The 57,671-nt window shown below is 48.5% G+C and carries 47 protein-coding genes, 9 tRNA genes and 3 rRNA genes (2 of these 59 running past the window's edge); 50 read left to right on the top strand and 9 right to left on the bottom strand.

Annotated features, from left to right (window positions below):
* Positions 1 to 713: the 3' portion of an RluA family pseudouridine synthase gene (locus tag T456_RS0110395; protein WP_024866104.1), read on the top strand. 73 nt of this gene lie to the left of the window's left edge; only the last 713 of its 786 coding nucleotides appear in the window; its start codon lies off the left edge, out of view; its stop codon occupies positions 711 to 713.
* A 24-nt stretch (positions 714 to 737) separates the two neighbouring features.
* Positions 738 to 2,168 carry an O-antigen ligase family protein gene (locus T456_RS0110400; RefSeq protein ID WP_024866105.1) on the top strand — a complete coding sequence of 477 codons (1,431 nt, stop codon included), beginning with the start codon at positions 738 to 740 and terminating at the stop codon, positions 2,166 to 2,168.
* Here T456_RS0110400 and T456_RS0110405 read toward each other — a convergent pair.
* On the bottom strand, positions 2,120 to 2,611 hold the full coding sequence (locus tag T456_RS0110405; protein ID WP_024866106.1) for a hypothetical protein: 492 nt from the start codon (positions 2,609 to 2,611) through the stop codon (positions 2,120 to 2,122). The genes T456_RS0110400 and T456_RS0110405 overlap by 49 nt on opposite strands.
* 151 nt (positions 2,612 to 2,762) lie before the next feature.
* Between T456_RS0110405 and T456_RS0110410 the strand changes: the two genes are divergently transcribed.
* Entirely contained in the window at positions 2,763 to 3,500 is a 738-nt protein-coding gene (locus tag T456_RS0110410; RefSeq protein ID WP_024866107.1) for a polyphosphate polymerase domain-containing protein, read from the top strand.
* A 39-nt stretch (positions 3,501 to 3,539) separates the two neighbouring features.
* Positions 3,540 to 4,229, top strand: coding sequence for a DUF4956 domain-containing protein (locus T456_RS0110415; RefSeq protein ID WP_024866108.1), 690 nt, complete (start codon positions 3,540 to 3,542; stop codon positions 4,227 to 4,229).
* Here the strand turns inward: T456_RS0110415 and T456_RS0110420 are convergent.
* Complete coding sequence (locus tag T456_RS0110420) at positions 4,210 to 5,508, bottom strand: sensor histidine kinase (RefSeq protein ID WP_024866109.1); 1,299 nt, start codon at positions 5,506 to 5,508, stop codon at positions 4,210 to 4,212. The two genes, T456_RS0110415 and T456_RS0110420, sit on opposite strands and share 20 nt — an antisense overlap.
* Positions 5,509 to 5,545: 37 nt before the next feature.
* Entirely contained in the window at positions 5,546 to 6,217 is a 672-nt protein-coding gene (locus tag T456_RS0110425; protein WP_024866110.1) for a response regulator transcription factor, read from the bottom strand.
* A gap of 133 nt (positions 6,218 to 6,350) precedes the next feature.
* On the opposite strand from T456_RS0110425, the gene T456_RS0110430 reads away from it, so the two are divergent.
* Positions 6,351 to 7,388: a DUF3810 domain-containing protein gene (locus T456_RS0110430; protein WP_024866111.1), complete on the top strand. Its 1,038-nt coding sequence runs from the start codon at positions 6,351 to 6,353 to the stop codon at positions 7,386 to 7,388.
* Positions 7,389 to 7,445: 57 nt separating this feature from the next.
* On the top strand, positions 7,446 to 8,252 hold the full coding sequence (locus T456_RS0110435; RefSeq protein ID WP_024866112.1) for a hypothetical protein: 807 nt from the start codon (positions 7,446 to 7,448) through the stop codon (positions 8,250 to 8,252).
* A gap of 24 nt (positions 8,253 to 8,276) precedes the next feature.
* Here T456_RS0110435 and T456_RS0110440 read toward each other — a convergent pair whose 3' ends face one another.
* From T456_RS0110440 to T456_RS0110450, 3 genes are all read right to left on the bottom strand, one after another.
* Positions 8,277 to 8,741 carry a Fur family transcriptional regulator gene (locus T456_RS0110440; protein WP_024866113.1) on the bottom strand — a complete coding sequence of 155 codons (465 nt, stop codon included), beginning with the start codon at positions 8,739 to 8,741 and terminating at the stop codon, positions 8,277 to 8,279.
* Positions 8,742 to 8,763: 22 nt separating this feature from the next.
* Positions 8,764 to 9,660, bottom strand: a complete 897-nt coding sequence (locus T456_RS0110445) for a putative manganese transporter (RefSeq protein ID WP_035801793.1) — start codon at positions 9,658 to 9,660, stop codon at positions 8,764 to 8,766.
* Positions 9,661 to 9,839: 179 nt separating this feature from the next.
* A tRNA-Gly gene (locus T456_RS0110450) sits at positions 9,840 to 9,910 on the bottom strand.
* Between the two features lie 147 nt (positions 9,911 to 10,057).
* Here T456_RS0110450 and sufC point away from each other — a divergent pair.
* The 8 genes from sufC (at position 10,058) to T456_RS0110490 (ending at position 18,859) form a co-directional block, all read left to right on the top strand.
* A complete protein-coding gene (gene sufC, locus T456_RS0110455) occupies positions 10,058 to 10,813 on the top strand; it encodes a Fe-S cluster assembly ATPase SufC (RefSeq protein WP_024866115.1) in 756 nt (251 codons plus the stop codon).
* 7 nt (positions 10,814 to 10,820) lie between these two features.
* Entirely contained in the window at positions 10,821 to 12,233 is a 1,413-nt protein-coding gene (gene sufB, locus T456_RS0110460; protein ID WP_024866116.1) for a Fe-S cluster assembly protein SufB, read from the top strand.
* Positions 12,234 to 12,248: 15 nt separating this feature from the next.
* Complete coding sequence (locus tag T456_RS19760) at positions 12,249 to 13,418, top strand: SufB/SufD family protein (RefSeq protein ID WP_024866117.1); 1,170 nt, start codon at positions 12,249 to 12,251, stop codon at positions 13,416 to 13,418.
* Positions 13,419 to 13,440: 22 nt separating this feature from the next.
* Entirely contained in the window at positions 13,441 to 14,661 is a 1,221-nt protein-coding gene (locus T456_RS0110470; RefSeq protein ID WP_024866118.1) for an aminotransferase class V-fold PLP-dependent enzyme, read from the top strand.
* A complete protein-coding gene (gene sufU, locus T456_RS0110475) occupies positions 14,651 to 15,094 on the top strand; it encodes a Fe-S cluster assembly sulfur transfer protein SufU (RefSeq protein WP_024866119.1) in 444 nt (147 codons plus the stop codon). Before T456_RS0110470 ends, sufU begins: the two co-directional genes overlap by 11 nt.
* A gap of 10 nt (positions 15,095 to 15,104) precedes the next feature.
* Positions 15,105 to 15,659 carry a M48 family metallopeptidase gene (locus T456_RS0110480; RefSeq protein WP_024866120.1) on the top strand — a complete coding sequence of 185 codons (555 nt, stop codon included), beginning with the start codon at positions 15,105 to 15,107 and terminating at the stop codon, positions 15,657 to 15,659.
* 172 nt (positions 15,660 to 15,831) lie between these two features.
* Positions 15,832 to 17,844, top strand: a complete 2,013-nt coding sequence (locus T456_RS0110485) for a methyl-accepting chemotaxis protein (RefSeq protein ID WP_024866121.1) — start codon at positions 15,832 to 15,834, stop codon at positions 17,842 to 17,844.
* A gap of 13 nt (positions 17,845 to 17,857) precedes the next feature.
* The gene (locus tag T456_RS0110490) at positions 17,858 to 18,859 is read left to right on the top strand and encodes a substrate-binding domain-containing protein (protein ID WP_035801796.1); all 1,002 of its coding nucleotides are present in this window, start codon (positions 17,858 to 17,860) and stop codon (positions 18,857 to 18,859) included.
* Between the two features lie 102 nt (positions 18,860 to 18,961).
* On the opposite strand, the gene T456_RS0110495 is transcribed toward T456_RS0110490, so the two are convergent.
* Positions 18,962 to 19,034: transfer RNA gene (locus T456_RS0110495), tRNA-Lys, on the bottom strand.
* Positions 19,035 to 19,224: 190 nt separating this feature from the next.
* On the opposite strand from T456_RS0110495, the gene T456_RS0110500 reads away from it, so the two are divergent.
* The 24 genes from T456_RS0110500 (at position 19,225) to T456_RS0110620 (ending at position 46,901) form a co-directional block, all read left to right on the top strand.
* On the top strand, positions 19,225 to 19,995 hold the full coding sequence (locus T456_RS0110500) for a TatD family hydrolase (protein ID WP_024866123.1): 771 nt from the start codon (positions 19,225 to 19,227) through the stop codon (positions 19,993 to 19,995).
* A gap of 31 nt (positions 19,996 to 20,026) precedes the next feature.
* Positions 20,027 to 20,905 (top strand): 16S rRNA (adenine(1518)-N(6)/adenine(1519)-N(6))-dimethyltransferase RsmA, encoded by an 879-nt coding sequence (rsmA, locus tag T456_RS0110505; protein ID WP_024866124.1) that lies wholly within the window; start codon positions 20,027 to 20,029, stop codon positions 20,903 to 20,905.
* A 41-nt stretch (positions 20,906 to 20,946) separates the two neighbouring features.
* A complete protein-coding gene (locus T456_RS0110510) occupies positions 20,947 to 24,135 on the top strand; it encodes a tetratricopeptide repeat protein (RefSeq protein ID WP_024866125.1) in 3,189 nt (1,062 codons plus the stop codon).
* Positions 24,136 to 24,153: 18 nt separating this feature from the next.
* Positions 24,154 to 26,085: a 1,4-alpha-glucan branching protein GlgB gene (gene glgB, locus T456_RS0110515; RefSeq protein WP_024866126.1), complete on the top strand. Its 1,932-nt coding sequence runs from the start codon at positions 24,154 to 24,156 to the stop codon at positions 26,083 to 26,085.
* Positions 26,086 to 26,264: 179 nt separating this feature from the next.
* Positions 26,265 to 29,348, top strand: coding sequence for a DUF6240 domain-containing protein (locus T456_RS0110520; protein ID WP_024866127.1), 3,084 nt, complete (start codon positions 26,265 to 26,267; stop codon positions 29,346 to 29,348).
* Between the two features lie 28 nt (positions 29,349 to 29,376).
* Positions 29,377 to 30,546 carry a flagellin N-terminal helical domain-containing protein gene (locus T456_RS0110525; RefSeq protein WP_024866128.1) on the top strand — a complete coding sequence of 390 codons (1,170 nt, stop codon included), beginning with the start codon at positions 29,377 to 29,379 and terminating at the stop codon, positions 30,544 to 30,546.
* A 26-nt stretch (positions 30,547 to 30,572) separates the two neighbouring features.
* Positions 30,573 to 31,049 carry a flagellar export chaperone FliS gene (locus T456_RS0110530; RefSeq protein WP_024866129.1) on the top strand — a complete coding sequence of 159 codons (477 nt, stop codon included), beginning with the start codon at positions 30,573 to 30,575 and terminating at the stop codon, positions 31,047 to 31,049.
* A gap of 288 nt (positions 31,050 to 31,337) precedes the next feature.
* Complete coding sequence (locus T456_RS0110540) at positions 31,338 to 32,378, top strand: hypothetical protein (RefSeq protein ID WP_024866130.1); 1,041 nt, start codon at positions 31,338 to 31,340, stop codon at positions 32,376 to 32,378.
* Between the two features lies 1 nt (position 32,379).
* Positions 32,380 to 33,615: a CpaF family protein gene (locus tag T456_RS0110545; protein ID WP_024866131.1), complete on the top strand. Its 1,236-nt coding sequence runs from the start codon at positions 32,380 to 32,382 to the stop codon at positions 33,613 to 33,615.
* Positions 33,616 to 33,643: 28 nt separating this feature from the next.
* Positions 33,644 to 34,318 carry a type II secretion system F family protein gene (locus tag T456_RS0110550; protein WP_155838066.1) on the top strand — a complete coding sequence of 225 codons (675 nt, stop codon included), beginning with the start codon at positions 33,644 to 33,646 and terminating at the stop codon, positions 34,316 to 34,318.
* Positions 34,311 to 35,777 carry a type II secretion system F family protein gene (locus T456_RS19765; protein WP_024866133.1) on the top strand — a complete coding sequence of 489 codons (1,467 nt, stop codon included), beginning with the start codon at positions 34,311 to 34,313 and terminating at the stop codon, positions 35,775 to 35,777. Before T456_RS0110550 ends, T456_RS19765 begins: the two co-directional genes overlap by 8 nt.
* 15 nt (positions 35,778 to 35,792) lie before the next feature.
* On the top strand, positions 35,793 to 36,002 hold the full coding sequence (locus T456_RS19770; protein WP_035801800.1) for a Flp1 family type IVb pilin: 210 nt from the start codon (positions 35,793 to 35,795) through the stop codon (positions 36,000 to 36,002).
* Positions 35,980 to 37,425 carry a DUF5702 domain-containing protein gene (locus T456_RS0110565; protein WP_155838067.1) on the top strand — a complete coding sequence of 482 codons (1,446 nt, stop codon included), beginning with the start codon at positions 35,980 to 35,982 and terminating at the stop codon, positions 37,423 to 37,425. The genes T456_RS19770 and T456_RS0110565 overlap by 23 nt, the downstream gene beginning before the upstream one ends.
* The gene (locus T456_RS21315) at positions 37,415 to 38,239 is read left to right on the top strand and encodes a TadE/TadG family type IV pilus assembly protein (protein WP_024866135.1); all 825 of its coding nucleotides are present in this window, start codon (positions 37,415 to 37,417) and stop codon (positions 38,237 to 38,239) included. The genes T456_RS0110565 and T456_RS21315 overlap by 11 nt, the downstream gene beginning before the upstream one ends.
* Before the next feature lie 11 nt (positions 38,240 to 38,250).
* On the top strand, positions 38,251 to 38,676 hold the full coding sequence (locus T456_RS19780) for a prepilin peptidase (RefSeq protein WP_024866136.1): 426 nt from the start codon (positions 38,251 to 38,253) through the stop codon (positions 38,674 to 38,676).
* A complete protein-coding gene (locus T456_RS0110580) occupies positions 38,669 to 39,130 on the top strand; it encodes a hypothetical protein (protein ID WP_024866137.1) in 462 nt (153 codons plus the stop codon). The genes T456_RS19780 and T456_RS0110580 overlap by 8 nt, the downstream gene beginning before the upstream one ends.
* Positions 39,120 to 40,559, top strand: a complete 1,440-nt coding sequence (locus T456_RS21320; RefSeq protein WP_024866138.1) for a DUF6382 domain-containing protein — start codon at positions 39,120 to 39,122, stop codon at positions 40,557 to 40,559. The genes T456_RS0110580 and T456_RS21320 overlap by 11 nt, the downstream gene beginning before the upstream one ends.
* Before the next feature lie 208 nt (positions 40,560 to 40,767).
* On the top strand, positions 40,768 to 42,963 hold the full coding sequence (locus T456_RS0110590; RefSeq protein ID WP_024866139.1) for a hypothetical protein: 2,196 nt from the start codon (positions 40,768 to 40,770) through the stop codon (positions 42,961 to 42,963).
* Between the two features lie 155 nt (positions 42,964 to 43,118).
* Positions 43,119 to 44,126 (top strand): SCP2 sterol-binding domain-containing protein, encoded by a 1,008-nt coding sequence (locus T456_RS0110595; protein ID WP_024866140.1) that lies wholly within the window; start codon positions 43,119 to 43,121, stop codon positions 44,124 to 44,126.
* 17 nt (positions 44,127 to 44,143) lie between these two features.
* Entirely contained in the window at positions 44,144 to 44,791 is a 648-nt protein-coding gene (locus T456_RS0110600) for a rhomboid family intramembrane serine protease (protein WP_024866141.1), read from the top strand.
* Entirely contained in the window at positions 44,791 to 45,198 is a 408-nt protein-coding gene (locus tag T456_RS0110605) for an HIT family protein (RefSeq protein WP_024866142.1), read from the top strand. The genes T456_RS0110600 and T456_RS0110605 overlap by 1 nt, the downstream gene beginning before the upstream one ends.
* A 53-nt stretch (positions 45,199 to 45,251) precedes the next feature.
* Positions 45,252 to 46,094, top strand: coding sequence for a fumarate hydratase (locus tag T456_RS0110610; protein ID WP_024866143.1), 843 nt, complete (start codon positions 45,252 to 45,254; stop codon positions 46,092 to 46,094).
* A gap of 57 nt (positions 46,095 to 46,151) precedes the next feature.
* Positions 46,152 to 46,706, top strand: coding sequence for a Fe-S-containing hydro-lyase (locus tag T456_RS0110615; RefSeq protein ID WP_024866144.1), 555 nt, complete (start codon positions 46,152 to 46,154; stop codon positions 46,704 to 46,706).
* Positions 46,707 to 46,813: 107 nt separating this feature from the next.
* Positions 46,814 to 46,901, top strand: a tRNA-Ser gene (locus T456_RS0110620).
* Between the two features lie 121 nt (positions 46,902 to 47,022).
* Here T456_RS0110620 and T456_RS0110625 read toward each other — a convergent pair.
* Positions 47,023 to 47,667 carry a helix-turn-helix domain-containing protein gene (locus T456_RS0110625; RefSeq protein ID WP_024866145.1) on the bottom strand — a complete coding sequence of 215 codons (645 nt, stop codon included), beginning with the start codon at positions 47,665 to 47,667 and terminating at the stop codon, positions 47,023 to 47,025.
* Positions 47,648 to 48,313: a DUF3990 domain-containing protein gene (locus tag T456_RS0110630; RefSeq protein ID WP_024866146.1), complete on the bottom strand. Its 666-nt coding sequence runs from the start codon at positions 48,311 to 48,313 to the stop codon at positions 47,648 to 47,650. Before T456_RS0110630 ends, T456_RS0110625 begins: the two co-directional genes overlap by 20 nt.
* Positions 48,314 to 48,831: 518 nt before the next feature.
* On the opposite strand from T456_RS0110630, the gene T456_RS0110635 reads away from it, so the two are divergent.
* The 12 genes from T456_RS0110635 to pyk form a co-directional block, all read left to right on the top strand.
* Positions 48,832 to 50,376 (top strand): 16S ribosomal RNA (locus tag T456_RS0110635).
* Between the two features lie 65 nt (positions 50,377 to 50,441).
* Positions 50,442 to 50,559: ribosomal RNA gene (gene rrf / locus T456_RS0110640) — 5S ribosomal RNA — on the top strand.
* 298 nt (positions 50,560 to 50,857) lie between these two features.
* A 23S ribosomal RNA gene (locus tag T456_RS0110645) occupies positions 50,858 to 53,725 on the top strand.
* The 16S, 23S and 5S rRNA genes sit together here with 6 tRNA genes alongside, the layout of an rRNA operon.
* A gap of 70 nt (positions 53,726 to 53,795) precedes the next feature.
* Positions 53,796 to 53,869: transfer RNA gene (locus tag T456_RS0110650), tRNA-Asp, on the top strand.
* A gap of 27 nt (positions 53,870 to 53,896) precedes the next feature.
* Positions 53,897 to 53,969, top strand: a tRNA-Val gene (locus T456_RS0110655).
* 29 nt (positions 53,970 to 53,998) lie between these two features.
* A tRNA-Thr gene (locus T456_RS0110660) sits at positions 53,999 to 54,071 on the top strand.
* A gap of 6 nt (positions 54,072 to 54,077) precedes the next feature.
* Positions 54,078 to 54,159: transfer RNA gene (locus T456_RS0110665), tRNA-Tyr, on the top strand.
* 37 nt (positions 54,160 to 54,196) lie between these two features.
* Positions 54,197 to 54,270 (top strand) — tRNA-Met (locus T456_RS0110670).
* Positions 54,271 to 54,275: 5 nt separating this feature from the next.
* Positions 54,276 to 54,348 (top strand) — tRNA-Phe (locus T456_RS0110675).
* Positions 54,349 to 54,465: 117 nt separating this feature from the next.
* On the top strand, positions 54,466 to 55,062 hold the full coding sequence (locus T456_RS0110680) for an HD domain-containing protein (protein WP_155838068.1): 597 nt from the start codon (positions 54,466 to 54,468) through the stop codon (positions 55,060 to 55,062).
* Positions 55,055 to 56,527: an aminotransferase class I/II-fold pyridoxal phosphate-dependent enzyme gene (locus T456_RS0110685; protein ID WP_024866148.1), complete on the top strand. Its 1,473-nt coding sequence runs from the start codon at positions 55,055 to 55,057 to the stop codon at positions 56,525 to 56,527. Before T456_RS0110680 ends, T456_RS0110685 begins: the two co-directional genes overlap by 8 nt.
* Positions 56,509 to 57,671, top strand: the 5' portion of a protein-coding gene (gene pyk / locus T456_RS0110690; protein WP_024866149.1) for a pyruvate kinase. Its footprint extends 250 nt past the window's final position; the window shows 1,163 of its 1,413 coding nt (coding positions 1-1,163); it begins with the start codon at positions 56,509 to 56,511; the stop codon falls past the right edge of the window. The genes T456_RS0110685 and pyk overlap by 19 nt, the downstream gene beginning before the upstream one ends.

Raw genomic sequence — 57,671 nt, forward strand, 5'->3', positions numbered from 1 at the left:
CAGAAGGCGCAGGTGCGGGACGGATGGATCTGATCAGCGCAGCAAGGAACTACCTTGCCCGCAAAAATAGAGGAAATGATTCAGGGCGGCAAAGAAATTTGCCGCCCTATGTTGCTACCGTAAACAGGCTGGATAAGCCTGTTGAGGGCATTATTGTTCTTGCCAAAAATAAAAAGGCAGCGGGATCTTTGGCCGCACAGATCAAGAATCATAAGACGGACAAATACTACTATGCCCTCTGCTGCGGGACTTTTGAGCAGGATCATGGGGAGCTTACGGATATCCTCATAAGACGGCAGGACACCGGTCTTGCTGCGGTGATCTCCAAAGAAGAGGCAGTAAGCTTCAAGGAGGATGCCATAACCCTTAAGGACGGAAGCCTTCTTAGGACAATCGGCGGAGAGCCAAAAAAGGCCGCTTTGGAGTATGAAGTGATCTCAAGGCAGGAGGATTCGACGCTCCTTAAGATTCACCTTCTCACCGGCAGATTCCATCAGATAAGATGTCAGCTCTCCAAAGCAGGACATCCTATCCTCGGGGATAAGGAATATGAGAACCCTGAAAGTGCCGCATGTTCTTTGGAACGCGCCATAGACAGGGATTGCCTTGTATCCTACAGTTTTTCCTTTGATCATCCCGGAACCGGGAAAAGAGTGACCTACGAGATCATTCCGGACAATTCTGCCATAAGGCAGCTTTTGCCGCCACAGTAATAAACTTACATCAGGAGCTGGACAGTGCTGTATCTTACCTGGGCTTACATCATCTTAATATATGCATTTCTTCCGCTTTATATGCAAAACGGTTATTCCATGCTGGGCGAGAGCAAATCTCTTATCTACCTTTGGGCCAGCGGCATTGTGGCAGTTCTTCTGCTGATTGCCATGGCAGCAAAAGGGGATCTGAAAAAAGAGATCACTAAGGGCTTCGGGGATATAAGAAGCTTTGCTGTAGGCGGATTTCTTTTTTCCAATCTGCTGACATGGATATTCTCCATTAACAAGAGTACCGGATTCTTCGGGCTTTCCGGATGGCGAACGGGTTTCTTGTCCATCCTTCTCATGGTATTTTTCCTTCTGTATTTTTCCGGGCACGTTAAAGTAAAGGGGTTTACTCTTGCAGCAATGCTGGTGACTCCATTGGTGGAGTTTGTCCTTGGGATATTGAACAGATTCTCGGTATATCCCTTTAAGATATACGGGCAGAACAATTCGTTCCTTGCCACCATAGGCAATATCAACTGGTACGCCGGCTACCTTTCGATCTTCGTTCCCATAGGCATAGGCTTTACTGCCGGGGAAAAGAGATTTTCCCGCAGGTTCTTTGTTGGGGCAGCCTATACCTTCCTTGGACTGATGGCTCTTTTGACCCAGGGAAGCGACAGCGCGGCCTTGATACTGGCAGGAGCATACGGAGCGCTGATGCTATTTAGTTTAAAAGACAGGGAGAGCTTTAAGAATTTCCTTCTGCAGATGGCAATCCTTGGCGCCGCAATGGAGCTGACAGGGCTTCTTACAAGATTTTTTGATGAGTGGTATGCATTCAACGACAGTCTGATGACGAGGGTCTGCAACGCACATGTGGGTCTTATCATTGTCGCCGCTGCCCTTCTCTTCTACAGAATATCGAGGCTCTTTGAAGAGATAAGCGTGCCCTGGAAGGAGAAGGTCTACGAAATGGCGGGCGCGGCTTTACTAGCTGCAGCAGTTATTTTTTCAGCTGTATTTTTCATGGGAAGCTTCGACTATTCCTTTGGAAACGACAGGGGCCTTATCTGGAGCATGTCCCTTGATATCTTTGGATCCATGTCACCCTGGCAAAAGCTGGTGGGCGTAGGCCAGGACTGCTTCTATGAATATGCCTACGGCAATCCTGTTATGGCAGAGTCTCTTCTAAATGTATTCGGAGGAGGACAGCTCACCAACGCTCACTGTGAGCTGTTAACAATACTGGTGGAGAGAGGGCTTCTTGGGGTTGTGACATATCTTTTCCTTTTCGGGATAGCCTTAAGGCACTTTTGGCAAAATAAAAGAGAGCGCAGCATATTGCTGTTTGCGCTCCCTGTTATCGCATATTTCTGTAATGGTCTGGTGTCATTCTCCCAGGTCATGTCCACACCTTATTTCTTTATGATGTTGGGAATGGGAATATCATTGTCCAACTCATGAAAGAAGGTTCTGGTTCTTACTATACCGGCGAGTGCGTCCTTATATTCATAACGGAAGCGCTCGCTTATATTTTCTTCCCCGTACATCTGAGCTCGTCCCGCATAGGCATTGAGCACTGAAACGTAGTGCTTGTCCTGGTTGAAGACGTTGAAGATCTCATCTTTTCTCCTGCGGGGGTGCTTGTTGGCGAATTTTCTGATGTCGATCTGAAGATCCACTGCCGCAGGTTTCTCTCTGGCTATTACATGATGAAGCAGTTCATCATAAGTCTTTTCATCAATCTTTTTGAACTTGTCCGTAAATTCCAGACAGCAGGCATTGTCCGGCAGGTGCAGCCGCACCCGGTCTTTGCCGTAGACTTCTTCTATCTCTGCAACAACAGCGGGATCCAGAGGCTTCCCATTGTAGTCCAGGATAATGACTTTATCCCCTTTTTTATACATGCTTACCCTCCAAAAAATGTTTTACCTTCTATATCTATCATATCACAATTTCGATTATTTATTCTTTAGAGATGATTTAAGTTATTTTTAGGTTGCCCTTTTAGAATGACCTCATAAGATAACAAAATGCGTTTCAGGAAAGGATAAAGAAATGGCAGGATTTAAGGACGTTTTTCAGAGAATAGAAGTGAAATATCTGTTGGATGATACTCAGTATACCGAGCTCAGGAAACGGCTGGAAGGCATGGCAGCAGTTGACAGCTACGGGAAAACATCCATCTTAAATATATACTTTGACACACCCCAATATACACTGATCGAAAGATCCCTGGAAAAGCCCGTCTACAAGGAAAAGCTCCGGCTTCGAACTTATGGCACGGCAAATGACGACACCAACGCCTTTATCGAGATTAAGAAAAAGTACAAGGGTGTTGTCTACAAAAGAAGGATATCGATGCCCTACAGCGAGGCCATGGACTACCTGATAAACGGCAAAAAGCCCCAAAAGCGATCCCAGATCTCAGACGAGATCGATTACTTCATCCGGTACTACAAGGGGCTTAGACCTGCAATGGCCATCTCCTACGACCGTATCGCAATGGCCGGTATTGATGATCCTGATCTTCGCATCACCTTTGACACCAACATCAGATGGCGCACCAGTAGGCTTAGCCTCAAGGAAGGAAACGTGGGAAAAGACATACTTCTTCCCGGTCAGCATCTTATGGAGATAAAGATCGCCGGTGCCATGTCGGTGGAACTGGCAAGAATACTGGATGAGCTGAATATCAGAAAGACCTCTTTTTCCAAGTACGGAAAAGGTTATATGGATTACATGTACGGAACACAGGAAAGCGGGAACATCGTCTCCTTTCCCCGGGCTGTTTAAGATCATTGCACATATTTGATAATTTGAAGGAGAAAGAAAATGAATACTACAGATCTTATTTTTGGAAGCATTATGACAAACGGAACCATCACGGGAACTTCATTCCTGATCGCCACACTCTGCTCTCTGGCCATCGGAATCTTTATCGCATTTATGTACACCATAAAGAACAACTATTCAAAGAGTTACCTTATCACACTGGCTCTTTTACCTGCCATTGTACAGGTGGTGATCATGCTGGTTAACGGCAATATCGGAGCCGGCGTTGCTGTGGCAGGAGCCTTCTCTTTGGTAAGATTCCGCTCTGCTCCCGGTTCGGGAAAAGAGATAACAAGTATCTTCCTGGCTATGGCTGTGGGACTTGCAACGGGAATGGGATACATCGGCATCGCAGCATTGTTCTCCGTTATTATCACCCTTGCCAACATGGTCCTTAACAACTCAAGATTCGGTGAGGGCGCCGGAGAAGAAAAGACCCTCAAGATCACAGTGCCTGAGGGACTGGATTTCGAGGGAATCTTCGATGACATATTTACAAGATATACAACAAAGGCTGAGCTTCAGGATGTAAGGACCTCCGGAATGGGAAGCCTCTACAAGCTCACCTACAGGATCTCAATGAGATCAAAGGCCTCAACCAAGGGCATGATCGATGAGATGAGACAGCGAAACGGTAATCTTGAGATCTGCTGCTCAAGGCCTGTACCTGTTAAGAGCGAGGAGCTTTAAAGTGCTTGGGCAGGGTAACCACAAAGCGGATGGTCTTATCGCCGTCGCGAAGAGCTTTGATATCCCCGCCATGTGAGGTGGCGATGGCTCTGGCCACCGAAAGGCCGATGCCGTAGCCGCCGGTCTGCCGGGCTCTCGAGGAGTCGGCGCGGTAGAACCTGTCAAAGAGCCTGTCCAGGTTTCCCTCAGGTATGGAATCGCAGGTATTTGAAACTTCAAGATGTATATTCTTTTCCTCGGATAGAAGGACGTGAATGCTTCCTTTGTCCGGGGAATATTTTATTGCGTTATCAAGAAGGAGGGACAAAAGCTGAACCATTGAAGTTCTGTCGCCGTTAATGACTATGCCCTCCGCGATGTCGGTTTCATAGGTTTTGCTTTTGGAAAGAGCCATTGCCTCGAAGGAGGAAGCTGTCTCTTTTGCCGTGGCACTAAGGTCAAATTCCGAGAAGACCACATTGATACGCTCTTCGTCCATACGGGAGAGGGTCAGCATGTTCTTTACAAGGTCGTTCATGCGAAGCACCTGATTCTTGATGCTGCTGCTCCACTCGCTCTTTCCGGACTCAAGCTCCAGAACATCCACATTTGCTGAGATCACAGCCAGAGGAGTCTTAAGCTCATGTCCTGCGTCGGTGATGAATCTCTTTTGCTTGTCCAGGGATTCAACAACGGGAGCCACGGCCTGCCCTGAGAAGATATAGACCAGAACGAACATGGCGATGAGGGCAAAGGCCCCGACCAGCAGGGACTGGAATAAAAGCTTGTAAACGTCTATGAGTTTAGAACTCATATCGACGAAGATCACCAGAGTGCTTCCGTCATCGCGGCTGCTTATCAGATATCTGAAGGAATGCAAAAAGCCTTTAACCCGTTTGCCACCGTAGACAGAGGCTGCATATTGCGCCGCATCTTCTTCCGTTATCGAGGCAATATGGGATACATCGGTCATTGCAGCGGTTCCGTCCTCATCATATTTGACCCAGAAATACCTGGACTGGAAGGGCATTTCCATGGAACGCCTGTCGTTTAAGCGATTAAGATCGAAGGAATCATCCGGTCTGAAAGGGCCTCTCGGCGCCTGATCACCGGTCTTCTGGCCGCCTATCATTCCGGGAAAAAAGCCATCATTGTCCGCAAGCATGGTAAGGAGCTGATCTGTATCACGTACCGACTGATAAACATTCACGGCATTTATGACACCGATCATGATAACCAGGATCAGCAAAAGTGACAGCATTGCTGTTATGACAAATTTTCTTCGTAGTTTTTTGACCATTTACTCTCCTTGCCTTGTCAGCGGCAGAAATCAAACGTCATTTCTCGTTTATGGAATATCCGACGCCTCTTGAGGCCTTGATCTCGCAGGTGGCCTCCAGGGAAGTCAGCTTTTTTCTAAGGTTTGAGATATACACCCAGACAACGTTGACGTCCGCTTCTCCGTCAGCCCAGATCCTGTCCATGAAGGAATCCACGGAGATTATCCTTCCGGGATTTGTCATGAGCATCTCCATCATCTGGAATTCCCTGCCTGCAAGGTGCACCTTCTCATGTCCGGGAGTAGAGAGCTCATACCCGGCTCTGTCCAGGGTGAGGTTTCCGCAGGTAAGGCTCGAGGGAGCAAAATCCTCTTTCCTTCTTAGCATGGCTCTTACTCTTGCCAGCAGCTCTCCCATATCGAAGGGCTTTGGGATGTAGTCGTCCGCACCGAGGTCCAGGCCCGTTATCCTGTCCTCAACTTCTGATTTAGCTGTCAGAAAAAGAACCGGCGTAGAGAGGCCTTTCTCACGGATCTTCTTAAGTACCTCAGTTCCATCCATTCCCGGCATCATTATATCCAGGATAATTCCGTCGTAGTCCCCCGCCAGAGCATAATCCAGGGCATCAGTGCCGTTGTACACCGCATCCACGGTATAATTGCTGTGCTTTAATATCGCAACCAGAGCATTCGACAGCTCTTTTTCATCATCTGCTACAAGAAGTTTCATATTATAACCGCCTTAATTTATGCGAGAATCAGTAGTTAATTTTATTTTATCACAACTTGCAGCAGCCTTGAAAACTCTAATTCCCTGTGGCATACTCGAAATCATGAAGAAGAAATTAGGTGTAAGAGGCATAATGACTATAATTCTGCTGGCGCTGTGTGCGGCCTTCAATGCGGCGGCCTGGAACAGTGCGGCATTTTCCGACTACTTCAGGGCCAGGATCTTTCCGGTACTGACAACGCCCTACGCCATGCTCACCAGCAAAGTGCCGTTCTCAGTGGGTGAGCTTATGTTGATAGCTCTTTTGCCCATTCTGCTGGGAGCCCTGATCTCTGCACTGTGTAAGCACTTCTGGAAAGGATTTCCGCTTTTCGTTGCCTTTGTTGCAATGCTCATGAGCGTCAACTGCTTCGTGCTCTATCACTGCTCTCCCATCGAAGTTTCCAATGAGCCGCAGAGGGACTACAGCCTTGAGGAACTTACTGAGCTTCGTGACTACATCGTGACTCAGTGCAATGACCTGGCACAGCAGATTCCCCATGATGAAGAAGGGAACGTCATCTATGACGGGGATATGAACCTTTCGGCAAAAGAGGCAGTGGCTGCGCTATCAGCAGACTACTCCCAGCTTGGAGGATTTACGGTAACGCCCAAGGCGCTTCTTTTCTCGGGATTTATGAGCCAGCAGTACATGCAGGGGTATTACTTTCCTTTTTCCATGGAAGCCAATTATAATGACTATATGTCCATCATGAACAAGCCCTTTACCATGTGCCACGAGATTGCTCACACCAAGGGCTTTATCTACGAGGACGAGGCCAACTTCCTGGCGTTCCTTGCCTGCATCGGCTCCGATGACATCGCCTTCAGGTACAGCGGGTATCTTGGAGTTTTGAACTACGTCAACAACGATTTCTACAAGGCTGTGGACAAGGACACCTATGACAGCCACGTGAAGATCTCCGATCAGGTCAGGTATGACAACAAGTTCCTGACGGATGAGGCCTGGCAGAAGGTGGAGGACAACGCGCTGTTTAAGACCGAGACCGTGAAGAAAGCCGCCGATACCTTTATTGACACGAACCTTAAGGTGAACGGCATCTCTTCCGGCAAGGTCAGCTACACCCATGTGGTGGGACTTCTTTTGCAGTATTATGATTCGCAGGGCTGAGGCTTTTGACTCGCTTTTATGCGGACCTACAAACATAGAACAGACTGGAGAATTATTATGAAAAAGAGCTTAGTGCTTTCAATATTGGTTATGATGACCGCCGTGCTTGTGGCCTGCGGCCCCTCCGATGAGAAGATGGCCGAAGTCACACAGGCCATGGGGCTTATGACCGGGGCCGGGGAAGCCGCCAGGGAGACCTTTCTTGATATAACCGACTCCTCCATGAAGGCTCAGCTGGATGAGCTTTTGGAAAAAGAGAATGAGATCAAAGCCATAGAGCTTGAAAAGCTGAACGACAAAAAGATTGACGAGGAGGTCATGCCAAGGATCGAGGAAGTGACCCGGGGTTATCAGGATCTTGATGCAAAGCTTAGTGAGATCCTTACCGCCGAGACCGCTACAAAGACCGAGAAGGACAAGCACAGGTTCAGCCAGGTTTACTTCATCAATAAGACCGGCATGAATCTTACGGAAATAAAGCTCCACGATATTACCCAGGACACCTACAGCGACAATTTCCTTGGAGACGGAGTTACTCTGGAAGCAGGTTACACCCTGATGGGACCGGCACTTGATGTCTATGCGGATTCAAGCCGCTGGGAGTTTGTGATAAAGAGCGATGCGGACACAGAGTACACTCTCTCCTGTGAGTCGCTTCTCCCGGTAAAGGCCGAGGGACTTTCCATCACCCTAAGCTACGACTCCAAAACTGAGGAAGGAACCGCGGACTTTGGCGGATATACCGCAGCACTGCAGGAACCCTCGGATGAGGCGACGCAGGATGCTTCGGGAGAAGGTGCATCGGCGGAAATCTCCGGCGAGGATGCGGAATCCGACGAAGCAAAAGAAGCTTCTTCAAATTAAACATGCATAAAAAATACCTCGGCATCATTGTGCCGGGGTATTTTTGCATTTATCGCAGTATCCGTAGATTTCCAGTTGGTGACCGGTTATCTGGAAATCCGGAAGACTTTCGGTTATGTGCTCTGCGATGTCGTGCAGAGGACAGGTCTTGATGGGTATCTTGGTGTGACACTTAAGGCACACGGCGTAGTGGCGATGGGTAGCCTGTTTCAGCTCATAGACCGCATTGTCCTCGGTGGAAAGAACTGATTTTACCAGGATGCCGGCCTTCTCAAAAGCCAAAAGATTTCTGTATACCGTAGAGAAAGCGTATCCCTCTTTCGGATGCTCTTTATTAAGCGCCGAAAAGATCTCCGCTGCGGAGAGGGGCTGGTCACAATCGTGCAAAACCCTGTAAATATCAACTCTCTGTCTTGTCTTCTTGACCCCTTCGGGCCAGTTTCTCTCAATTATCTCATCGAATGAGCAGGCATGTATCTTATTACTCATAGCTCTTTTCCCTCATTCCAAGTTAAAGCGTGATTCCAAGAACATCGATCAAAAGACCTGACAATGTTCCGATGATAAACAGCAAAACCGCAACGTTAATGTTGGCCTTCTTCTCGGGGTTAACCCTGAACAGTACCAGGAGGCCGATGCCGGCGCCTACTAAAAGACCGCTCATCATGGTTCCCAGGGTGATCATTCCGTCAAGGTAAAGTGTGGTGATGATAACCGAAGGAGCGCAGTTGGGGATAAGTCCCAGAATACCTGCCAGGATGTGGCTTATTACCGGATTTGTCTGGAGCAGCTGGGAAAGCCTCTCCTGTCCGATAACTTCGATCAAAGCACCCAGGATTAAAGTGAGCACCAGCACAAACAGGAAAATATGCAGGGTGTGAATAAGGGCGGACTTGGCTATTCCCACAAGGCCGTGGTCATCGTCGTCATCGCAGTGGCAGTGCTCTTTCTCGCAGAGCTCGTTTATGCGGACGGGATCCTCATCGGCTTTGTTGTGGGCTCTATGGTAAGCGTGGACCGAAAAATCGATGGCAAAACCGGCGATGATTCCGATAAGGGCTTTTATAATGAGAATTTTTATCATTGTACCCACAGGGAAATGCTCGGAGATAAGAAGGGGGATCATCTCATCCGAGGTGGAAAGGTAGATGGCGATAAGGGTTCCTAAGGTGATCACTCTTCCTGCATACAGGTTTGAAGCAGCCGCAGAAAAGCCGCACTGGGGAACAACTCCGAAAAGTCCGCCAAGGAGCGGGCCGAAGTGCTCGGTCTTCTGTACGATTTCCGCGGTGTATTCCTGGGTCTTGTGCTCCAGGTACTCCATTATAAGGTAGGTTATAAACAAAAACGGCAGTATCTTGACGGAATCAATGACTGCATCAAGTACGATATCAAAAATAAGTTCCATGTGGTCCCCCTTGTTGCAAATGCAAATCATTTGCATTTAGAATATTGGCAAAAAAAGACTAGCCGTTAGGCTAGTTGCTCTATTCAGTGGGATGCTCCACCAGGCTCGAAAGGACCTCGCCAGGTGTCCACCCATGGCTCGCACTAAGCTCGAAAAAACCTCGCTAAGTGCTCTGCTCAAGCGGGTGATGGGAATCGAACCCACGTGTCCAGCTTGGAAGGCTGGTGTTCTACCATTGAACTACACCCGCAAGTTATTGCTGACAAGTTAGTATTTTACTTATATTTCTATGGTATGTCAAGCATTTTTATGGTAATATGTGATTTGACTTTTATGATAATGGCTTATACTATGCAATAAAGCCATTTTTCACCGTTGTTTTAGAAAGGAAATTGTCATGTCAAACAACACATTATTACAGGTTAAGGACTTATCGGTTTCAATTGATAACGAATTACCTATTCTTAACAATATCAATCTGGACATCAAGCCCGGGGAGACCCACGTTCTTATGGGACCCAACGGTGCAGGTAAGTCCACCTTAGGTTTTACTCTTATGGGAAACCCTCACTACTGCGTAACAAACGGCAGCATCACTTTTGACGGTGAGGATATCACAGAGCTCTCAGCAGATAAGAGAGCCAAGGCCGGAATGTTCTTATCTTTCCAGAATCCCCATGAGGTTCCCGGAATTTCACTTTCCAGCTTTATAAGGAATGCATATCACGCACAGACAGGAGCTCCTGTTAAGCTTCTTGCTTTCCAGAAGTCCCTCAAGGCTGCCATGGAGCTTCTTTCCATGGATGAGGCATATGCAGACAGAGATCTTAACGTTGGATTCTCCGGCGGCGAGAAGAAGAAGGCAGAGATCCTTCAGCTTCTTATGCTGAATCCTAAGCTTGCAATCCTTGATGAGACGGATTCAGGTCTGGACGTAGATGCTGTTCGTACAGTATCCAAGGGTATTCAGGAGTATCAGAAGAAGAAGGACGGAGCACTCCTTATCATCACTCACAGCACCAAGATCCTGGAGTCACTTCACGTTGATTACACCCATGTTCTTGTAAAGGGAAACATTGTTCACACCGGCGACGGAACCCTGGTTGATGAGATCAACAAAAACGGTTTCGAGCGTTTTGTAAAAGAGGATTAATAAATAAATGAGCGATAACAAGCAGGTAGTTGCGGACATTGACCGCAGCTTATACGACTTTAAGGATATAGAAAACGAGAAGGACTTCTACCGTATGGAAGAAGGCCTCAATGAGGAAACTGTCCTGAAGGTCTCAGAGGAGAAGAACGATCCCGAGTGGATGAGAGAATTCAGATTAAAATGCCTGAAGCTCTACCACGAGATCAAATTCCCCGATTGGGGTCCCGATATCGACGGCCTTGATATGGACAAGATTTCTTCCTATGTAAGACACAAGTCCGAGATGAAGGGCAAGTGGGAGGAAGTTCCCGAGGATATCAAGAACACCTTTGAGAAGCTGGGAATTCCTCAGGCAGAGAGAGAATCTCTTGCAGGCGTAGGTGCCCAGTACGATTCGGAGCTGGTTTACCACAATGTCAAAGACGAAGTGGCTGCCCAGGGCGTCATCTACACAGACCTTGAGAGTGCTATGTGGGGACCTTACGCAGACATGATCAAGGAGCACTTCATGAAGCTTGTGCCTCCTACAGACCACAAGTTTGCGGCTCTTCACGGAGCAGTGTGGTCCGGCGGCTCTTTTGTCTACGTGCCCAAGGGAGTAAAGGTTGAGATTCCCCTTCAGTCTTACTTCAGACTTAACGCCGCAGGTGCGGGTCAGTTTGAGCACACACTTATCATCGTGGATGAGGGCGCAGACCTTCACTTTATAGAGGGATGTTCTGCTCCCAAGTACAACGTTGCCAACCTTCACGCCGGCTGCGTTGAGCTTTATGTTGCAAAGAATGCCAGACTTCGCTATTCAACAATAGAGAACTGGTCCAAGAATATGTACAACCTCAACACCAAGAGAGCACTGGTTGAGGAAGGCGGAATCATGGAGTGGGTATCCGGCTCTTTTGGCTCCCATACTTCATACCTTTATCCCATGACAATCCTCAAGGGCGACGATTCCAAGATGGAATTCACCGGTATCACCTTCGCCGGCAAGGGACAGAACCTGGACACAGGCGCTAAGGTTGTGCACCAGGGTCAGAGGACAACATCCGTTATCAACACCAAGTCCATTTCCAAGGACGGTGGTATCGGTACATACCGCAGCAGCGTGATCATTCAGAATACAGCCAAGCAGGCCAAGGCATCCGTTTCCTGTGATTCACTGATGCTTGATTCCATTTCCAGGGCAGACACCATTCCCGGAATGGATATCCGCACCAATGACGCAGATGTGGGACACGAGGCCAAGATCGGAAGGATCAGTGATGAGGCCATTTTCTACCTCATGAGCAGGGGCATCAGCGAAGAGGATGCCAAGGCCATGATCGTAAGCGGCTTTGCGAACCCTGTTTCAAAAGAGCTGCCCTTGGAGTATGCGGTTGAGATGAACAACCTGATCAAGCTTGAGATGAGCGGAAACGGCTGATAAGAGGAAGATAAGATGAGCAGAGATTTAAACATGAAGGTCAATGTGCTGCCGGTTCTCACATACAATTTTCTGCATGTGAACGACAGTGCCCTTCAGCTTTCAGATTTTAATATAGAAAACTTAAGCTCTCCCAAGGCAGGGGATCTTCCTGCCGGAGTCAGTGTAAGAGAAGGCGTTTCCTTTGAGGAAGCGGGAGAGCTGTTCATAAGCAATAAGGACAAGATCCTTGTGGCAAAAGAAGAAGAGGTAAACCCCAACGGTGTGACAGCCGCAAGGGATGCTTCTCAGGCAATCCGCACCGGAATGGGTGCAGACGTAGACGGCCTCATGATAAACATGGGAGCCGGGGTTGACGTATACACTGTAGATGAGGGAGTAAAGGTCGACAAGCCCATTATCCTTCGCTATGATATGGCGGACGGACAGGGAAGCCTTTCCGGACAGGTTATCCATGCTGCTAAGAATTCCGAAGTGACCGTCATCATGACTTATACATCGGATCAGGAAGCATCAGGATTCCACGGCGTAAGCACCAGACTTCTTGCGGAGGAAGGCGCCAGGATCAATCTTGTTAAGACCCAGACTCTTGGAAACGGGTTTATTCATTTTGATGATATAGGCGGTGCCTGCTTCGAAGAGGGCGGCATCAACCTGGTTACTCTGGAGCTTGGCGGCAGCAGGGTTTGGAGCAGTGCTTACGTATACCTTGCGGGCAAAGAGAGCTCTTTTACCAACAATATGGGTTACCTTTGCAGGGACGATCACAACCTTGATATGAACTATGTGGCAGATCAGAGGGGCAAGAAGACAGAGTCCTCCATGAACTTCAAGGGAGTTCTCATGGGAACTGCCAGCAAGACCTTCAGAGGCACCATCGATTTCAAGTACGGAAGTTCAGGATCCGTTGGAGATGAGCAGGAGGATGCGCTTTTATTAAGTCCCGATGTCATCAACAAGACCATGCCCGTAATCCTTTGTCAGGAGGAGGATGTGGAAGGAAGACACGGAGCCACCATCGGACAGCTTGGTGAGGACCTTCTTTTCTACATGCAGACCCGCGGAATTGATGAGGAAGAAGCCAAGAGGATCATGATCAAAGCAAGGCTTGAGAGCGTTGCAAGGATGATCCCCGATCCCGAGATCATGCAGAAGACCCAGTATTACATTCAGAATATTATTTGATCAGTTTTTTTGAGGAGAACCTATGAAGACACTTGCCGAATACCGCAAGGATTTTGATATCTTAAGTGCCGGTGATTATATCTATTTCGATAATGCGGCCACATCTCAGAGACCCAGGCAGGTCCTGGAGGCTGTCACCGACTTTTACAAAAATGCCAATGCCAATCCCATGAGGGGGCTCTATGACTGGAGTATGGAGGCTACAAGGCTCTATGAAGAGGCCAGAAGCCTGGTGGCAGATTTTATCGGAGGAGTTTCCGGGGAGGAGATCATCTTTACCCGCAATACCACTGAGTCTTTGAACCTGGTGGCCTACAGCTATGGGCTGGAGAATGTGGGCGAGGGAGATGAGATCGTCATCACGGTGATGGAGCACCACAGCAACATGCTGCCATGGCAGATGGTTGCAAGAGAAAAGGGCGCAAAGCTCATCTATCTCGAGCCCGATGAGGAAGGCGTTATCAGTAAGTCCGAGTATGAGAGCAAGATTACAGACAGAACTAAGATTGTGGCTATCGGCCATGTTTCCAACGTTATGGGTATCACCAATCCGGTAAAAGAGATAACGGCCTATGCCCACTCCAAGAGAGCGGTGGTAGTTGTTGACGGAGCACAGTCAGCGCCTCACATGGCAGTTGATGTAAAGGATATCGGATGTGACTTCTTTGCATTCTCCGGACACAAGATGATGGCTCCAATGGGAATCGGAGTTCTGTACGGCAGGAAAGAGCTTCTGCTTAATATGAAGCCTTTTTTGACCGGCGGAGAGATGATCGAGTATGTGACAAGAGAGGATGCCACCTACGCGGAGCTGCCCCACAAATTTGAAGCGGGAACAGTTAATGCCGCAGGTGCTGTAGGACTGGCTGAGGCCATAAGATATATCAGGGAAGTGGGCTTTGAGGCCATTGAGGCCCAGGAGCTGAAGCTTACCACCCTCCTCATGGAAGGTCTTGCAAAGCTTCCTTATATCAAGGTTTACGGATCCAAGGATCCCGCAAAGCACTGCGGTATCGTTACCTTTACCATGGAGGGCGTACATCCCCATGATATGGCGTCCGTACTTAACGACGACAAGGTATGTATAAGAGCCGGGCACCACTGCGCTCAGCCTCTTATGCAGTTTATCGGAGCAGGCTCCACATCAAGAGCCAGCGTATATTTCTACAACACTGAAGATGAAGTTAAAGAGTTCCTGGACAAACTTTCAAAGGTAAGGGAGGTCATGGGATATGGAGCTTAAGCAGTTATATCGCGAAATCGTTAATGAGCACAACCTTCACCCGGTTCACAAGAAGGCTATTGAAAACCCGGATCTTGTAATGCGCGGCGTGAATCCGAGCTGCGGTGATGACATCACTTTAAGCCTTAAGATCGAGAACGGAGTTATCACAGATGCCGGTTATGAAGGATCAGGATGCGCTATTTCACAGGCATCCGTTGATATGATGGCAGATCAGGTTATCGGCAAGAGCAAGGATGAGGCAATTAAGCTTGCCGGCACCTTTATGGGAATGATCAAAGGCGAGATCACAGATGAAGAGAGCATAGAGGCCCTTGATGAGGCAGCAGCTCTTCAGGACGTGGCTCATATGCCTGCAAGGGTTAAGTGCGCTGTTCTTGGATGGCACACCATGCAGGAGATGCTGGAAAATCCCGAGAAAGCACAGGGCTGATCATAGAGCAATGCAGAAGATTCTTCTTAAGAGAAGCAACAGAAAAACCCTTTCGCTGGAGGTGACTCTGGATGGGCAGGTGATCGCAAGAGCACCCAGGAATATGCCTGTTGAGGAGATCAACCGCTTTATAGGAAGCAAGGCAGACTGGATTGAGAATAGTCTCTCCAGGATGGAAAAAAAGCGCCTGGAGGCGGATAGCAGCGGCAGTGAGCCACTTTCTTCGGGAGACATCAAGCTCCTTGCAGACAAGGCAAAACGGGTAATTCCTCCTAAAGTCCACAAATATGCGGCGATCATCGGTGTCACCTACGGCAGGATCACCATAAGGTTTCAGAAAAGCCGCTGGGGGAGCTGTTCGGGAAAAGGGAATCTGAATTTTAACTGTCTTCTCATGAAGGCCCCCGACGATATAGTGGATTATGTGGTGGTCCACGAGCTGTGCCACAGAAAGCACATGAATCACAGCCCCAGGTTCTGGGCAGAAGTTGAAAATATAATTCCCGATTACAGGGAAAAGAGACGCTGGCTTAAAGATCACGGTCAGGAGCTGGCAAGGAAGTAAGCTAGATATTGTGTACAATAAATTGTGTACACAATATCTATTTTTAATTATAAAATGTGTATAAATATTCACGACATGCAGTCTATTTATGTTCGCTAAATGCTATAATTATTCCATATAGGTATGCTTGTTTTTATCACTATTCAAAGTATAAACAGGAGAAAAAATGAGTATGAGCGAAGAGACAAAATCCACAAAAACTGCCCCAAGGAAAAAGACTAAGAAGATCAGTTCCAAACTGCTTACTTATATCTTACCTGTGGTAGTTGTCACTGTTCTGGCTCTCGTAGTTATCGCGGCAAATCTTTCAAAGAACAGAATGGAAGAGATGGCTACTGAGACACTGGAATCCTCGATCTCTAATCAGGCAGACAACATTGATGCCTGGCTGAAAGAAAATCTTGCATATTTCAGCACAGTCAAGTACATGCTTGAGAATCTGAATCCCCCGGAGTCGGAGATACCGACGATTCTGGATGCTTTCTATGGGTATAATTCCAATTCGCCCAAGGGCTTTTATATCGGAACAAGTGACGGTAAGCTCTACAAGGCTTCCGAGGCTGATTTCTCCGATAGTAATGTAACCGAAAGCACCTGGTTCAAACAGGGACTTTCAAGAATAGCCATGGCATACGGAACTGCATATACCAATGATCAGGGAGAGACTGTTATCTCAGCCACAGGTATCCTTAATGACGGCTCTGATAACATGAAAGTTCTTGGTGCCGATGTTACTCTTAACAAGATCAGTATCATCGTTAATTCCGGAGTAAAGATGGATGGAGCAAGTTCTTTCCTGGTTGATACCAATGATGATAAGATTCTTGCCCACAGAGAAGTCAGCATGGTGGGATCCACGATTTCAGATTCCAGCAGTGATCCCCTTCTTCAGGGAGCTGCACAGGCTATTCATGAAGGAAGCTTTAACAGCCGTGAGATCGCAGGTAATATGGTGGCTTTTGCTGAAGTACCCGGAACAGACTGGGTGCTTGTTTCCTATATTCCCATCCGTGTTATCCTCAGCACAGTTAATCAGATGGGTATGATCCTCTTTATGGTAGGTGGTATCGCCATTGTTCTGATCATCATCATCATCCTTTATGTTGTAAGAAAGGTAGTTGCTCCTCTTACACATATTTCTGAGAACATCACAGCCATGTCAGAGGGTGACTTTACCATTGAGGTTGACTCCTCAAGTGATGATGAGATCGGTGTAATGGGAAGCAGGGTAACAGATTTCGTTTCTTCAATGAGGAGTATGCTCTCTCATATCAGTCAGGAGTCCGAGAGGCTTCAGGGAGAGTCGGATAATTCAGACAGGGTATCCAAGACCATGTTTGAGGCATCCCAGTCTCAGGCTGAGGCCATGAAACAGCTGAATGAGACCGTAGACCAGCTGGCTACCGCCGTTAATGATATTGCGGCCAATGCCACCACTCTTGCGCAGGTTGTTGCAGATACCAGAGAGAACTCCGACAAGGCACATGAGAGCATGAAGGAGACGGTAGGCATTTCCCAGAAGGGCCGTGATGACATGGAGAAACTCAGCGTTGCCATGGCGGGTATCTCAGATGCCAACGAAAGTCTGGTTGAGTCCATAAATAAGGTAGGATCGGCATCCGAGGAGATCACAAACATTGTTGGAATGATCAGTGAGATTGCTGAAGAGACCAACCTCCTTTCACTCAATGCAAGTATCGAGGCTGCAAGAGCAGGTGAGGCAGGTAAGGGATTTGCGGTTGTTGCTACTCAGATTGCCAAACTGGCACAGACTTCTGCAGAGAGTGCTCAGAATATCTCCAACCTTATCGATGAGGTAAGAAAACTTATTGGAGATGCTGTCGGACAGGCCAACGCCAGTGCCGAGAGCATCCACCAGAACAGCGAACTTATCAGTGTTGCTGTGGATACCTTCGATCGTATCTATACAAATATTCAGGAATCCAACGGACTTATCGAGGCCATGATTGAGGATGTAGGAAAGGTTGATGATGTTGCCACCAATGTAGCTGCTATTTCCGAAGAGCAGGCTGCCAGCGCGGACGAGATCCTTGCCACATCAGAGAACATGGTTGAAATGGCCAACAATATTACTAAGAGCAGTCAGGATGTTGCGGACAATTCCCAGGAGCTTGCGGGAACATCCAAGACTCTTACATCCTATGTTCAGAAGTTTAAGATTTGAGGAGGCCAAGATTATGAAGAATAGATCATTAAAAAGAGCTATCACCTGCATTCTTATATGTGTCATGCTTGGAGTATCTGCCGCCGGCTGCGGAAGCAGTACCGGGGGAGGTTCAGGCGCTATTGACGGCTCCGGAGTAAAGGTTTTCTTTTCGACCATCACTCTTGATGACTTCAAAGAGCTGGTTATGAATTCGGTTATTGATGCCGGATCTAAGAGCGGTGTTACCGTTGATGTTGGAGAGCCCTGCGGATCTGTTGACGCTCAGGTTGCTCAGATTCGTGAAGCTTCCACCAAGGGGTATGACGCCATTATCTGTAACCCTGTTGATACTGAGACAGCCCTTCAGCTGGAAGTGGCAGCAGGTGACGTTCCGATCATCTTTACCAATTCGCAGCCGGATAAAGCCTATCTGGAAGCAGATAAATATATGTACGTAGGAAGTTATGAGAGAGATGCAGGATATTATCAGGCTGAATATGTATGGAATAAGCTGGGTAAGCCTTCACATCTTAATCTGGTTCTTTTCCAGGGTCAGCCCGGACACCCTGCCGCTATCGCAAGGACCAAGGCAATTAAGAGCTATTATAAGACAAACGGTATTGATGTTAACTTCGTATTCAACGACACAGCTTACTGGGATACCCAGAAGGCCTGCGATGAGTTTAAGATTTTCATAAAGACAGGACAGAGTTATGACGCTGTTATCTGTAATAACGATTCCATGGCTCTTGGAGTAGTTCAGGCTATGAACGAGCTTGGCATCGATCCGGCGGCAATCCCTGTTGTGGGCATCGACGCCACCGTTGACGGATGTAAGTCCATTCTTGAGGGCGGAATGCAGTTCACAGTATATCAGTCCGCTGTTGGTCAGGGAGCGTCCTGCATCGAGACTGCTATTGCCCTTGCCAAGAAAGGAACAGCAAAGGATGTTCAGTATGTTACTGAGGACGGACTCTATGTATGGGTTCCGTTTGCGCCGGTGGATAAGAGTAATGCGGCAAGCATAAACTGACTTTTTCTTTACGCAAGAAGAGCCACGCGAAAGCGTGGCTCATTTTTGCGTAAAGAAAAGTACCATCCCCACAGGATATACCTGCGAAAACAGTACTCGGCGTGCACCGCCAGGGTCTCGAACCCTGGACAACCTGATTAAGAGTCAGGTGCTCTACCAACTGAGCTAGCGGTGCGTTTATTTGAAGTCGTGTTCTTAACGACAAGTGATATCTTACTACGACCTGATATTAATTGCAAGCACTTTTTTGAAAAAAATTAAAAAAATTTTTTCTCTTCTAATTAAATGCGTTTTCAGTATCACTGTTTTATGTTACATTAAAATGTGTGAATATAGTAATAATGCGTAAAAGGAACTTGTAACAGATGATTTTTGATACCCATGCACATTATGACGATGAGGCCTTTGATGAGGACAGGATACAGCTTCTTGACTCAATGAAGGAGGCCGGGATCGGTACAATAGTAAATATAGGCGCCAACATGGCATCTTCCAGAGGAAGCCTTAAGCTGGCCCACGAATATGATTTTATTTATGCAGCTGTGGGAGTTCACCCCAGCGACTGCGCAGAGCTTGATGACGGCAAGATGCTGGAACTTAAGGAGCTTAGCGCTGACGAGAGGTGCGTTGCCATCGGTGAGATCGGACTTGATTATTACTGGCCCGAGCCAGACAGGGATCTTCAGAAGATGTGGTTCAGGAAACAGATAGCCCTGGCGAAGGGAGTTAAACTTCCCGTGGTCATCCACTCCAGGGACGCCGCAGCAGACACACTGGCAATCCTTAAAGAGGAGAATGCAGGAGTAAACGGCGGTGTTGTACACTGCTTTTCCTACTCGGCCGAGGTGGCAAAACAGTGCGTTGACATGGGATTTTTCATAGGAGTCGGCGGAGTCGTCACCTTCAAGAACGGGCGTAAGCTTAAGGAGACCGTGGACATCCTTCCCCTTGATAATATCATTATCGAGACCGATGCCCCGTATCTTGCACCCGCGCCCCACAGAGGAGAGCGCAACTGCTCATTGTATCTGCCACTGGTGGTTGAGACCATAGCGGACATCAAGGGTGTAAGCACAGAAGAAGTAATTCGTATCACGGAAGAAAACGCTAAGCGTATGTACAACATAGCCTCATAAGAGGTAATTAACGAAAAGACAGGAACAGTATATGGCATATCTTGGAAACAGCGCTCGGACAAAAGAGGTACTGGCTAAGTACAACATGAGCGCCAAGAAGAAATTCGGACAGAACTTCCTGATAGACGGAAATGTTCTGGAGAACATAGTGGAGGCAGCAGGAGTCACAGATGACGACTGCGTTCTGGAGATCGGACCGGGAATCGGGACACTGACCCAGTACCTGGCGGAAGCTGCAGGAAGAGTGGTGGCGGTTGAGATAGACAAGGGACTTATCCCGGTACTGGCCGATACCCTCTCTGAGTACAACAACGTGACGGTCATAAACGAGGACGTCCTGAAGGTTGATATTGCGGCCATTGCAGATGAGTACAACGGCGGAAGGCCCATGAAGGTCGTAGCTAACCTGCCTTACTACATAACAACCCCCATTATCATGAAGCTCTTTGAGAGCGGGGCTCCCATCGAGAGCATCACGGTAATGGTCCAGAAGGAGGTCGCCGACAGGATGACGGAGGGGCCGGGAAGTAAGGACTACGGCTCATTATCCCTGGCAGTTGGATTTTACGCCAAGGCAGAGCCTGTGTGCGATGTACCGCCAAGCTCATTTATCCCGCAGCCTAACGTGGGATCGGCGGTGGTAAGGCTTTCCAAATATGATGAGCCTAAGGTCAGTGTCGGGGACGCGGGCTTTATGTTTGAGATCATAAGAACAGCCTTCAATCAGAGGAGAAAAACTCTTTCGAATGCTCTGTCAAACAACCCTTCCATCGGGGTTTCCAGGCAGCAGGTGCAGGATGCGCTCACCAAAATGGGGATCAATGACAAGGCAAGGGGCGAAATCCTTACTCTTGAGCAGTTTGCAGGGCTTTCGGACATTTTACAAAGAGATAGTGCTATGATAAACTAACTACTAGATATAGTAGTAATAGCACCAAAGGGGTGGATATTTTGGATAAAGTTGAGTATAGAATCAGGGCCGACGAGATCAAGGCTTTGATCGGGGAAGGAAGATATGCCGAGGCAGTTAAGATCGCCGATACCATCGACTGGAAGCGTGTTAAGAGCGTCCAGATGCTGTGTACCATCAGTGATCTTTATAAGATAAACAGACGCTATACGGAGAGCCGTGACGTTCTTCTTATGGCTTACGACAGGCACCCTACAGGGAGGCTTATAGTTTACTCACTCTGCGAGCTGGCCATTAAGATGGGCGAGTTTGTTCAGGCTGTTGAGTATTACAAGGAATTCGTAAGAATAGCTCCCAGGGACACAGGAAGATACATACTTCAGTACAAGCTCTACGAAGCTCAGGAAGTAAGCCTTGAGGAGAGGATTGCAGTCCTTGAGGAGTTCAAGAAGCACGATTACCGTGAGAGATGGGCTTATGAACTTGCCTATCTTTACCACAGAGTCGGACTTACCACAGAGTGTGTAGAGGAATGTGATGAGATGTTTCTCTGGTTCGGAGAGGGCAGACATGTCATGAAGGCCCTGGAGCTCAAAGCTCTTCACGAGCCTCTTTCTCCCGAGCAGCAGGATCGCTATTTAAGATACAAGCAGGCTCATGGCGGTATAGTTGATGCCACCATCGTATCCGAGAAGGACGAGGTGGGCAAGGATGAGACCAGGACTGTAGAAATCAAGCAGCCCACCAAGGAGATGCCGCCTGTTACCGATGAGGTGATCGAGGCCTATAACAGAGGAGAGGTTCCTCAGGAAGAGGATCTTGGGGAGACCAGAGAGTTCAACCCTTCGGATTACCACAATGAAGCTGCAGGCCCTGAGCCTGAATTACAGGAGCAGCCCCGGGAGGAAGCACCGGCTGAGGAGGTTCCTTCAGAGGAGCCGCAGGAAGAACCTGCAAAGAGGGATCCTTACGAGATAGTTTACCCTCCCATCAGTGAGATAAAAGAGCCATCATTTGACGTTAGCTCTTTTAACACAACCAATCTGCAGGCAGCGCTGGCAGAAGGACTTCGCGAGGTTATAGGAAACGAGGAGTCGGACACCAAGACCTTTGAGCCTATCAAGGAAGAAGCTGCGCAGGGACTGGTTCAGCCCATCACCGAGGAGATATTCGAAGAGGATTCTGACAGCCTTACATCCGAAGATGTAGATGCCTATGCAGAAGATGAGGAATTACCGGAAGAAGAGGTGCCCGCAGATGAGCAGCTGCAGGAGGAGCCTCAGATTTCTGATGGTTCCATGCAGGAAGTATTTGCACATACCGATCCCAGGATGGGAATTGAGATAAAGTACGGCGGAAACGGACCTATTCTTGGAGAAGAGAAGGTTTCGGAAGCCGGGGAGACAGTGGAGCCAGAGATCGAGGAGCAGCCGGAGGAAGAACCTGTTCAGGAGACACTTCCCTTTGCTCAGCCTTCACCGGCATCTTACGCTGCGCAGCCCCTTGAAGAGGAGAAGCCCGGCGCTGTTATTCACCCCAACGCCAGCTATCAGATGCACAATCACTTTGAGAGCATGCTGTCTCAGGAGTACGACGGACAGATCAGTATGGCTGTAGAGCCTGAGCCTGCCGTTGAGAAGCAGATCACAGGGCAGATCAGTATTGCCGAGTACATGGCAAACTGGGAGCAGTTCAAGAAAGAACAGCAGCAGAAGCAGTTCGAGAGGATCAAACAGAGAGTTTCCGATGAGACCGGAGACATGTTTGCCGACTACGACGAGAAGACCAAGGCCGGCCTTCAGGAGAAGATAGAGAAGGCCATCAATGAGGCCATCAAGAAGGAACGTCATGAAAAAGCCTCAGGAAGAGGCGACTGGTCCGTCAAGCAGGAAGATGTCATCAACGCAGCTGTTGAGGAGGTAATGGATCAGGAAGGTCTTGCCCCTGCCGAGAGCTATGAAGATGAGCCGGAAGTTCCGGAAGAAGACATCATATACGAGGAGCAGGTTGAAACAAAGCAGGAAGAGCCCGTTGTTTTGGAAGAGCCTGCACCTGCAGAGCCTGTGGAGCCCCAGGAGAGCCTTGGAGATTTCCGTGAGGTTACCGATCCTGCCTACAGCATAGGAGAAGGAACAGACAATCCTGTGGTAAGCGCAGCCACATCGGAAGATGTAGCATACAGTCCTGCCCAGGAGGTTGAGGAGACTACAATAGAGGCCGGCGAAGCAGAAGATGACAATGATCTTGAGCCCGTCAGCGCTGAAGCCATGACAGCCAAGATTCCGCTTGAAGAAGCTGCTGCAGCCTTGGCAGCACAGGCAGGGCAGGATATCTCTGCAGTGACAGCCGCCAAAGAGGAGAAGCCTGCGGCGCCGGAGCAGCCTGTGAAGGAAGAAACCAAGCCTGAGAATAAGCCCGAGGCAAAGGCCTCCGAGAAGAAAAAGCACCATATCGGCAACAGAGAGCTGGAGGAGCGTGTTCGTACCATGACTCCCGAAGAGAAAGAGCTCTTTGGTCCGTATATCCATCATAAGAAATCCAGGAGACAGATCATCAATGCCATCGACAATATGAGCATGGATGCCTTCTCCGGCAATGCCATCGTAACCGGCGAGGAAGGCGCCGGAACCGTAAATCTGGCCAAGGGTCTTATCAAGGCCATGCAGGTTTCCGACTCCAACTTCAGCGGCAAGGTGGCCAAGATCACTGCCAACACCCTGAACAAGAAGAGCACAGCCGGCATCTTCGAGAAGCTGGCCAACGGTGCGCTTATTATCCAGAGAGCGGCAGACCTTGAGCCCGAGACCGTAAGCGAACTTCTTAAGATCCTCCAGGAGGAGAACAAAGGCCTTGTTATCGTAATGGAAGATACCAAGGAGGATATGGACAGATTCCTGGACAAGAACCCGTCCCTTAAGCAGAGCTTCAACGTAAGAGTAGATATTGAGGCGCTGGATGACGATTCTCTTGTGGCCTATGCAAGACAGTATGCCCTTGAGAGAGAATATGCCATCGACAATCTGGGAATACTGGCTCTTCACACCAGGATATCCGAGAGACAGACGCTGGATCACGACGTAACCGTATCCGAGGTAAAAGACATTGTGGATGATGCCATCTATTATGCGGAAAAAAAAAGCGTAGGCCATCTGGTTGATGTTTTAGTCAACAAAAGATACGATGAAAATGATATGATTATTCTTAGAGAAAAAGATTTCATGCATGACTAACTAATTTAAGGGGGCATCATGGCTAAAAAAGTATTTATTTCTGAGGATGACGAGTATTTATTCGGTCAGGGAACTCATTACGAAATTTATGAGAAACTCGGAGCTCATCCTTCTGAAGAGAAGGGCAAAAAAGGCTACTTCTTTGCGGTTTGGGCACCAAATGCGGCAGAAGTTCACGTAGTAGGTGACTTCAACGGCTGGGATCAGTATGCAAATCCCATGACAAGATCCAAGACAGGTAATATCTGGACCTGTTTCATTCCCGGAGTGGGAATAGGTGAGCTGTACAAGTATCTCATCACCGCCCAGGACGGAAGAAAGCTCTTTAAGGCAGATCCTTACGCCAACTACGCCGAGCTAAGACCCGGCAACGCATCAAGGACTACAGACCTCTCCGGATTTAAGTGGAGCGACCAGAAGTGGTACGAGAGCATCAAGGGCAAAGACATGAACCGCATGCCCATCGCCATTTACGAGTGTCACATCGGTTCCTGGATGAAACATCCCGACGGAACAGAGGATGGCTATTACACCTACAGGCAGTTTGCCGACAGGATTGTTGAATATCTCAAGGATATGAAGTACACCCATGTGGAGCTTATCGGAATCGCTGAGCATCCCTTCGACGGATCCTGGGGATATCAGGTAACAGGCTACTACGCTCCCACATCAAGATACGGAGAGCCCACGGACTTCATGTATCTTATAAATCAGCTGCACAAGCACGGGATCGGAGTAATCCTTGACTGGGTACCCGCTCACTTCTGTCCCGATGAGTTCGGACTTTCCTGCTTTGACGGAACCTGCATCTATGAGCATCCGGACCCAAGGAAGGGAGAACATCCCGACTGGGGTACCAAGATCTTCAATCTTGAAAAGCCCGAGGTCAAGAACTTCCTTATTGCAAATGCCCTTTACTGGATCCGCAAGTTCCATGTTGACGGCCTTAGAGTAGATGCCGTTGCTTCAATGCTTTATCTTGACTACGGCAAGAAGGACGGACAGTGGGTTGCCAACAAGTACGGCGGCAACGAGAACCTGGAGGCCATCGAGTTCTTCAAGCACTTTAACAGTGTCATCAGAGGAACCTATCCCGAGGTCCTTACCATTGCTGAAGAGTCCACAGCCTGGCCCAAGGTTACAGCTCCTCCGGAGGAGGACGGACTTGGTTTCGCCTTCAAGTGGAACATGGGCTGGATGCATGATTTCTGCGAATATATGAAGCTGGATCCCTACTTCAGACAGGGGGCTCATTATATGATGACCTTCGCCATGAGCTACAACAGCTCCGAGAATTATATTCTCCCGCTGTCTCACGACGAGGTAGTACATCTTAAGTGCTCCATGGTGGAGAAGATGCCCGGCTACAAGGTAGATAAATACGCTAATCTCCGCGTAGGCTATACATACATGTTCGGTCACTCCGGCAAGAAGCTTCTGTTCATGGGACAGGACTTCGGTCAGGAGAGGGAGTGGAGCGAGAAGAGAGAGCTTGACTGGTTCCTTCTTGAAGATCCTCTCAACAGAGGAATGAAGGATTATGTAGGCAAACTTCTCGAAATCTACAGGAAGTACCCTGCACTCTATGAAGTGGACAACGACTGGGGCGGATTTGAGTGGATCAACGCCGATGACAAGGAGCGCAGCACCTACAGCTTCTACAGAAGAGCCTCCAACGGCAAGGACAACATTCTGTTTGTCCTCAACATGACTCCCATGGAGCGCAAGGGATTTAAGGTGGGCGTACCTTTCGCAGGCACCTACACTCATATCCTGGACAGCGCCGATGAGAAATTCGGCGGAATGGGAAGCGGTGTTCCGGACAAGATCAAGGCAGAGAAAGGCCTTTGCGACTACAAGGATTACAGCATTACCTTTGATCTTCCCCCTTACGGAGCAGAGGTTTTCGTATTCCAGACACCAAAGTCAACAAAATCTAAAGAAAAATAAAATATACGCCGAAATAGAAGGTGATGGACAATGTTCCATCACCTTCTTGTGTTGTACAACACAAGAAGGAAAAAATGCGCACTCGCGCGAAATGTGTATGTTGCCGTTGGCAACCGCGCTCGGCGCGGGAATGCCGCAAGCGGCATTCTATTTGACGTTGATTATTAATGAGGAGCAGAATGAACATTAGCTTTCAGACCATTACAGGTCAAAAGACCCAGAACGAACCGATTCTTTCAGGCATGGATGCGGACGGAAGGATAGTGTCAGGACCCTCAAAAACAAATTTATCCGGAAAGGAAGGATACGCTGTAAACCTTGACGGAAGCGGCTTTTCCAGTGACGTATACGGAAAGCACGCAAGAAGCGCGGAAGATGTTTCCAGGATGGCTCAGGATACGGATGTCCTGACCAGACATAATTACATGGCTCTTTTATCAAACACCATGTCCCCGGAGGACTTTGCCAAGGCCGCCGAGGATGGTTTTGATATCAAAAATACTGACAGTGAAGAGACTGTCACCATAGTCGATAAGATCAAGAGCGTTCTTCTTGAGTCCGGCGTGGAGATTGTTGGCTACAACGATGACTTAAGTTTCGAGAAACTTTCGAAGATCACCGGAAGCGAAGGCTTTGCAAGATCTATCCAAAACAGCTTCAGACAGAATGACATCCCCCTTACATCAGATAATGTAAAGGCAGCAAATCAGGCCTATGAGCAGGTTGAAGAGCTAACAGGCCTTGACGACAGTGCTGTCAAATTTATGGTGCTCAATAACATGAGACCTACCATAGAGAACATTTACTTTGCATCCCACAGCACCAACGGCCAGAACGTGGCTGAGCGCGGCTTTTATGCCGAGGGCGGCTACTACGCCCAGAAGGCCGACAACATCCACTGGGATCAGCTTGTGCCCCAGATGGAAAAAGTCATCGGCGAAGCCGGCATGGATCCCAAGGATGCAGATAATATAGAAAATGCCAAATGGATGGTATCCCAGGGAATTCCCCTTACGCCCGAGAACATCACATCCCTGGAAACCATAAGAAGCGTTGAATTCCCCATCTCTTTCGAATTGGCAGCAGGCGCCACAGCTTCAGCCATTGCAGACGGGAAAAGAGCTGTGGAAGGAGATCTTTCTGATCCAGCCTCTAATCTTACGAAAGCCGCAAGGTATATTGAGGACGTAAAGAGCATCACCGACGAGAACATAAAGGACACTCTCTCGGAAGGAAAGATACTTAATATAAGAAACCTTACCTCAGAGTTCCATATGGCGGGAACTTTTGTGGAAGAGACAGACTCCAGGTTTGTGACCGCAAGGCTTCAGCTGGAGGAGGTCCGTCTTCAGATGACGGTGGAGGCCAACAAGCAACTTCTTGACAGCGGCTTCTCCATCGACACAGCCCCCATGGAAGACCTTATTGAGAGGCTTAAGACCACTCTTGGATATATGGGAGATGAGGCAGCAGGCAAGAGCGTCGACGAGATAACACAGGTGACTCCTGCCAATACAGCTGTCATTGCCAGAATGACCATGAGCAGGGTCAGCATTATAAAGGAAGGTCCTGCCGACGTAGTAGGAAAGCTCTCCGGAAGCTTTGAGAGCATGAGCCTGTTTAAGATAAGTACGGTTTCAGAGGAGATGACAACCCGCTTCAGACAGGCCGGAGAGGGCTATGAAAAGCTCATGACCGCTCCCAGGGCAGACCTTGGAGACAGCATTAAAAAGGCCTTCAGAAATGTGGATGACATCTTAAAGGATCTGGGAAAAGAGCTGTCGGATGAAAACAGACGCACCATAAGGATCCTCGGTTATAACAGAATGGAAGTAAGCGAGGAGAACTTCGAGAAGGTAAGAGCCCTCGACGTAAAACTCCAGGCCACTGTTGACAGGCTCAAACCCGGAGCAGTCCTCGATCTTATAAGAGAGGGCAAAAATCCCCTCTCCATGACAATTGAGGAGTTATCCCAGAGCCTTGACCAGGGCAGCGATTCCAAAGACAGGGAAAACAGCAAGGATAATGAAAAATACTCCAGGTTCCTGTATAAGCTGGAAAAGAAGGGCGACATCACAAAGGAAGAAAAAGCTTCCTTTATAGGAATATACAGACTTTTCCACACCCTTAAGACCACAGACTATCAGGCCATCGGATCTTTACTTAAGACAGGAAGAGACATGACCGTGGGAAATCTTCTTGATGCCACAAGAACCCAGAAGACATCAAGACGCGGAATGGACTACACTGTGGACGATGAGTTCGGCGGTCTTGGAACAGCCACAGATCCCGCCAACAGGATCGATAGTCAGATAAATACAGCCTTTACCTATTACAGAGCAAAGGCTCAGGTGGTATATGAGAACCTTGAACCTGAAAAGCTTGCAGCTGTAAAGCCTAATGAGCAGACTCTTTTGCCCGAGCTTGCTGATGAACTGGCAAAGGCCAAAGAAGATAAGGATCTAAGCAGAGAGTACTTAAAGCAGCAGCTTCAGACCATAAGGCAGACCGCTGCGCTTAAGGCAGCAGAGCCCGCCCTTGATGAGATGAAGGCAGCGGATATCCAGGTTACCTATAACAACCTTGAGGCCATGATCGAGAACAGAAGGGACCGCAGGAACGGCCACATCTGGGAGAAGGCAGGAACAAGGCAGGAGCAGAAAGAACTCATCGAAAAAATGGATGAGGATAATTATGAAGAAACTTACGTTAAGATTCTGGAGGATTTCTCCGATAAACTATCTGAAGAGATAATGACGGGCGATGACAACTATATCGACGTAAGGGCCATATCCCTGATGCAGAAGCAGCTCTCGGTAATGGGCGGCGGCGCAGAAAGCGGAAGTTTTGATCTTCCGGTGGAGATTGAGGGCCAGGTTATCTCAATGCATGTCACCTTAAATACTGAGGCGGCTACAGGTTCAAGGATGGACGCCAGTGTTCAGACAGATGAATACGGACTGCTTACCGCAAGTCTCTACATCGAGAGGCAGGTAATTAGAGGAATGATCACAACTTCCAACGGAAAGAGTCCCGAGATCGCTGAATATCTGGAAGATGTAAGAAACAGGATGTGTGAGGGCCTTGAGGGCAGCATAAAGGAAGCAAGCACGGACAGAGACAATATTGCGATCCTTTACCACACACAGTCATTACCTGCCCACGCAGGTGGAATGATTACAGATGCCACGGAAGGCAACAATGAAAAGACACAGACAAGAACACTTCTGACAATGGCTAAGGCTTTTATCGAAGCCCTGTAAATTCACCATGTGAAGAAATGAGGTAGGAATGAAGGTTAATTACAACGTATCCGCAATGATAGCAAACAACGCACTTCAGAGAAATGACACGCTTCTTTCGGAATCACTGGAGCGCTTATCCAGTGGCCTTAAGATTGCAAACGCCAAGGACAATCCCTCCGGCCTTGCAATGTCCAGAAGAATGAATTCCCAGATCGAAGGACTGGGAGTTGCCAATGACTCTTCCAATGATGCGATTTCAATAGTTCAGATAGCAGACGGATCCCTTTCCGAGATCCATGCTGTCCTTCAGAGAATGAGCGAGCTTGCTATCCAGGCCAGCAACGGAACCCTTGAGGACAGCGACAGAGAGGCCATTCAGGCTGAAGTAACCCTCCTTAAAGAGGAGCTTGAGAGAATGGCAAACACTACCGAGTTCAACGGACAGTGCATACTTGATGGCTCTTTTGACCTGAAAGGCTATGCTACGGTTGGAAGTGACCCCGACTCAGCAGTCACAGACCCCAAGATGCAGCTTCTTAGCTATTCAGATAATATCGAAGCCGGCAAGTACACCATCACAGGTATCGATGTGGATTATCTGCATGTTACAGGAACCACCGGCGTTGATAAGCAGGCCATCTTCTTCAGAAACGGCTCCGAGAACCAGATCAAGGTGTATCGCGACGGCAAGGAGTACATGCCCACCGGCGTTGCAACAATAAAAGAGGATGTCCTCACAATTTCCGACAATACCGGAAGAGAGATCAAGCTCCAGATCGACGAGCTTTTCAATGACACAGTGAACCTTGAGCTCACCGGCAAGGGAGCCATGACCATGCAGGTTGGCGCCAATGAAGGCCAGACCATGGACATCAGGATTCCCAAGGTAAATCTTCACGCCCTTGGTCTTTACAACCTTGACCTTGCAAATGTTCAGGGTGCAAAAGAGGGAATCGAGAGCATCAAGCAGGCAATCACTACAGTCAGCGGCATCAGAAGCAGACTTGGTGCTTACCAGAACAGACTTGAGCACACCGTAAGCAACCTGGACATCACCGTTGAGAACATGACCAGCGCTTATTCAAGAATCATGGACGTTGATATGGCAGAGGAAATGACCACCTACTCAACACAGCAGGTACTTTCCCAGGCGGGAACTTCCATGATGGCCCAGGCCAACGAGAGGCCTTCACAGGTTCTTCAGCTTCTGCAGTGATCATCTCTTTACCGGAGGATTAGCCCATGACACAGGAAAAGAAACAGGAATACACCCTCAGGATAACCCAGGCCAACAAAACTCAGATGATCACCATCATTTATGAAATGGTAATGGATTATCTTAACGATACAATAGATGCCCTTGCCCTCGGGAAAAGAGCCGACGCAGACCGCAGCATAGGATATGCCCAGAATTGTATCGACGAGCTTCTTCGCTCTTTGGATATGAGATACGAGCTTGCCAAGAACCTGCACAAGATCTACATTTTCTCCAAGAGAGAGCTCATGGTTGCAGGGGTAAAAGGCAACATCCACAGAGTCTGGAAGGTGCTTCAGAATTTTAAGCAGCTTCACAGCGCATATCTTGAGCTGGAGAAGGCAGACGAGAGCGCAAAGCTCATGGGAAATACCCAGACTGTTATTGCCGGCCTGACCTACGGAAGATTCAGCCTCAACGAGGATGTTACCGCGGTTTCCATGAACAGGGGACTTATGGCTTAAGAAAATCTTAAGATATTAATTTTTCAGGGCCTAAATTATTAATATGGAACACAAATAAACGACTTTGCGATAGCGGGGCGGAGACCATGAAGAAATTCAAGGTCCCCGGGCCCCGCTATTTTTGCGGGATTACTGCAGGTGCCCCGGGATGAGGAAAGCCGAAAACAAATTCTTAAGATTTGACCGGGAGGGAGGACTTTCCGGGGGTTTACAAAGTTTTTTCCCGGTGATAAATTCTTTTTCACGAGCTCGAAAAACAAAAAAAGGAGATGAGTTTTTTCGAAAAGAATGAAGAAGAATTACTTTGCCGTGTGCGACAGCAATGAGAAATACTGCCGGCGGCTTACGGAATACCTAAGAGACAATCTGGAATTTTCCTTTGATTATGTCTCTTTTACCGATGTGAAGATCATGGATGAGTTCTTTACAGGGCGAACCCCGGGACTTGTTCTTATCTCACGGGAGTGCCTCGCTTTGCTTGAGGAGCTGGGAAATATGGAGAAGTACCAAAACACCATAGTTCTTGACGAGGAGATGATGACAGAGGACCCCCAGCGCCTTGGCATAGTCCTTGATATGAAGAACAATCAAGGGCGCCTTGGAAAGTATCTTCCCGCCGGAAGGATCAAGGAGTCGGTCATCTGGTACTGCGCGGAATACCCCGACCGGTTCCGGGATATAGGACTTAAGCCGGGAACAGGACAATGTAGTGTCCACGGTTTTTACACTCCGCTTTCAAGATCCGGTCAGACCACCCTTGCCGGGAGAGTTGCCGAAGGCCTTTCCGAGGAAAGAAGGACGGTTCTTATCTGTCTTGATGCATATTCACCACTTACCAAAATGTTCGGGGGGGAACCCGAACTTGATATCACGGATCTTATTTTCTTAGACGATCTTAATCCGGGGAAATTTGCCCTCAATCTTGAGAGGGTAAAAAAGTCTGTCAATGCCCTGGATATCATTCCACCACCAAAAACCACAAAACAGTGCAGAGATATCGGCTACAGCCAGCTGATGGAGCTTATAGGCCATCTGTCCGGGGACTGCGGCTACAGAAATATTGTGATAGACCTTAAGGACGGTTCGGATGATCTTTTTGACATTCTTCGCTCCTGCGACAAGGTTTATACCGTCACAAGGCTCAATGACGATGATGAGTACAGAATGGACAGATACAAAAAGATCCTTCTGGAAAACGGCTATGAGGACGTTTTAAACAAAACCATAAAATGCTGCGTCCCCCACATCAAGAACAGCGAGTTCTATGATATGTGCGTAAGCAGCCTTGTGAGGGGAGTGGAAGTCCTTGATCCCTGGTTTGGAACATGATATGGACAGTTTAAGAAAATCCATCAAAGACAGGGTAATGGGGTCGATAGACTTTTACAGGGACATAAGCGATGGTGAGATGTATGAGCTTATCGACAGGGAGATGACACAGCTCCTTAGATATAAAACCTTCACCCTTGAACAGAAGAAGGCCCTTCGTACCGAAGTGTTTGATTCCATAAGAAAGCTTGATGTGCTTCAAAAGCTTCTTGATGACCCATCCATAACGGAGATCATGGTCAACGGCACCGACAATATCTTTATTGAAAAAGACGGAGCCATACAGAAGTCGGACCTTAGGTTTGATTCCCTGGAGAAGCTCGAGGATGTGATCCAGCAGATTGTCTCCTCCTGCAACAGGGTGGTAAACGAGGCCTCGCCCATAGTGGATGCAAGGCTTGGGGGCGGCGGAAACAGCCGTATAAATGTTGTTCTGCCCCCGGCGTCTTTGTCGGGCCCGGTCCTCACCATCAGAAGATTCCCCGAAAAACCCATAGATATGGACAGGCTTTTGGAGCTTGGATCCATATCGGAAGAACTTAAAAACTATATCGCCGCCCTGATCAGGGCAGGCTACAACATCTTTATTTCCGGTGGCACCGGTTCGGGCAAGACCACCTTTCTCAACGCTCTTTCGGATTTTATTCCCAAGGACCTAAGAGTCATAAGTATTGAAGACAATGCAGAGCTTCAGATAAGAGGAGTTCCAAACCTCGTACGGCTCGAGGCAAGAAACGCCAACGTGGAGGGCTGCAGGCCAATAACCATAAGGGACCTCATAAAGTCCTCCCTTCGAATGAGGCCGGACTGGATCATAGTCGGAGAAGTAAGGGGCGATGAATGCGTGGATATGCTTCAGGCCATGAACACCGGTCATATGGCAATGTCAACGGGTCACGCCAACAGCGCACAGGACATGCTCTCAAGAATAGAGACCATGGTGCTCATGGGGATCGAGATCCCTCTGCCGGCAGTACGAGGCCAGATAGCATCCGGCATCGACATAGTGATCCATCTGGGAAGACTAAGAGACAGGTCAAGAAAGGTCCTTGAAATCTGTGAGCTGGAAAAAGAGATCGATCCGGTAACCAGGAAGATTTCGGTAAACCCGCTGTTTAAGTTTGAGGAAACGGGAACGGAGGATGGAAGAATAAAAGGAGAATGGAGGAAAGTCGGTGAACTTAAAGGCACTGAGAAACTTGTGGCAGCAGGTATTAAGCTGCCGGCCTGCACTTAGTGACTGGCCCATATTTTTGCAGGGGGCGGTGATAGCTCTTTTGTTCGGAAGGCTGTTCTACGATTCCTGGCTGGCGGTGATGATTCTTTTGCCCATGATATTGCCCTGGTTTGTCCATGAAAAGAGCCTTCAAAGAAAGAGAAATACAAGGCTCATGGGAATACAGTTCAGAGATGCCGTAAGCAGTGTCCTCACCTCAATGAAGGCGGGGTACTCGGTGGAGAATGCATTTATCGCATCCTACCATGACATGGCACTTCTGTATGGCAAAAACAGTCTCATCTGCGGGGCTCTGGGAAAGATCCGTAAGGGCCTTGCCAATAATATTCCCATAGAAAAGCTCCTGTACGGGGTGGGAAAAGAATCCGGAAACCGGGACATCATGGATTTTGCCGAGGTTTTTGCGGTGGCCAAAAGAGGCGGCGGAAACCTGACGGAGATCATAGGAAGGACCATAGCTGTCATCTCTCAAAAGATGGACGTTGAAAAGGAGATTGATGTGCTCATCAGCGCAAAGCGTATGGAGGCAGGCATCATGAACCTGGTGCCCTTCTTCATAATCCTCTACATAAGCATTACAAGCAGGGGATTCTTTGAGCCCCTCTACCACAATCTTACCGGGATCATTTTGATGACTGTCTGTATGGGCCTTTACATCGGCGCATATCTTATGTCGGAAAGGATAGTGAACATAGATGTTTAAGCTTGCATATCTCTACGGAATCTTTCCGGTTTTGGTCTTTGTGCTTCTTTTCTTGTCAAAGGACCTGGAGCTTCCACCTGGAATGGAGGAAACCGGCATAAGCAGGGCATTTCTTAAGGCATCGCTCTATATATACCGGATGCTTAAGGGAAGGATAAAGAGCGTCTCCTCCGAGAAGATAAGGGTGTACCTAAGGACCCTGGAGCAGAGAAAGGACATGGAAAACGCAGAGGCGGAGTACTTTACAAGAAAGATAAGCATTGTGCTTATCATGGCTTTTGCAGGTAATCTGCTGGCTCTTTTTGCAAGCCTCGGGGCAGGAAGCGTAAGTCACTTTAACGAAGAGGGAGCGGTCAAAAGAGGCAGCTACCATGAGAGGGACTACGAAACCGTTCTTGTGGCAACGGACACTTCCGGCGAGGAGCTTGGGGAATTCGGGATGAATGTCGCGGCGAAGCGCTATACCTATGAGGAGGCTGACGCTCTTTTTGAAGAAGCCTTAGAGGAAATGGAAAGAACGGTTCTTGGAGAAAACGAAAACCTTGATAATGTGTCCATGGATCTTAATCTTACGGAAGAGCTTGAGGGCTATCCATTTGAGATTCACTGGAAGGTTGATAACTACGAGGTGATGGGACAGGAGGGAAATCTTAAGGAAGAAAATATTCCGGAGGAAGGATCTCCGGTGATGCTGACCGCGACCTTTAGCTATGGGGAATATGACTGGCAGCAGGTTCTCTACGCCAACGTCATGCCAAGGGTCCTTTCCCCGGGGGAGAAGGCGGTTAAGGAACTGAAAGAGCTCCTTAGCAAGGCAGACAGTGAATCAAGGACGAAGGAAGCCATACCGCTTCCCGAAAGCTATGAGGGCCGGGAGATAACCTGGAGCGAGAAAAAGACCGACAACAGTCTGCTCCTTCTGTTGCTGACGCTGATAGGGGGCGTCGCCTCCTACGTCTTAAAGGACAAGGAACTTAAAAAATCTCTGGAGGAGCGCCAGAAGCAGATGCTGGGAGACTATTCCCAGATGATTTCCTCCATAGTCCTTTACATGGAGGCGGGTATGACCATGCGCAACATCTTTGGCAAGCTGTCCTCCTCCTATCTTAGGGAAAAGAAAAATGGAGGCCCCGACAGATTTCTGTATGAGGAGATTCTTATGACTAACAGGGAGCTAGCTTCAGGAACTTCCGAAGCAAGTGCCTACGAACACTTCGGAGTAAGATGCGGAGGGCAGCAGTACACAAGGCTCTCAACGCTCCTTACCCAGAATCTTAAAAAAGGAAACAGAGAACTTCTGACTCTCCTTAGGGAGGAGTCGAAAAATGCCTTTCAGGCCAGGATGGACCGGGCAAGAAAGGCCGGGGAAGAAGCAGGAACAAAGCTTCTTCTTCCAATGATAATAATGCTGGTCATCGTGATGATCATAATCATGATACCTGCGTATTTGGCATTTTAACGGAGGAAAAGAAAAATGATTAATAAAATAAAGCTATTTGGAAACAAGGTAATGCAGAAGATCAGGGACTTCCATCAGGAGGAGTCAGGAATGGGTACGGTGGAGGTTATTCTTATCATCGTGGTTCTCATCGGGCTGGTCATTGTTTTTAAAGACCAGATTTCAGGCATTGTTGAAGACGTGTTCAAGGCGATCAGACAAGATGTGCGCGTCATCACGAACTAAGGGATACCTCACCGTCTTTTTATCCCTGACAATAACGCTGATCATGTCCCTTATTCTGGCGCTGTTTCAGGGAGCCAGGATAGGAGCGGTGAAGATGAAGACAGAGTGCGTGGCGGACATTGCCATGAACTCGGTACTTGCGGAGTACAACAGGCAGCTCTATGAGCAGTACGGCCTTCTTATGGTAGACACCTCCTACGGAAGGGCCAATCCTTCCATAGTAAATACCCGGGAACATCTTCGCCATTATGTTCAGAAAAACTTCGACAGGAGCACGGCGGGGAGGCTTATAAATGCTCAGACCATAACCTCCATGTACTGCGAAGACGTAGATATCACCGGCAGCTCTTTTGCCACGGATAACGACTTTTCGGTCTTCGCAAGGCAGATCCTTGCCTATATGGGAGCGGATCCTGTGGAGGGACTTATGACGGATGTACTTGGCAACGCGGACATGGTCACGGGAAACGCTCTTGATTCCACGGACGTTGAGGCCATGGCTGCGGCAAATCAGGAGGCCATAGACAGTGTGGAACTTCCCACCGTGATCAACGAAGAGGGAGAAGAGGAACAGATAACCCTGGGGAATCCTGCGGACACCGTTAATTCTCAAAAAGGGGTAGGGGCCTTAGGCCTTGCGGTGAAAAATCCAGGCAGTATTTCTGCGGCCACGGTGAATATAGCTGATCTTCCCTCCCACAGGAAGCTCAACAAAGGAACGGGACTTCGGGATTATGAGGATATTTCCGCATCGGAAAAGCTTCTTATAGAACAGTACTTCTACGAGAAATGCTCAAGGTACGGACAGGAACTTGAGAAATCACAGCTCAAATACCAGCTGGAATACCTGATCTTCGGACAGGACAGCGATTACAGGAATCTGGAGAAAATGGCGGGAACACTCCTTTTCTGGAGAGAGGCTTCCAACATGATCTACCTGTTCAACAACCCGGCAAAATGCGCGGAGGCCGAAGCGGTGGCAGCAGTCCTGACAGCGGTGCTTTTAGTGCCGGAGCTTTTGGAACCGGTCAAGTACTCGATCCTGTTTGCCTGGACTTTTGCCGAGAGCATATCGGATCTTAACATTCTCTTTTCCGGAGGACGGGTCCCAATTCTTAAGTCTGATGCCACCTGGCGGCTTAGCCTGGTAAATATGCTTGATTTCAGAGACCACTTGAATGGGGGAGATCTGGGCGAGGGGCTGTATTACGAGGATTACCTTCGAATCAGGCTTTTGCTGTCGCCCTTTGGAGAAAAGCTACGGCGAATGGGGGATGTTGTGGAAATGGATGTGAGAAGGAGCGCGGGCAACAGGAATTTCAGGCTCGACTACTGCCTTGATACATTCTGCGCGGAGATAAGCGTCGCCACGACCTATGGGTATGACGTGAAGATAGAGAGGGTCTACGGATATGAGGAATAGGAAGCTTCAGGGTTCCATGACATTGGAGGCATCGTTGGTGCTTCCCCTGTTCATCTTTTTCTTTGCGAATATCATGACGCTCTTCGGGATAGTAAGAGCCCAGTCAGAGATTGAAGCGGCTCTCCATCAGACGGGATCCGGGATCTGCGAAAGGGCCTTTGACCTTAGATTCGGAGAAGGGCTCCTTGGCGCAGATGCGCAGGGGGAGAGCACCGGGATCGACACCCTTGCCGGGGCTGCGGGGATAGCTCTCGCGGCGTCTGAAGTTCGAGGGTATCTCGGGAAAGAGGAAGATAACGGCTGCATCACCGGTGGAAGAGCGGGAATAAGCTTTTTGAATTCACGGATACTGCTTGACGGAGACATCGTTGATATTGTGGCGGACTATAAGGTCCATCCTATTATTCCGATCATAGGCTTTAAGGAGTTTCCCGTGGAGGGGCGCTTCTACGGCCACGCCTGGACGGGCTACGACCTGACGGACGGCTTTGCAAATGAAGAGACTGGCGAGGAAATGGTCTATGTGACCGATCACGGCGAGAAGTATCACAGGGACATAGACTGCAGGTATCTTCATGTAAGCGCAAAGAGCGTTGGCTTTGAGGAGGCAAAAAATCTAAGAAACAGTGACGGCAGCAGGTACAAAGCCTGCGAGTACTGCGGGGAAAATGTGGCCGGCGGCAATGTGTTCATTACTGATTACGGAAACAGATATCACAGCCGGGTGGACTGCACCGGGCTAAAAAGAAAGATCCGCACCATACCCATTTCGGAAGTGGGAGGCCGCGGGCCCTGCAGTGCATGCGGATATTAAGGAGGATAAAAATGATATTTGGCATGATCATATTAACTGTCCTGGGGATAATCTCCTTCAGGGACATAAAGGAAAAGGAAATTCCCATGTGGCTCATCTGGTGCTGCGGCGCACTGTCTTTGGGGAGAGTGATATATCTTTTGGCCACAGGAGCATTTTCGCCCTTGGAGATTTTGATATCCCTGCTGCCGGGGGCACTGCTTCTTTTTACGGCCTATATCACAAGAGGGGGCGTGGGATACGGAGACGGGCTTTTGGCCCTGGGCATCGGACCTGCTGTGGGACCTGCCGTTCTTGCGGCCGGACTTGGCATTGCGGTGATGGCAAGCGGACTTTTTTCCGGAGTTCTTCTTATATTAAAGAAGGCCGGCAGAAAGACCAGGATCCCTTTCGTGCCTTTTGTGGCTTTCGGAGTGGGGGTGATGCTCTTTGCGTAAGGCTGGCGGCTATATGACATTGGAGGCTGCGCTGGTGGTTCCCATGGCGCTGTGCAGCATCGTTCTTCTTATTTATTTCGCGTTCTTTCTATATGGAAGGTGCCTTCTGACACAGGACGCCTACATCCTGGCCTTCAGGTCAACAAGGCAGAACAATACCGGCTGGGAAGACAACCCCGTGGGGTTCGTGGCAGACAGTGCATCTGACGTTCTTGGGAAAAAATACTTCGGCAATTCAAAACCTGCAGTAAGCGCTGCGTCAAGCGGCAAAACCGTCACGGTGACGGGGAGGGCCTCGGCAAATCACTCGGCCATGGGGCGCTACTTTTTAAAACCCATAAGCGGATGGGAGTACATGGTCTACATGAAGGCCACAAAAAGAGAAACAGCAAAGCATATCAGAACATTTAAGAGATTAAAGGATATCGGGAAGGAATTTAGTGATGGATTATAAGTATTACAGAGATTTAAAGCATAACTATCTGGTGTTTGAAAAAGGCCCTGAGGATGATGAGGACAACAGATATCAGTACAGGATGCTGGAAGGCGGGATAAAAGGCCTTGTGCCCTGCTCTGAAAGGAATATAAACGGAGGAAAGTTTCTATATTATGATATCGGTTCCATGCAGCCGGTAAAGGACCGGTTTGCGGTGGGCGGCATGAATCTTGAGCAGCTGCGGCGCCTGTTGTCGGACGCTGCGGCGGTCCTGGAGGAACTCTCCGAGTACCTTCTGGGAGAGGAGGGGCTGGTTTTCAATGCAGAAGCCGTCTACACGGATCTTGGCACCGGAGAATACAGATTCCTTTACTGTCCCTTCTATGATGAGCCCATGGATTTTAAGGGCTTTGCTGCGCAGATTCTTGACCTTGTGGATCTTGGCGATGAGAGGGCCGCCGAACTTGCGTACCTTCTTTGTGAGAAGAGCGCATCTCCGGGAGCCTTCACATTGGCCACCATAAAAGAGCTTCTTTCAGACCGGGCGGAAGATGCAGCTTCCGGAAGCGGAGAGCCTTTGGAAAAAAGAACCACCGCAAGAGCCGGCTTTGATGATAATCCCGGAGAGTATATCAGGGACTATGATGATCCGATGGACGAAGATGAGCTTTACGATGAACCTTCCCCGGGAATCATGAAGGGAACCGGGTCCGGGAGGCTTAAACGTGCCGGTCAGAAGCTTGGCGGGCGGCTCCAGCTTCTCTTTTCCCTGCTGTTTGCAGCGGTGGTGGCAGCCATGATGTACATAAGAATGAATTACATCCTCACAAAGGAGGAGAATATGCTTTCCATCCTGGTCATGCTGGTATCCGTGGTGACGGGAGCTGTATCTTTTGTCTGCGGGATCAGGGACTTTGGCGGGAAAAGAGCCATCGGCAAAAGCAAAGATGATGATAAGGCAAAAGAGGCCGGATATCATGAGGAAGTCTATGATGACTTTGATGATTTCGATGACAGGGATACCTTCGGCGGAACACCGGTAAGGATCACGGGCCCCATGTCTGGGACAGGATACGGTATGACGCCCGCAGGTTTTGAAAAGGAGCCGGCTGCGTACCAGGAGACAGTAGTCCTTGATAGAAAAAAGGAGTCCGATGATGTTACCTTATACAGCAGAAATCTTGACAGGACCATGAGAATAGCCCTTGATAAGCTGCCCCTTACCATAGGGAAAATGGAGGGCTGTGTTGACAGAGTGCTGGGAGATCCAAGTGTTTCCAGGATACACTGCAGGCTCTTAAAGGAAGCGGGGAAGCTTGCAATCATGGACCTTGGGAGTACAAACGGTACGTTTCTAAACGGGATAAGGCTGAATCCCAGAGAGATGACTTTCATAGGTGAGGGCGATGAAATCCGCATGGGTGCTGTGTTTTTCGACTGCAGGTGAACACTGTACGGTATATAGTATAAACAAACCATAAACCATTCATAAATAAAGGGTTAAACAACAAAATTTTTGCTCTTTATGATGATTGTCATGATTACCCCTTTGCTAATATGAGTTTACAAAGTTCACACATTGATCACAAATTGAACGCAAAGTGATCACAAAAAGAAGATGCGGTGTTTGATTTTTGAAAAGCGAGGTAAGCGTTATGAAGAAAAAGATTACGAAAGCATTAGCAATCGCACTTAGTGCAACACTTATGATTCACCCCGTTACAGCATTCGCTGTTGAGGGTGAGCCCGCACCCGAGATAAGAGTAGAAGCTCCCGCTCCCGCACCCCAGATGAACGATGCGGTAGAGGCTAAGGTAGAGGCTGCTGAGGCAGCAGTTGAGGCAGCACTTCCTCCTGCACAGGTAGCACAGCCCGAAACCACAGATCAGTATCTTAATATCGCAGACGAGAAGCTCGAAGCAATCGATCAGAGCATCGAGGAACTGGACGCACTCAATGATGCAGCAGCAGAGAAAAAGAAAGAGTACCAGGAAAATATCAGCGATGCCTATGAAAATATGGGCGAGATGGTAGGAGCAGCCATCAAGGTTGAGGGAGAAGCTCCTTTGGCAACTATTTTCGCAGGAATAGATGCAGGAATTGCAACAGTAGAAGCAAATAATGTTGAAGGCCTTTCAGGCGAATATGAGACTCAGGCAGAAGCAGAGGAGAAGAAGGAAGAGGCAATCGGTTACGCAGAGATAGCCGAGGCGGCAGCTCAGAATGCAGAAGAAATTGCAGCAGCTCTTAAGGAAGATCTGGATGTAGCAACTGAAGCAAAGGAAGCAGCTAGGGACGAACTGGATGCAGCAGCAACAGCACTTCAGGAAGCAAACGAAGCAACAGACGCAGCACAGGCAGAGCTTGATGCACTTCTTAAGGAGTACGGAGCAAACAATCCTTGGTATGCAAATAACCCCGAGCGCTATGCTAAGGGCGATGTAAAGGATGCGATTGATGCAGCAAAGCAGGCCCTTGCAGCAGCAAAGAAAGCACAGGAAGATGCTCAGGATGCATTTGATGATGCAGATGAAGCATTTACTACAGCTACAAATAACTACAATGATGCGAAAGATGCACTTGACAGAGCAAACGAGAATCTTGAAGCAGCCAACCAGGCTCTTGAGAGAGCCAACGCAATGGCAGATATCATCGCACATGTAGATGAAATTGAAGGCAGAGAGATCGACGTATACAACGAGAATAAGGATAACTGGTGGGGCCAGGGAGACATATACAGAGCAGACAAAGAACTGGCCAAAGCTCTCGTTGAGTTTAAGCTCTATGGCAAGGAAAACCTGAAAGTCGAGTTCAATGGAAACAGCAGCAATATCAAGGCAACCTACTATGAAAACGGACAGAAGAAAACAGAAATTTATAGCTTCTTTGTAGATAATACAACTCACACTGTTGACGGACATCCTTCAACACACTGGCTCTACATCACAAAGAACGGAGCTGTTTTCTATAAAGAGCTTGATTACTACAACAACGATCGTCACATGATCGCAAATGCACAGCAGGCAGTTGATGATCTTAATGAAGTGATCAACAACACAGATCTTGAAGATCTTCTGGGCAAGGTAACTGATGCCGGATTACAGAAGGACATTGCAAACACAGCACTTACTGATGCTAAGAGTAAGAAAGAAGCAGTAAATACCGCATACACCAAAGTGGTTGACGCAGCAAAGGCAATCAAGAACCTTAAAGCACAGAGCGATGCTTCAGCTGGTGATCTTAGAATAGCAGAGGCAGCATATAGAAGAGCAGTTGCAGAATATGACAAGGCTCAGAGAGCATATAACAGAGTCAATGGTATCGCACAGTATGCAAGAAGCCAGGCAGACAGAGCATGGGGACTTATAGATGACGGATTCACATACAGGATTCCTACACCTACACCTAATCCCAACCCTAATCCGAATCCGAATCCTAACCCTAATCCTACCCCCGGCCCTTCAGACGATACAGATGACACTCCTTATGTAGCACCCGTTGTTACACCTACACCCGCACCTGTAGCAGAAGAGCCCGCAGCACCTCAGGCAGTAGTTCTCGGAGAGAGAAGAGCAAGAGGCGGAGCACCTGTAGTAGAAGAAGGCGGCGAAGCAGAAGAAATTAAGGAAGAAGAGGCACCCGTTGTAGAAGAGAAGAAGGAAGATGTTGTAGAAGAGGTTAAGAAGCCCGCTGTTACCATCGACGATGAAGATACAGCAAAAGCAGCAGCTCCTATCGAGACTAAGAAGGGATTCCCTTGGTGGATTCTTATCATCCTTGCACTCATCGTAGCAGTATCCATCGAAGAGTACGTAAGAAGAAAGAACAAAGAGGAGAAGCCTCAGGCATAATACTTTCGCAAAAACTCTCATTAAATATGTGAACACTTCAAGCAACTTAATCAAACACCTTTAAACGATAAGGGCGGATCGAAAGATCCGCTCTTATTGCATATATTTAGGGCATTGTGTGATATAATACCATTATCAGTTTTGGAGGGGCAGCCATGAAGATCAATATCTATTACGGCGGCAGAGGGATCATTGACGATCCTACTTTGTCCGTCATCAGAAAGATCACCACAGTATTGGAAGAACTGAATGTAAAAGTACAGCAGTATAACCTCTATGAACAGAGGAACGGGATCACTGCTTTGCCCAACACCCTGAAGGATGCTGACGGAGTTATCCTTGCCTCCACGGTGGAATGGTTTGGCATAGGCGGCTATATGATGCAGTTCCTTGATGCATGCTGGCTTTACGGTGACAAGGACCGTATCAAGGAGATCTATATGGCTCCGGTTGTCATGTCCACAACCCACGGAGAGAGGGAGGGCATGATGAGCCTTGCCGCAGCCTGGGAGATGCTGGGAGGCCTTCCCTGCGACGGTATGTGCGGATACATCGCAGATACCACAAAGCTTGAGAACAGCGGCGAATACACCAAGATAATCGAGAAAAAAACCGAGAACATCTACAGGACCATCAATCAGAAGATGCCTGTTTTTCCTGCCAGCAATCAGGCGGTTATCACAAAGGTCGGTGTCAGCAGCAGCCTTGACCTTACACCTCAGGAATCCGAGCAGCTCTCGGAATATGCCTCCGACGATCAGTATGTTCGCAAACAGAAGGAGGATCTTCAGGAACTTGCCAGTATCTTCAGGGACAAAATGGGCCAGGATGAGGCAAGCGGCAACTCTGAGGAGTACGCCAAGGTCCTTACAAAGAAATTTACGCCTGTTGCAGGTGTTAACGCCAAATACAAGATCTCTTTTACCGACAATCCCAAACTTAAGCCTGTGGTCATTGATGTTGCAGGCAGCAAGTGCGACTGCAGGGTGGCTGACGAGGAGGGCTGTGATGTACTTCTTTCCGCAGAGCAGAGGATCATCGAGGATATCCTGGGTGGCCGCATGACTTTCCAGAGAGGTTTCATGGAAGGCAGCATCAAGCTTAAAGGCGACTTTAAGACACTGCGAAGCCTGGATCAGCTGTTTGATCTGATGTCAGAATAAAGGATTGGGACTGTCCTATGCAGGAAGCAAATGTATCCCGGGAGGATTTCTGGGAGAGACAGGAGCGTATCTACAAGAACTCCTATATCAGCCTCGGGCTGATGATCATAAATGTCATTATCTTCGTTATAACAACCACGGTGGCCACAGATCTGTTTGAAAAAGGCGCCATGATAACCGCCCGTGTTGTGGGGGACGCCCAGTTCTACAGGCTCTTCTCCGCCATGTTTCTTCATGCCGATCCCCAGCACCTTATGAGCAACATGCTGATGCTGGCTCTGGCAGGGGCAATCGTTGAGAATTACACCGGCCACCCGTTCTTTATTTTCCTATATATAATGTCAGGACTTGTGGGCAACATGATATCCATGGCCTATGAGATACGAAATTCCCTGGACTGGCTTTCCGTCGGTGCCAGCGGTGCCATAATGGGCCTTGTGGGCTTCATTGTGGTCTGGATAACCATCAACAGAAAAAGATTCATAACCAACAGGAACGTCCTTTTCAGACTCCTGCTTCTTGGTGCTTTTGTGATGCACGCCTGCTTTTTCCAGGCCGGAGCCAATACCGCAGCGCATCTTGGGGGCTTTCTGTCGGGGATTGTTCTTGGAATCATCAACATTGTGATCTTGAAAAACGATAAAGTTATGGAGGGCTTAGTATAATGGAAGATTGTATTTTTTGTAAGCTTGCAAACGGAGTATTTCCCACCAACGCCATCTATGAAGATGATGACTTTAAGGTGATCCTGGACAACGGTCCCGCAACAAAGGGCCACGCACTGGTGCTTCCCAAGAAGCATTATGCAAACCTCTTTGAGATCCCCGAGGATACTCTGGCAGGGGCAGCAGTTGTTGCCAAGAAGGTTGCGCAGACCATGAAGGATAAGCTCCACTGCGACGGCCTTAATCTTGTTCAGAACAACGGTGAGACCGCGGGCCAGACCGTTATGCACTTCCACCTTCACATCATTCCCAGATACGCCGAAGACGGACAGCACATTCTCTGGAAACCCACCAGCCCTTCAGCCGAGGAACTGGAAGAAATCCGCGACACCATTACCGGCGCCTGATCTTCCCCGGGAAAAGAACTATAGATTACAGCAATAGATCCACAGGAGCAAAAATGCGTGAAATAAACGTAGAAACAGTAACGGAGGCGGTACGGACCCTTTGTATCGACGCCAACCATAAGCTTTCCCCTGATATGGAGAAGGCTCTTTGCGATGCCTGCGACAAAGAGGAGGCACCTCTTGGAAAGCAGATACTAGGGCAGCTTCAGGAGAACTTAAAGATTGCCGGTGAGGATATGATCCCCATCTGCCAGGATACCGGAATGGCGGTCTTCTTCGTGGAAGTGGGCCAGGATGTCCACTTTACAGGCGGCAGCCTTACAGATGCCATAAATGAAGGCGTGCGCAGAGGCTATACTGAAGGCTATCTTAGAAAGTCCGTGGTATCCGACCCTCTTATAAGGAAGAACACCGGCGACAATACCCCGGCGGTGATCCACTATAATATAGTCCCTGGCGACAAAGTCACCATCACCATCGCGCCCAAGGGCTTTGGAAGTGAGAACATGAGCCGCGTATTCATGCTTAAGCCCGCCGACGGGGAAGACGGGGTCAAAAGAGCCATCATCCAGGCGGTAAAGGACGCAGGCCCCAACGCCTGTCCTCCCATGGTTGTAGGAGTGGGAATCGGCGGCACCTTTGAAAAATGTGCCCAGATGGCTAAGGAGGCCCTCACAAGACAGGTAGGACAGCACTCCGACATACCCTACGTTGCCGATATGGAAAAAGAGCTGTTGGATTCCATCAACAAAACCGGAATAGGCCCGGGCGGACTCGGCGGCACCGTGACTGCACTGGCAGTCAACATCAACACATATCCCACCCATATTGCAGGACTTCCCGTGGCGGTGAATATTTGCTGCCATGTTAACAGGCATGCAAGCGTTGTGTTATAAAGGCGTGACCCTTTTTACGGAGACATCAAATATCAGAATCACTCATTGAGGTAAGAAATGGATAGAGAGGTAACAGCACCCATCAGCAGGGAAGCTGCAGCAGAATTAAACGCAGGTGACATGGTCTATATTTCCGGCACCATATATACGGCAAGAGATGCGGCCCACAAAAGAATGGACGAAGCTCTTATTGCAGGAGAGACTCTGCCGCTGGATGTTAAAGGCAATATCATCTATTATATGGGGCCTTCTCCCGCAAGAGAGGGAAGACCGATAGGCTCGGCAGGTCCCACAACGGCCAGCCGCATGGATAAATATGCCCCAAGGCTCCTTGATATGGGACTTGGCGGAATGGTCGGCAAGGGCAAGCGCAGCCAAGAAGTTATCGATGCCATCGTAAGAAACGGCAGCGTTTACTTCGCAGCCATAGGCGGAGCAGGAGCTCTTTTGTCCAAGGCCATTGTGGCTTCCGAAGTGATAGCCTACGATGATCTTGGAACCGAGGCCATAAGAAAGCTTACCGTTGAGAGATTTCCTGCGATCGTGGTAATTGATTCAAAGGGAAATAACCTGTATGAAACCGCAGTGAAAGAGTATAATAAAGAAGAATAATAAAGTATTTGACAAAGCGGAGACTGGTTTGTATAATTAACTTTGCGTCTGATTAATGCAAGGCGCATTTGAATTCTAACTGCATATTGGTAGGAGGATTCAGGCATGGAGAAATACTCAAGTGGCTGAAGAGGCGCCCCTGCTAAGGGTGTAGGCCGTTAACGCGGCGCGCGGGTTCAAATCCCGCTTTCTCCGTTTAGCACATGACTCTCAAGAACTTCGGTTCCTGAGAGTTTTTTGTTTGGTATGAAATGACTGTAGAAGATGTGGCTGAATAAATGGCTATGGATGCATGGCAAAAGAAACAGGGCGGGGATTACTGATTGCGGACCAGCTCCTCTATGCTGCATCCTAAGGCTTTTGAAAGCTGATACAATGTCTGCCCCTGGGTTCTGGTTATATCGCGCTGGCCTTGCTCAAACAGCTGGATCTGACGAAGGGGAACCCCGGACCGCTCTGCCAGGGCTCTCTGGGACAGCTCTGCGTATTGCCGCAGCCTCTTAAGAGTGCTTGCCTCTTTTTCCACAGCACATTTTTCATTCATGATCTCTACATATAAAGAAACATCTGCTTCGTGCAGCGTATCATACATGCCATACATTGCTTCTATAGGGACATGGCAATTTATCTCTTCAAAGCTGCGGTCACTTATCCACTGATAATATGCTAATGACCACCCGATCCAAAACTCTCTGGATTTATCTACATACATAACATCCTCTGAGTGTATGCTCCTGTCACTGCAGGAAGCAATAACTTCCCTGGCAACTTCACAGCCATTCTTGCCGGCTATATATGTGGGGTTTCCGATCTCAAATTGATGCCCCATTCCCGAAACGATGAATAATTTATGGAAGGCCTCAATAGCTATATTGAGTGTGTTGACGGCGTAATCATACATATCGCCCATGACACGCTGGGCCAGTGGAAGATAAAGTTCATCATATGCGCAGTGTTCCATCTTTGGCTCCTCTCATAATGTCAATAATATAGATCTCATCCAGAGCACCGGCTGAAGGCCTTAGGTCACGGTATTGCTTCCGGGCATCCAGGTCTCGTTTGGTCTTCTTGTGATAGTAAGTGCCGGCATCTGCCACTTCATAATTAATGAAAGAGATGTGTTTAAAGGCAAGTTCGCTTTTCAGAACTATTTGCTCATTGAGATCACCAAAGCGCATAGCAGCGCTTAGCTTCTGCAGGGATATGGTTCCGGCAATGAAGTCCTGCACAAAAGAGAAGTAGGAGTCATCTGCCCGGTATCCTTTGATTATGTCAAAACCGGATATATCTATAAGATAGTTCTCCTGTAAAAAGGTCTTTGCCTCCTCGGCAATGCTCTTCCTTTGCCAATACCCGCGATATCTGGTGAGGAGAGCGAGCCAGTTGAGTATATTGTATTCATCACTCCCAAGATCACATACAGATAAGCTGCTTGTATCAAGCTCATAACTATTAATGAAGCCATCCCGGTCTCTTTTACAGGCCCATTCTCCGGCAAGCTCCATGTGCTCTGTGCAGTAAAAACCTCTGCCATAGTCATTGCTGATATTGCCTGTTCCAAATGACGGGTTATGAATTACTTGTTCTGAACCGTGGTAAATGATCATGTCTGCTCCTGCTTGAAAAGGATAATTAAGGTACTATTATTATATCGCTGTAGCGATACTATTTCAATTTGATCTACCTGATGAACTGTTATGATGGCCGGTAAAGGATTGGAACAATAAGCGCCGGGTACTACTTGTAGGGAGATAGCATTTGCATTAGTACCACATTTTGTGGTGATTAATCTTTATAAAAAATTCCCGAAAAAAGGTGTTGCATTTAATAATCGGCTTTGCTATAATAACTTTTGCCCGCTTGAAAAAGGGGGCCGAAACCAAGGAAACATGCGGCTTCGTAAAAAACTTTCAAAAAAGTTTAAAAAAGTTGTTGACAAAAGATTCCACTCATGATATTCTAAATGAGTTGCGGCAATACGGAGCAACAACAAAGCACCTTGACAAATAAACAGTAATGCAACCCTGAAAAATTCCAAGAGAATAATTCAGAAATGTAACAAACCAAAGTAATAACGGACAGAACAAAAAGCACAGCTTAAAGTTCTGAACAGAATCAAACTTTTAAACGTGAGAGTTCGATCCTGGCTCAGGATGAACGCTGGCGGCGTGCCTAACACATGCAAGTCGAACGGAGATTAGACGCTGACGAGACTTCGGTCAAATCTTGTTTAATCTTAGTGGCGGACGGGTGAGTAACGCGTGGGCAACCTGCCTCATACTGGGGGATAGCAGTTGGAAACGACTGATAATACCGCATAAGCGCACAGAGTCGCATGACTCAGTGTGAAAAACTCCGGTGGTATGAGATGGGCCCGCGTCAGATTAGCTAGTTGGTAAGGTAACGGCTTACCAAGGCGACGATCTGTAGCCGGACTGAGAGGTCGGACGGCCACATTGGGACTGAGACACGGCCCAAACTCCTACGGGAGGCAGCAGTGGGGGATATTGCACAATGGAGGAAACTCTGATGCAGCGACGCCGCGTGAGTGAAGAAGTATTTCGGTATGTAAAGCTCTATCAGCAGGGAAGAAAGACTCGCAAGAGAGATGACGGTACCTGACTAAGAAGCCCCGGCTAACTACGTGCCAGCAGCCGCGGTAATACGTAGGGGGCAAGCGTTATCCGGATTTACTGGGTGTAAAGGGAGCGCAGACGGTTATGCAAGTCTGAAGTGAAACCCCACGGCTCAACCGTGGGCGTGCTTTGGAAACTGTATAACTAGAGTACTGGAGAGGTAAGCGGAATTCCTAGTGTAGCGGTGAAATGCGTAGATATTAGGAGGAACATCGGTGGCGAAGGCGGCTTACTGGACAGCAACTGACGTTGAGGCTCGAAGGCGTGGGGAGCAAACAGGATTAGATACCCTGGTAGTCCACGCGGTAAACGATGAATACTAGGTGTTGGGAACCATAGGTTTTCAGTGCCGTCGCTAACGCAGTAAGTATTCCACCTGGGGAGTACGTTCGCAAGAATGAAACTCAAAGGAATTGACGGGGACCCGCACAAGCGGTGGAGCATGTGGTTTAATTCGAAGCAACGCGAAGAACCTTACCAGATCTTGAGATCCAGATGAATGAGAGGTAATGCTTTCAGTCCTTCGGGACATCTGAGACAGGTGGTGCATGGTTGTCGTCAGCTCGTGTCGTGAGATGTTGGGTTAAGTCCCGCAACGAGCGCAACCCTTGTCCATAGTAGCCAGCAGTAAGATGGGAACTCTATGGAGACTGCCAGGGATAACCTGGAGGAAGGTGGGGATGACGTCAAATCATCATGCCCCTTATGATCTGGGCCACACACGTGCTACAATGTCGTAACAAAGGGAAGCGACCCTGCGAAGGTGAGCAAATCCCAAAAATAACGACCCAGTTCGGACTGTAGGCTGCAACCCGCCTGCACGAAGCTGGAATCGCTAGTAATCGCAGATCAGCATGCTGCGGTGAATACGTTCCCGGGTCTTGTACACACCGCCCGTCACACCATGGGAGTCGGAAATGCCCGAAGCCGGTGACTTAACCGTAAGGAGAGAGCCGTCGAAGGCAGGTCGGATAACTGGGGTGAAGTCGTAACAAGGTAGCCGTAGGAGAACCTGCGGCTGGATCACCTCCTTTCTAAGGAAAAGGAATGAAGTAGGGAGTTGTATTACTGTTTAGATGTCGAGGGACATCAAAAAATTTCCGGTGGCGATGCGCTTTGGGGTAACACCCGTTCCCATCCCGAACACGACGGTTAAGACCAAAGCGGCCGAAAGTACTATACTGGCAACGGTATGGGAGGATAGGTAGCTGCCGGATCCACAAAAAAGACAACACTTATGTAGTGATCATAGGGCAGAAGAGATCCTGCCTGTTGATGACTGCACAAGCAGTCAGGATTAGATTGTACCTTGAAAACCGAATACTGAAATGAAAGATTTTTTAATCAGAAGATAATCCAAGATTAACTACGATTAAGAATCGACATCGAAGATCCAGAATTAACAATGATCGAAAGATCAAAAACATCTTATGAACATAACGCTATATGAACATAAGAAACGAGAACAGAAAGTTATCGAAAGATAATGGACAGTTTCTATATTGCTTAGTAAATGGTTAAGCTATATAGGGCGCAGGGCGGATGCCTTGGCACTAAGAGCCGATGAAAGACGTGATAAGCTGCGAAAAGCTGCGGGGAGCTGCAAATAAGCTATGAGCCGCAGATATCTGAATGGGGCAACCCGGCGGAGGAGACCTCCGTCATCCTTAACTGAATCCATAGGTTAAGGAAGGGAACCCGGTGAACTGAAACATCTAAGTAGCCGGAGGAAGAGAAAACAAAAGTGATTCCGTAAGTAGCGGCGAGCGAACGCGGAAGAGCCCAAACCAGGGAGCTTGCTCCTTGGGGTTCGGACTGCAGGATCGATGGAGTCGTCTAGTAGAAGCTGCAAGGAAAGGCAGCGGCAGAGAGGGTGAAACCCCCGTATACGAAAGATGACGAAGCGAGGCAGTATCCAGAGTAGGACGAGACACGTGAAACCTTGTCTGAAAGAGCGGGGACCACCCCGTAAGGCTAAATACTACTTAGTGACCGATAGCGAAACAGTACCGTGAGGGAAAGGTGAAAAGTACCCCGGGAGGGGAGTGAAAGAGAACCTGAAACCCTGTGCCTGCAAGCTGCGAAAGCCCCATATGAGGGTGATCGCGTACTTTTTGTAGAACGGTCCGGCGAGTTATGTATGGAGGCGAGGTTAAGCACTTAAGGTGAATAGCCGAAGGGAGACCAAGTCTGAACAGGGCGTCAAGTCTTTATACATAGACCCGAAACCGGGTGATCTATCCATGGACAGGATGAAGCGGCCGTAAAAGGCTGTGGAGGTCCGAACACACATCCGTTGAAAAGGGTGGTGATGAGCTGTGGATAGGGGAGAAATTCCAATCGAACTCGGAGATAGCTGGTTCTCCCCGAAATAGCTTTAGGGCTAGCCCTGTATCATTCCTTTTGGAGGTAGAGCACTGAATATCCGCGGGGGCTTCACCGCTTACCAAAGATTATCAAACTCCGAATGCCAGTAAGGATAAGAACAGGAGTCAGACTGCACGAGATAAGTTGGGCAGTCAAAAGGGAAAGAGCCCAGATCCACGGCTAAGGTCCCAAAGTACGTGTTAAGTGGAAAAGGATGTGGGATTTCATAGACAGCTAGGATGTTGGCTCAGAAGCAGCCACACATTCAAAGAGTGCGTAATAGCTCACTAGCCGAGAGGTCCTGCGCCGAAAATTACCGGGGCTGAAACACGACACCGAAGCCTGGGGATCGGTATTATCTACGGGTAATGCTGATCGGTAGGGGAGCATTCTAAAGGGCGAAGAAACCGTACCGAAAGGAGCGGCGGAGCGTTTAGAAGAGAGAATGCCGGAATGAGTAGCGAGATGGAGGTGAGAATCCTCCAGGCCGAATATCCAAGGATTCCAGGGTAAAGCTGATCTGCCCTGGGGAAGTCGGGACCTAAGGCGAGGCCGTAAGGCGTAGTCGATGGACAGCAGGTTGATATTCCTGCACTTATGCATATCAGAACTGTGGGGACGCAGGCAAAAGGAGTGAGCCGGGAAAGGAAAGCCCGGTCCCGCAAGGGGGAGCGAACTATTAGTAGCGAAGCACTAGATATGACTGCCAAGAAAAGCCACTATTGCGTATGTATAACCCGTACCGTAAACCGACACAGGTGGATGAGGAGAGAATCCTAAGGCCGACGGGAGAAGCATTGTTAAGGAACTCGGCAAAATGTCCCCGTAACTTCGGGATAAGGGGAGCCCACCTAAGACGTGGGCCGCAGAGAAGAGGCTCAAGCAACTGTTTAGCAAAAACACAGGTCTATGCGAAACCGAAAGGTGAAGTATATGGGCTGACGCCTGCCCGGTGCTGGAAGGTTAAGAGGAGAGGTTAGCGCAAGCGAAGCTTTGAATTTAAGCCCCAGTAAACGGCGGCCGTAACTATAACGGTCCTAAGGTAGCGAAATTCCTTGTCGGGTAAGTTCCGACCCGCACGAAAGGCGTAATGATTTGAGCACTGTCTCGGCAATGCACCCGGTGAAATTGAAGTACCAGTGAAGATGCTGGTTACCCGCGCCAGGACGGAAAGACCCCATGGAGCTTTACTCCAGGTTGATACTGGGAGCCGGTATTGTATGTACAGGATAGGTGGGAGACTAAGAAACATGTGACGTCAGTCTTTGTGGAGTCGCTGTTGGGATACCACCCTTATGATGCTGGTTTTCTAACCAAGGATCCTGAATCGGGTCCGGGGACAATGTCTGCCGGGGAGTTTGACTGGGGCGGTCGCCTCCGAAAGGGTATCGGAGGCGCTCAAAGGTTCCTTCAGAATGGACGGAAACCATTCGCAGAGTGCAAAGGCATAAGGGAGCCTGACTGTGACACCGACGGGTGGAACAGATACGAAAGTAGGACTTAGTGATCCGGTGGTATGAAAGTGGGATTGCCATCGCTCAACGGATAAAAGCTACCCTGGGGATAACAGGCTTATCACTCCCAAGAGTTCACATCGACGGAGTGGTTTGGCACCTCGATGTCGGCTCATCGCATCCTGGGGCTGTAGCAGGTCCCAAGGGTTGGGCTGTTCGCCCATTAAAGCGGTACGCGAGCTGGGTTCAGAACGTCGTGAGACAGTTCGGTCCCTATCCGGCGCGGGCGTAGGATATCTGAGAGGAGCTGTCCTTAGTACGAGAGGACCGGGATGGACGGACCGCTGGTGTATCAGCTGCACCGCCAGGTGCATAAGGCTGGGTAGCCACGTCCGGAAGGGATAAACGCTGAAGGCATCTAAGCGTGAAGCCCCCCTCAAGATGAGATATCCCTCCTTTATGGAGTAAGACCCCTTGGAGAGTACGAGGTTAGATAGGCACAAGGTGTAAGCACGGTAACGTGTTCAGCTGATGTGTACTAATAGGTCGAGGGCTTATCCAATAAAAGCAAAGGTTAGAGACGGATCTAAGAGATTTCAGTGTTCGGTTTTGAAGGTATAATCCTTCTAAATGGCCCGGTGGCTCAGTTGGTTAGAGCGCCGCCCTGTCACGGCGGAGGTCAGGGGTTCGAGCCCCCTTCGGGTCGCTCAATTTCATAATTATTAGTTTGACCGGGGTCTTAGCTCAGCTGGGAGAGCATCTGCCTTACAAGCAGAGGGTCACAGGTTCGAGCCCTGTAGGCCCCACTTTTTTACTAATAACACACTTGGTGTGCGCCGATGTGGCTCAATTGGCAGAGCAGCTGATTTGTAATCAGCAGGTTAACGGTTCGAGTCCGCTCATCGGCTCTATATGGATGGCTTCCCGAGTGGCCAAAGGGGACAGACTGTAAATCTGCTGCAAATTGCTTCGGTGGTTCGAATCCACCGCCATCCATTTTTTTATTGCAAAAAAACAAATTTATATAGAATGCCGCGGGGTGGAGCAGTCTGGAAGCTCGTCGGGCTCATAACCCGAAGGTCATAGGTTCAAATCCTGTCCCCGCTACTCATGCCTAGATAGCTCAGTTGGTAGAGCAGAGGACTGAAAATCCTCGTGTCGTTGGTTCGATTCCGACTCTAGGCATCTTTTTTTTATCAAGGCTCAGGAAACAGGAAATGTTTACTGAGTTTTTTTATGCTTTTTTTATTGTATCTTCTATCATATGTGTTACGATAAAGGAAACTTACGGAGACCAATATAATGTACAGACTATCTAATGAGGACAAAGAGATCATCAAGAAGGTCCTGGACGTAAAGGGGTATGACCCTGATACTTTTGATCCCAGGATCCTTGATGATATGGAGTCCAATGAAGAATATAAAGCTATTGTACATAAGTACGGCAAGGAGATCTTAAACAGTCAGAATTATCAGATGCTTAAGACCTTTATTCAGCATGGAAATGTAACGGTATACGAGCATTGTCTTCATGTAACTCTGTGTGCCATTAAGCTGAATTATAAGCTTGGTATTCATGCCAGAGAGCGTGAACTTGTAAGAGGAGCACTTTTGCATGATTACTTCCTTTACGACTGGCACTATGCGGATTCACCGCTTAATGAGCATCCCAAGCTTCACGGCTTCTATCATCCCGGAATAGCTTTAAGGAATGCGACCAAGGACTTTGCTCTCTCTGAAAGAGAGAAGGATATAATAAGAAAGCATATGTGGCCCATGACTGTAATTCCGCCAAGGTGCAGAGAGGCCTGGCTGGTATGCCTTGCTGACAAGTATGCGTCTACCCTGGAGACTTTAAAGCTCAAGAAGGGAAAGATCAGAGTAGAAGATTATGCCTGATATGTACAGCGAACTCAGTAAACTGGCGGAAGGTGATGTGTATCCTTTCCATATGCCGGGACATAAGAGAAATCTTGAGAGCACCCCGTTTAAGGGTGCTTTTCGTTGTGATATTACGGAGATAGATGACTTCGATAATCTTCACGATGCTTCCGGGCTTATTAAAGACTGCCAGGATAGTGCCAACAGGCTTTACGGAACGGAGGAGACTTTTTTCCTGGTGAACGGAAGCACCTGCGGTGTCCTTGCTGCTGTGTCCTGTGCTGCAGGTGAGGATGAGCAGATCCTTGCGGCAAGAGGAAGTCACAAAGCTTTCTATCATGCTGCGTATCTTAGAAAAGCGAGAGTAATTTACCTTCCCTATAAGTTGGATAAAGCCCTGAAAATCCCGGAGCCATATACAGCAGCGGAGATTGAGGCGGCAATTACTGAAGATACAAAGGCAGTGTTCATAACATCTCCAACTTATGAAGGAAGATGCTCGGATGTAAGAACTATAGCCAAGGTCTGCCACAAAGCGGGAATACCCCTTATTGTAGATGCGGCTCACGGAGCTCATTTCGGCTTTGGAGACAGCAGAAGGATCCCTGAGAGCGCGGTTTCCCAGGGGGCGGATATAGTTATCCACAGTGTGCACAAGACCCTTGGGTCTATGACACAGACAGCTCTTCTCCATGTACAGGGAGATCTTGTAGATAGAGACAGGCTAAGAAGATTCCTTCGGATCTATCAGTCCAGCAGCCCTTCATATGTACTTATGACCTCTATTGATCTTTGCATGAAGGAGATGAAGGAGCGGGGAGCACAGATAATGGACAGGCTCCTTAAATACAGAGATGAGCTGGACCGGGAGATTGCAGATTGCAGGAATATCAGAATACTTGCGGCAAGTAAATACTGCGATCCCGGAAAAGTGCTTATTTATGATGCTTCCGGCACAATGACAGGACAGCAGATATATGATATACTGCGTGAAGAATTTATGCTTCAGCTTGAGATGGCAGGTGAGATTGGCGCTCTTGCCATAATAACAGGCTGGGATACACAGGAAGGTATAGACAGACTTAAAGAGGCCATTGCCCGGATAGATGAGCGCATTTCGGATAAGAACCCGGAACGCGGAGGGGCAAAAGAGGCTTTAAATGCGGAGCCGCCGGCTCTTTTCCCGGGGAAGGATGTGGAGAGAGTTGAGCTTCCTGAAGCTAAGATGATGATTTACGAGGCCTGGGAGGCTGATACGGAAGTTGTGCCCCTTGATAAGGCTAAGGGAAGGATAAGCGCAGACTTTGTGAATCTGTATCCGCCGGGGATTCCGATGGTTGTTCCGGGAGAAGAGATCTCATCGAGCTTTATTGAGGATATAGAGCGGTATCTGGCCATAAAACTTAATGTACAGGGTATTTTGGATATAGGAAATAAGGGTATAATAGATAAGAGAGGAATTTTATGCGTAAAACAAAAATAATTTGCACTATAGGACCTGCCAGCGAGAGCGAGGAGAAGCTCAAAGAGTTGATGCTTGCCGGCATGAATGTTGCCAGGTTTAATTTTTCACACGGATCCCACGAGGAGCACAGGAGGAAGTTCGAGCGTATCAGGAAACTGAGGGATGATCTGGAGCTGCCGGTTGCTACCATGCTTGATACAAAGGGACCGGAGATAAGACTTAAGGATTTTAAGGACCACAAGACTGAGCTTACAGCAGGTCAGACCTTCACACTGACGTCAAGGGAAGTTGAGGGAACAAGTGAAGAGGTTTCCATCACATATAAGGAGCTGACCAATGACTGCCAGAGCGGAATGACAATTCTTCTTGATGACGGTCTTATCGAGCTTCATGTTGAGAAGGTCACAGATACTGATATTGTCTGCACCGTTGTAAATGGCGGCCCTATTTCAGATAAGAAGGGAGTCAATGTTCCCGGAGCAGAGCTTACAATGCCTTACCTTAGCGAGCAGGACAGATCCGATATCGAATTTGGCTGTGAGCAGGGCTTTGATTTTGTAGCTGCCTCTTTTGTCAGGACCAAAGAGGATGTTCTGGCCATAAGACAGATTCTGGATAAGCACAACAGTCCCATGAAGATAATTGCCAAGATTGAGAGCACTCAGGGACTTAACCATCTTGAGGAGATACTGGATGCAGCTGACGGAATAATGGTTGCCAGAGGTGACATGGGCGTGGAGGTTCCTTTCGAGGAAGTTCCTGTATTCCAGAAGAAGATGATCAAGCTGGCTGAGGCTGCAGGCAAATACGTTATCACCGCGACACAGATGCTGGATTCCATGATCCATCATCCACGTCCCACAAGGGCAGAGTGCACCGACGTTGCCAATGCCATCTATGACGGAACCACAGCTACCATGCTTTCCGGCGAGACTGCAGCGGGAGATTATCCTGTTGAGGCGCTTAAGACCATGGTACGCATTGCTGAGAGAACAGAAGCCGATATAGATTATGTAGGAAGACTTAAGAAGAGGGACTATGCACCCAGCGATGACACCACCGCAATTTCCCACGCAACCTGCAATATTGCGGCGGAGCTCAATGCTGATGCGATCCTCACCGTAACCATGTCGGGATTTACCGCCAGCATGGTTTCAATGTA

The sequence above is a fragment of the Butyrivibrio sp. FCS014 genome, assembly GCF_000526935.1.
Classification (GTDB): Bacteria; Bacillota; Clostridia; order Lachnospirales; family Lachnospiraceae; genus Butyrivibrio.

Coding starts and splice junctions, on each gene's coding strand:
- T456_RS19760 (WP_024866117.1), top strand. CDS start 12,249: ATGAGCAGAGATTTAAACATGAAGGTCAATGTGCTGCCGGTTCTCACA.
- sufB (WP_024866116.1), top strand. CDS start 10,821: ATGAGCGATAACAAGCAGGTAGTTGCGGACATTGACCGCAGCTTATAC.
- T456_RS0110440 (WP_024866113.1), bottom strand. CDS start 8,741: ATGAGTAATAAGATACATGCCTGCTCATTCGATGAGATAATTGAGAGA.
- T456_RS0110615 (WP_024866144.1), top strand. CDS start 46,152: ATGGATAGAGAGGTAACAGCACCCATCAGCAGGGAAGCTGCAGCAGAA.
- glgB (WP_024866126.1), top strand. CDS start 24,154: ATGGCTAAAAAAGTATTTATTTCTGAGGATGACGAGTATTTATTCGGT.
- T456_RS0110595 (WP_024866140.1), top strand. CDS start 43,119: ATGAAGATCAATATCTATTACGGCGGCAGAGGGATCATTGACGATCCT.
- T456_RS0110420 (WP_024866109.1), bottom strand. CDS start 5,508: ATGGTCAAAAAACTACGAAGAAAATTTGTCATAACAGCAATGCTGTCA.
- T456_RS0110500 (WP_024866123.1), top strand. CDS start 19,225: ATGATTTTTGATACCCATGCACATTATGACGATGAGGCCTTTGATGAG.
- T456_RS0110530 (WP_024866129.1), top strand. CDS start 30,573: ATGACACAGGAAAAGAAACAGGAATACACCCTCAGGATAACCCAGGCC.
- T456_RS0110605 (WP_024866142.1), top strand. CDS start 44,791: ATGGAAGATTGTATTTTTTGTAAGCTTGCAAACGGAGTATTTCCCACC.
- T456_RS0110565 (WP_155838067.1), top strand. CDS start 35,980: ATGTGCGCGTCATCACGAACTAAGGGATACCTCACCGTCTTTTTATCC.
- T456_RS0110405 (WP_024866106.1), bottom strand. CDS start 2,611: ATGTATAAAAAAGGGGATAAAGTCATTATCCTGGACTACAATGGGAAG.
- T456_RS0110485 (WP_024866121.1), top strand. CDS start 15,832: ATGAGCGAAGAGACAAAATCCACAAAAACTGCCCCAAGGAAAAAGACT.
- T456_RS0110470 (WP_024866118.1), top strand. CDS start 13,441: ATGAAGACACTTGCCGAATACCGCAAGGATTTTGATATCTTAAGTGCC.
- T456_RS0110545 (WP_024866131.1), top strand. CDS start 32,380: ATGGACAGTTTAAGAAAATCCATCAAAGACAGGGTAATGGGGTCGATA.
- T456_RS0110525 (WP_024866128.1), top strand. CDS start 29,377: ATGAAGGTTAATTACAACGTATCCGCAATGATAGCAAACAACGCACTT.
- T456_RS0110410 (WP_024866107.1), top strand. CDS start 2,763: ATGGCAGGATTTAAGGACGTTTTTCAGAGAATAGAAGTGAAATATCTG.
- T456_RS21320 (WP_024866138.1), top strand. CDS start 39,120: ATGGATTATAAGTATTACAGAGATTTAAAGCATAACTATCTGGTGTTT.
- T456_RS19770 (WP_035801800.1), top strand. CDS start 35,793: ATGATTAATAAAATAAAGCTATTTGGAAACAAGGTAATGCAGAAGATC.
- sufC (WP_024866115.1), top strand. CDS start 10,058: ATGTCAAACAACACATTATTACAGGTTAAGGACTTATCGGTTTCAATT.
- T456_RS0110430 (WP_024866111.1), top strand. CDS start 6,351: ATGACTATAATTCTGCTGGCGCTGTGTGCGGCCTTCAATGCGGCGGCC.
- T456_RS0110630 (WP_024866146.1), bottom strand. CDS start 48,313: ATGATCATTTACCACGGTTCAGAACAAGTAATTCATAACCCGTCATTT.
- T456_RS0110490 (WP_035801796.1), top strand. CDS start 17,858: ATGAAGAATAGATCATTAAAAAGAGCTATCACCTGCATTCTTATATGT.
- T456_RS0110540 (WP_024866130.1), top strand. CDS start 31,338: ATGAAGAAGAATTACTTTGCCGTGTGCGACAGCAATGAGAAATACTGC.
- T456_RS21315 (WP_024866135.1), top strand. CDS start 37,415: ATGAGGAATAGGAAGCTTCAGGGTTCCATGACATTGGAGGCATCGTTG.
- T456_RS19765 (WP_024866133.1), top strand. CDS start 34,311: ATGTTTAAGCTTGCATATCTCTACGGAATCTTTCCGGTTTTGGTCTTT.
- T456_RS19780 (WP_024866136.1), top strand. CDS start 38,251: ATGATATTTGGCATGATCATATTAACTGTCCTGGGGATAATCTCCTTC.
- T456_RS0110680 (WP_155838068.1), top strand. CDS start 54,466: ATGTACAGACTATCTAATGAGGACAAAGAGATCATCAAGAAGGTCCTG.
- T456_RS0110625 (WP_024866145.1), bottom strand. CDS start 47,667: ATGGAACACTGCGCATATGATGAACTTTATCTTCCACTGGCCCAGCGT.
- T456_RS0110415 (WP_024866108.1), top strand. CDS start 3,540: ATGAATACTACAGATCTTATTTTTGGAAGCATTATGACAAACGGAACC.
- T456_RS0110480 (WP_024866120.1), top strand. CDS start 15,105: ATGCAGAAGATTCTTCTTAAGAGAAGCAACAGAAAAACCCTTTCGCTG.
- T456_RS0110685 (WP_024866148.1), top strand. CDS start 55,055: ATGCCTGATATGTACAGCGAACTCAGTAAACTGGCGGAAGGTGATGTG.
- T456_RS0110435 (WP_024866112.1), top strand. CDS start 7,446: ATGAAAAAGAGCTTAGTGCTTTCAATATTGGTTATGATGACCGCCGTG.
- T456_RS0110610 (WP_024866143.1), top strand. CDS start 45,252: ATGCGTGAAATAAACGTAGAAACAGTAACGGAGGCGGTACGGACCCTT.
- rsmA (WP_024866124.1), top strand. CDS start 20,027: ATGGCATATCTTGGAAACAGCGCTCGGACAAAAGAGGTACTGGCTAAG.
- sufU (WP_024866119.1), top strand. CDS start 14,651: ATGGAGCTTAAGCAGTTATATCGCGAAATCGTTAATGAGCACAACCTT.
- T456_RS0110445 (WP_035801793.1), bottom strand. CDS start 9,660: ATGGAACTTATTTTTGATATCGTACTTGATGCAGTCATTGATTCCGTC.
- T456_RS0110600 (WP_024866141.1), top strand. CDS start 44,144: ATGCAGGAAGCAAATGTATCCCGGGAGGATTTCTGGGAGAGACAGGAG.
- T456_RS0110425 (WP_024866110.1), bottom strand. CDS start 6,217: ATGAAACTTCTTGTAGCAGATGATGAAAAAGAGCTGTCGAATGCTCTG.
- T456_RS0110520 (WP_024866127.1), top strand. CDS start 26,265: ATGAACATTAGCTTTCAGACCATTACAGGTCAAAAGACCCAGAACGAA.
- T456_RS0110590 (WP_024866139.1), top strand. CDS start 40,768: ATGAAGAAAAAGATTACGAAAGCATTAGCAATCGCACTTAGTGCAACA.